This is a genomic window from Inhella proteolytica, from assembly GCF_016093275.1.
In the GTDB taxonomy this organism is placed as follows: Bacteria; Pseudomonadota; Gammaproteobacteria; order Burkholderiales; family Burkholderiaceae_C; genus Inhella; species Inhella proteolytica.
Map to the genome: position 1 here is coordinate 167219 of NZ_JAEDAK010000006.1, position 54566 is coordinate 221784.

The following is a 54566-nucleotide window of genomic DNA, read 5'->3' on the forward strand; positions in this document are numbered from 1 at the left end:
GCTGACACCAGCTTCGATGGCAGCGAAGGCCTTGGCCGCAAAGGCATCGGCCGGCATCAGGAAGGGCATGGCGTAGCTGTTCACGCGCGTCAGCGGCGTATCCACATAGCCGGGCACCAGGGTGACCACCTGCACGCCGCTGCCGCGGCATTCGATGCGCAGGGCCTCGCAGTAGCTGACCACGCCGGCCTTGCTGGCGCAGTAGGCACCATGACCGGCCAGGCCGCGGATGGCGGCCACGCTGGCCACGCCCACCAGGCGGCCGCTGCCGCGCTGGCGCATCGGTTCGATGAAGGGCTGGAAGCTCACGGCGGTGCCGTAGACATTGGTGTCCAGCACCTGCTTGAAGACGGGCAGGTCTTCGGCCAGCGCGGTGTCCACGCCGATGCTGACGCCGGCGCTGGCGATCACGGTGTCGGGCAGGCCCTGGCGGGCCAGGCAGTCCAGTGCGGCGCGTTGGAAGCCCTCGGCGTCCACCACGTCGGCGCCGTAGACGGCCCAGCGCGCCGGGTCCAGCTGCTGTTCCTGCGCCCAGGCCTGCACCACCTCGACGCGGCGGGCCTGCAGGGCCAGGCGCCAGCCGGCGCGGTAGTAGTGCAGGGCCAGGGCCTGGCCGATGCCGCTGGAGGCGCCGGTGATGAAGACGAGTCGCTGGGTCATGGGCGGGGCAGGGTCTGCATCACGGTGCGGCTGGGGCCGCGGAACTTCAGCAGGCCGCTGGCGTGCTGGTAGTCGAAGCCCTGGGCCTGCAGCTGCAGGCGAGGGGCGCGCGCGTCCACCGCCACATCGCTCTGCAGGCGGCGCTCGGGCACGAGGGCGGTGAGTTTCTCGGTGCGCAGCTCCAACTCGGGGGCGGCGCTGCCGGGGTCGGCGCCCACCGCGAAGCGGCGCACCTGCACCGCGCCGCTGAGCACCAGGCGCTCGCCTTTGGCGGGGCCCTGGCCGCGAGCGGCGGTCACCAGCAGGGTGCGGCCCAGCTCGTCCTGCATGCGCAGCTCCAACTGGTCGACCTCGATCTGGTCGTCGTCCGGGTAGTGGCGCAGCCGCTCACCGCGCAGCCAGGCTTGCTGGCGGCCGTCGGGCAGGTAGCGCAGCAGCTCGAACTGGCGCATCTCGTAATCGGGCACATGGCGCAGCGGCACGGCCTCGGTGGGGCCCTGCGGCAGCGGGGTCTGGCGCACCAGCCAGGTGGTGAACAGCGCGCCCAGGGCCAGCACGGCCAGGGGCAGGTAGTTGAACAGCCAGGTCTGGATGCGCCAGACCCAGGACTGGCGGGCGCGCCGCGGTGTGCCCGCGCCCAGGGGGGCCAGCGCCGGACTGGTCATTTCCCGTCCAGCGTCTGGCAATGCGCTTCAAAGATCCGGCCGTACTGCCCGGCGGCCACCAGCAGCAAATCGCAGGCTTCCCGCGCCGCGCCATAGCCCGCCGCCGCCCGCGTGACGTGCTGCGCCACCGCCAGCACCTCGGCATGGGCACCAGGCGGGGCAATGGCCAGGCCGGCGCGCAACAGCAGCGGCAGGTCGGGCCAGTCGTCACCCATCGCGGCCACTTCGCTCCAGGCGATGCCCAGCTCGGCCAGCAGGCCTTCCGCGGCAGCGAGCTTGTCCTTGATGCCGTAGAGCGCGTGGCGGATGCCCAGATCGACCATGCGCCGGCGCACGCCGGGGGCGTCGCGCCCGGTGATGACGATGGGCTCGATGCCGGCGTGCTGCAGGGATTTCAGGCCATGGCCGTCGAGCGTGTTGAAGGCCTTGAAGCTCTCACCCTGTTCGCCGATGTAGATGCGGCCATCGGTGAGCACGCCGTCGACGTCAAAGATCACGGCCTTCATGCCGGGGCCCACGCCCTGGGCGAGGAGCAGCAGTTCGGGCGGGAAGGAAAGGACGGGCTTCACTCAGATCACTTTCGCGCGCAGCAGATCGTTGCTGCTGACGGCGCCGACCAGACGTCCGGCTTCATCGACCACCAGCACCACGGTGATGCGCGCCTCCTCCATCAGGTCGGCTGCATCCACGGCCAGGGCCTCGGCGCTGAGGGTGCGGGGCTTGGCGTGCATCACGTCGGCGGCGCGCAAGGGGCGCAGGTCGGTGCCGCGCTCGATCAGCCGGCGCAGGTCGCCGTCGGTGAAGATGCCTTGCAGGACGCCGCTGCCATCCACCACCGCGGCGCAGCCCAGGGTCTTGGCGGACATGGTCTTCATCATGTCGGTGAAGGGCGTGTTCGGCGCCACGGTGGGCAGGGCCTCGCCCTGGCGCATCAGGTCCTTCACGTGCGTGAGCAGCTTGCGCCCCAGCGCCCCGCCGGGGTGGGAGCGCGCGAAGTCCTCGGGCCGGAAACCGCGTGCGTCCAGCAGGGCCACGGCCAGCGCGTCGCCCAGGGCCATCTGTGCGGTGGTGCTGGCGGTGGGGGCCAGGTTCAGCGGGCAGGCCTCCTGCTCGACGCGGCTGTCCAGCACGCAGTCGGCGTGGCGGGCCAGCGTGGACTGGGCGTTGCCGGTGATGGCGATCAGCTGCACGCCCAGGCGCTTGATGACGGGCAGGATGACCGCCAACTCATCGCTTTCGCCGCTGTTGGAGAGGGCCAGCACCAGGTCCTGGGCGGTCACCATGCCCAAGTCGCCATGGCTGGCTTCGGCCGGGTGCACGAAGAAGGCCGGCGTGCCGGTGCTGGCCAGGGTGGCGGCAATCTTGCGCCCCACATGCCCACTCTTGCCCATGCCCATGACGATGACGCGGCCGCGGCTGGCCAGCACAATTTGCACGGCGCGCGCCATCGAATCGTCGATGCGGTCGATCAGGGCCGTCAGGGCCTGGGCCTCGATGCGCAGGGCTTCGCGCGCGGATGCAATCGGGTTGGGAGGCATGGGGCGGCAGTTTATCGAGGCAAGATTCAGCCCCTGCGGGCTTGCGCCCAGTTCCTGCCGAGGTTTGTGATGAGCGTTCGACTGTTTGCGTCCACCCTGTGCGCCCTGCTGGCGCTGTGGGTGCCCCCCTTGCAGGCCCTGGCCCAGGACTGCCCCCCGGTGGCGGCCCCGCCCACGCCCGAGCAGCTGCAGCAGGGCCAGGCCAAGGCGCGCGACCGCGGCGCGCTGTGGAAGCTGAAGAAGGACGGCCGCACCTCCTACCTGTACGGCACCGCCCATGTCGGCCAACTGGACTGGATCTTTCCCGGCCCCAATCTGCGCCAGGCCCTGCGCGAGACCGAGGTGCTGGCGGTGGAGGTGGACGTGACCGCGCCCGACACCCAGCGCGAAATGGCCGAGGCCCAGCGCAGCGCTGCCCCGCTGCCGCTCAGCGCGGAAGAGCAGCAGCGCCTGGACACGCAGGCCAAGGCCGCCTGCGTGCCCACGCAGGCGCTGGCGCATCTGCACCCGGTGATGCAGGCGGTGACCTATGTGGCGCTGTCCGGCCGCCGTGCCGGGCTGGATCCGGCCTTCGGCCAGGAGATGGCCCTGCTGGGCGCCGCCCGCAGCCTGCAGCGCCCCATCGTGGCGCTGGAAACCATCGGCCTGCAGATGTCGGTGCTGCTGCCCAAGGAGGAGGCGAAGGCGCGCCGCATGCTGCACATGACGCTGGAAGGCCTGGAAAAGGGCGAGAGTCCGCGCACCCTGGAGCGCCTGGGCAAGGCTTGGGTCGAGGGTGATCTGGCGCTGCTGGGGGACATCGAAACCCTGTGCCAGTGCAAGCCCAGTGAAGAGGAGCGCGCCTTCCACAAGATGCTCAACGACGACCGGAATCCGCATCTGGCGCGCCGCATTGCCGAGGAACATGGCAAGGGCAAGCCGGTGCTGGCGGCCGTGGGCCTGCTGCACATGAGTGGCCCCCAGGCCCTGCCGGGCCTGCTGAAGGCCCAGGGTTTCGAAGTGGAGCGTTTGCACTGATGACGCTGGCTGCTTATCTCATCGTGCTGGCCGGAGCGGCCAGCCCCACGGCGGCGGAGCTGCGCGCCCAGATCGAGCGCGAGATCGGCGTGCCGCGCTGCACCGAAACGGCGCAATGCCGCACCCTGGCCGTGGGCAACCGCGCCTGTGGCGGGCCGGAGCAGTACCTGCCCTATTCGACGCTGACCGCCAAGCCGGAGCGACTGGAGAGCCTGGCCGAGGCGCACCGCGCCGCACGCCGTGCCGAGAACCAGGCCAGCGGTCGGCTGGGCACCTGCATCGCCCTGATGGACCCGGGCGCACGCTGCGTGCCCGCCACCCAGCGCTGCGAGACGGCGGGCGGCAAGGACGCGCTTTAGCGCGCCGGCCGCGACAGGCGCAGCCGCCGCCCATCGGCGGCGCGCAGCAGCAGGTCGCCGCTGGGCTCGAAGTCGAAGCGCGCCACCTGTGGCAGGAAAGCCAGCAGGGCGGCCTCCTCGGCCTGGCGTGCGGGATCCTGGCAGACCATGCGCGTGCTGGCCGGGGCGCTCAGGCTCAGACCGCCTTCGCGGGTGTCGAAGCCGGCCGTGAAGCGGTTGCAGGGCGTGCGCCCGCTGAGCCGGCCGTCGGCCTCGAACTGCAGGCTGCTCAGGCCGGGGCTGAGCGAGGGGGCGCCGTCCAGGGCATCGGCCTGCCAGGCCGCGCCTTCCAGTAGCGCGGCCGGGCGGCCACCGCAGCCCAGGTAGACCTTGCCACGGTAGGTCACGCTGACCTGCCAGGGATGGGGCTGGGCGCTCTGCGCGTCGTGGCACAGACGGCGCTCGGCGGAGATCAGAGCGGGGTGGCCCTGCACCTCGATGCCCAGGGCCGCCGCGCCCGGGCTGGTGTCCGGGGTGAACAGGGTCTGGGTGCGGAAGCGCAGGCCGTCTTCGGCCTCGAAAAGGATTTCGTCCTGTCCCTGCAGGCGCAGGCTCCAGCGCGGCTGGTGGCCCTGGGCCTCGAAGCGCGGCGGGACGGCCTTGGGGGCCGCGACGCTGGGGGGGCTGGCGACGGGGTGCAGCTGCGGGGCTGCCGTTGCCTCAGCCGGCATCGGGCGGGCCGGCTCGATGGCTCGTTGGCTGCTGCAGGCCGCCGCCAGCACGCAGGCCGCAAGCGCGGCGGCGCTGCGCGGGAACATCAGAAGGGGATGTCGTCGTCCATGTCGTCGAAGCCGCTGGCGGGCTTCGGCGCTGGGGCCTGACGCTGCGGCGGGGCCGGGCGGGCGGCGGGGCGCTGCGGGCGCTCGGCCGGGGCCTCGTGGCCGTAGTCGTCGCCACCGCCGCGGGCATAGCCGCCGCCACCACCGCCACCACCGTCCTCACGGCCACCCAGCAGTTGCATCTGTTCGGCAATGATCTCGGTGGTGTAGTTGTCGCGGCCGTCCTTGTCCTGCCACTTGCGGGTCTTCAGGCGGCCTTCCACGTACACCGGGCGACCCTTCTTCAGGTATTCGCCGGCAATTTCGGCCAAACGGTCATAAAAGACCACGCGGTGCCATTCGGTCTCTTCCTGGCGTTCGCCGCTGTCCTTGCTCTTCCAGTTGCGCGTGGTGGCGATGGACACATTGCAGACGGCCGCGCCCGAGGGCGTGTAGCGCAGTTCGGGGTCGCGCCCCAGATTGCCGAGAACGATGACTTTGTTGACCGAGGCCATGACGAGCTCCACCAAACGGTGTGAATGAAGAGGGGGCGGAATGATAGTGGGGTGGCTTAGCCGCAGGCCTTCAGCAGGCGCTGGCGCAGCTGCGCGGCGTCGATGCTGCCCAGGCCCTGCTGGGCCAGATGGTCGAGCAAAGGCTCCAGTCGGGCGGGCAGCTGCCGCGCATCTCCGCTTTGCAGGGCCTGGAACAGCTCGGCAATGCCCTGCACGAAGCGGCCTTGCGCCTGGCGCATGGCGTCCAGCGCGTGCAGGTTGTCGAAGGCCCAGCCGATCTTGTCGCAGAAGGTCTCCAGCAGTTCGCGCTGCAGCTCGGCGAGCGGCAAGGGCGGGGTGACCAGCACGACGAACTCGTGCTGCTCGGGAGTGCCCACATAGAGTGCGGCGCTGCGGGAATCGATGCTGCTGCGGCGCTCGCGAAACGCTTGCTGCACGGCGCTCCAGAAGGGCTGGGCAGCCAGTTCGGGCGTATGCGAGTCGGCCATGTGCGCATAGGCGCCGGTGGCGGCCACCACCACCGGGGTGCTGGGGCTGGGCTGGTCGGCCTCGTGCAGCACGCACAGCACGCCGTCGGCGCCCACGTCCAGGATGGCGCTGACCTGGTTCAGCACGCCGGAGGCGAACTCGCGCAGCGAGCGCACGTGGTACAGATCGGTCGAGGCTTCGAGGATGCGTTCCAGACCGGCGCGGTTGCGCTCGATCATGTTCAGGCCTTCGTAGGCACGCAGCGAGCTGATGACGGTGGTGAAGAGCTTCTGGCTGCTCAGCTCGGTCTTGTTCTTGTAGTCGTTGATGTCGTACTGCAGCACGACCTCGCGCTCGGGCGCCTGGCCGGGCTGGCCGGTGCGCAGCACCACGCGCACCAGATGGTTGTTGAGCTCCTCGCGGATCTGCCGCGCCAGGCGCAGGCCGGCGTCCTCGGTCTCCATCACCACATCCAGCAGCACCAGGGCGATGTCGGCCTCGCGGCGCAGCATCATCAAGCCTTCGGTGCCGGAGTAGGCCGAAAGCACCTGTACCGAGCGCTCCTTGTAGACCACGTTGGACAGGGCCAGGCGGGTGGCCGAGTGCACGTCAGGTTCGTCGTCCACGACGAGCACGCGCCAGGGCGGCAGCGTTTGCGTGCTGCCGGTGTCGCTGTCGTCGATCAGCCAGTCGTCTTCGTTCGGTGTGTCCACGGCGTTCATGCGGCGATGTTCCCCGGGTCGGGGCGGCGGCGGGATGCCGCAGCTGCTGGCCAGTCCAGCTTATAGGCCAGAGTGCCGGCCTGTCCAAGCCCGGGGGAACGCCATTGGCAAAGTCCCTTGGAGGGCATTGCGCCGGGCGTTTTGCACGCCCGGAAGGGCTGGGCCGCTTCGGCGCGACCGCGCCGGGCCGCAACAATCGCCCGCTTTGCGTTTCCCCTTCCCGCCATGCCGCCCTTGCCGCAACCCCGCTTCGAACGCTTCTACAACCATGCTGAGCTGGGCGAGCTGCTGGACGCCTACGCGGCGGCGCGGCCGCGGCTGGTGGAGAAGTTCTCCATCGGCAAGAGCCAGGAGGGCCGCGACATCTGGCTGCTGGCCCTGACCAATTACGACACTGGCGCGCACGCCGACAAGCCGGCGCTCTGGGTGGACGGCAACATCCACGCCGCCGAGCTGCTGGCCTCCACCGCCTGCCTGTACTACCTGCACCAGCTGCTGAGCGGCTACGGCAGCGACGCCACCATCACCCGGCTGCTGGACACCCGCACCATCTACCTGGCCCCGCGCCTGTGCCCGGATGGCGCCGAGTTGGCGCTGGCCGAGCGCCCGCGCCATGTGCGTTCGGGCACACGCCGCTACCCCTATGACGAAGCGCCGGTGGATGGCCTGACGCCCGAGGACATCGACGGCGACGGCCGCATCCTCAGCATGCGCATCAAGGACGCCAATGGCGGCTGGCGCCAGCACCCCGACGACCCGCGCGTGCTGATCCCGCGTGCGCCGGGCGAGTTCGGCGGCACCTACTACCGCGTCATGCCCGAAGGCTTCGTGCAGGGCTTCGATGGCATCCAGGTGCGCGTCAACAAGGACGTTGAAGGCCTGGACCTGAACCGCAATTTCCCCAGCGAGTGGCGCCAGGAGTTCGAGCAGGTGGGTGCCGGCCCGTACCCCACCAGCGAGCCCGAGGTGCGCGCGGTGGTGGAATTTGCCGTCAAGCACCCCAACATCGGCGCGGCCATCAGCTACCACACGCACTCGGGCGTGATCCTGCGCTGCTGCGGCACGCGCAGCGACGACGACATGATTCCCGAGGACCTCTGGTCCATCAAGCGCTTCAGCGAGCTGGCCACCCAGCACACCGGCTATCCGTCCATCAGCACCTGGCACGACTTCAGGTACCACCCCAAGGAAGTCATCACCGGCACCCAGCAGTGGTTCTACGAGCACCTGGGGGCGCTGTTCTGGGTGGTGGAGCTGTGGAGCCCGAACAAGGCCGCCGGCATCACCGACTACAAGTGGATCGACTGGTACCGCGAGCACCCCGCCGAGCATGATCTGAAGCTGATTCGCTGGAGCGATTCGCTCGGCCCCGACACCGCCTTCGTCAACTGGAAGCCTTTCCAGCACCCGCAGCTCGGGGAAGTGGAGATCGGCGGCTGGGACCTGATGAACTTCTGGCGCAACCCGCCGCCGCAACTGCGCGAGCAGGAGGTGCAGCAGTTCCCGCTGTGGATGAACCAGCTGGCCCTTTCCCTGCCGCGCCTGGAGCTGCTGCAGGCGCGCGCACAGGCGCTGGGCGAAGACACCTGGCGCGTGCGCCTGGCGGTGTGCAACAGCGGCTTCCTGCCCAGCCATGTGACCCAACAAGCGCTCCAGCGCGAGGTGGTGCGTGGCGTGGTGTTCGAGATCCAGCTGCCGCAGGGCGATCCGCATATCGAGCTGATCAGCGGCAAGCCGCGCGTGGTGGGACCGCAGCTCGAAGGCCATGCGCCCAAGAGCAGCCCGCACCATTTCGTGCCCAGCAAGGAAGTGACGGCTGACCGCGCCGTGACCGAATGGCTGGTGCGCGCACCGCGCGGCACCCGCCTGCTGCTGACCGCCCGCCACGAGCGCGCCGGGGTGGTGCGGACCGAGCTGGTGCTCGACTGATCAGGCCAGCAGCCGCCGCGCCATGCGGCCGAGCGATTCGGCCATGCGGTCGGTGGTGCTGGCCAGGTCCGTCAGGCGGGCGCTGGGCTTGAGCAGGCCGTTGTCCTGCAGGCCGGCGCGGAACAGCAACCACTGGTGCTGGGCCTGTTCCAGTTCATGGCGCGCCTTGTCCGGCAGCGCCGCCGGGTTCAGGGCCTGCAGGGCAGACTGGAATTCCAGCAGCGACTGCTGCGCCCCCACTGCCACCTCGGCCGGCGGCTGGCGCAGCCCGGTGGCGGCGTAATTGAGCTTGCCCACGCGCAGCGCGCTGGCGCTGGCGCGCGCCAGCAGGTCCACCAGGGCGCCGCGCTCGCCATCGGCCACGGCGGAGGACAGGGCCGTGGTCACGAAGCCCAGCCGCACGGCCAGGGCCTCGCTCTCGCGCAGTACCTGGGTGGGCGGGGCCTCGCGGCGGTCCACGAAGAGCTGGGCGTCTTCGAGCGCGCGCTCCAGTTGTGCCAGGCGCCGCCCGGCCAGGGCCGTGGGGCGCTGGCGCGGGTCGGCCAGCTGCGCCAGCGTGTCCAGCAGGCGCGGGCGTTCCTTGTTCAGTTCCGTGCCGGCGCGTTCGGGCAGCAGGGGGCGCTCCAGCTCCAGCTTGGCGAGCCGCTCCACACCGATGCGCAGCTGGGCGCCCAGCAGCAGGGCGGATTCGGCGCTGCGCCCCTGGGCGAACAGAGGCAAGGGCATGAGCAGGACAGGAAGCAGGGCGCGGCGCGTCAGCATGGGAGCTTGGTGGAAACCAGAAGGGCCGCCCATCTTGGCCGCCGCCCGTGACGGTCTGGTGACAAGCGCGGGCCACGCACCGGCTTTCGATAATGCCGAGATGCTCTCCTTCTCGCGCTGGCGTCTCTACCTTGATCTGATCCGCTGGAACCGCCCGGCCGGCTGGCTGCTATTGCTCTGGCCCACGCTCTCGGCCCTGTGGCTGGCGGCCGATGGCTTTCCGGGCTGGCACCTGCTGGCGGTCTTCGCGGGGGGTACGGTGCTGATGCGCTCGGCGGGCTGTTGCGTCAACGACGTGGCGGATCGCGAGTTCGACCGCCATGTCGAGCGCACCGCGCAGCGCCCGGTCACCACCGGTGCCATTCCCGTGAAGGAGGCCCTGGCCCTGGGCGGCCTGCTCGCTTTCATCGCCTTCCTGCTGGTGCTGACGACGAACCCACCCACCATCTGGCTTTCCGTGCCGGCGCTGGCCATCGCCATCGCGTATCCCTTTGCCAAGCGCGTGCTGGCGATGCCGCAGGCGGTGCTGGGCGTGGCTTTCAGCTTCGGCATCCCGATGGCCTTCAGTGCGGTGCTGGGTGCAAACGACTGGCGCCCGGCGGCCGTGGCGGACGCGGTGCCCTGGGCGGCCTGGGGATTGCTGTTGGTCAACTTGTTCTGGGTGCTGGCCTATGACACCGAGTACGCCATGGTCGACCGCGAGGACGATTTGAAGATCGGCATCAAGACCAGCGCCATCACACTCGGCCGCTTCGATGTGGCCGGCGTGATGGCGTTCTATGTGCTGTTCCTGCTGGGCTGGGGCGCGCTGGGGCTGGGATTTTTCGGCCTGGGCCGGGGTTTCGGTGCAGCCCTGGCCGTGGCGGCAGGTCAGGTGCTGTGGCACGGCCGGCTGATTGCCGACCGTTCGCGCGCGGGCTGCTTCCGCGCCTTCCGGCTCAACCACTGGGTGGGGGCCACGCTGTTTGCCGGCGTGCTGATCGACCTCTGGCGTTGATCAGGGGCCGCGGCTGCTGTGCTTGAACACGCGCAGCACCGCCTTGCGGGCCAGATGGCGCGCCAGCAGCACGGGCGGCATGCGCAGAGCGTGCGCACGCAGGTACAGGCCCGCCGCGGCGAGGTGCTCGGGCAGGCGCCAGGCGGAGGGCAGCGGCGCTTGCAGCAGGCCCAGGTAGAGCCAGTCCATCCAGGCCAGGCGTGCATCGCTCCAGCCGCATTGCGCCTGCAGCGCTTCCTGCAGGCCTGAGGGCAGCTTCTGGCCGAGCAGGCGCTCGCTGTAGCGCAAGCCCAGCAGCAGCGGCCACTCCAGCCCGTGCAGGCGCGCGCGCACTTCCAGCGCGGGCCAGAAATCGGCTTGCACACTGTGCTCCTGCAGCAAGGCCTGCAGGTCCAGGAGGTCGCGCAGGCCATTGCGCAACTCGCCTTCGTGGAACAGGTGGCTGGCGCAATGCAGCACCTGGTCGCAGGGCCCCAGGCGCCGGAACGGGGTGCCCGGGATGGGCAGGCTGTCGGCCAGCAGGCGCTCGGCATCGGGCACGCGGCGGGCGCTGAGCGGCAGCAGGTTGTGGTGCACGTCCACCACGGTGCCGCGGCGGTGGTTCACCATGGGCGGCAACTCGTGCATCCACTGTCGGTAGTAGCGCTGGTCGTAGGCCTCGGTGCCGCCGCTGGTCCAGCCGCGTGCCATCAACGCGGCTTCCACCGGCCCCAGCGTCGTGCGGGGCACGAGCAGGTCGATGTCGCCGAACAGGCGGCCGCGGGCAGCGGGCTGGTCGGCCAGGGCATAGGCGCCCCCTTTGAGCAGCACCACGGGCAGTTGCAGGCCGTCCAAGGCCTCTGCCAGATGGTTGCATTCCCAACGGATCGCATGCCGTTGGTGCTCGACCAGCCGGCGCGCGGCCAGGAGATGCGGCTGCACCGGTGCCGGCGCGCTGCTCGGTGCGGCCAGTGCCAGGCGACCGATCAGGTTGCTGGCGCGCGCCTGGCGCAGCAGGCCGTCCCAGTGGGTCAAGGACAAAGCGGCCAGACGAGCCGGATCGCGCAACAGGGGCAGCAGCAAGGCCTCAGTCATCGGCTTCGGGCCGCAGCAGCCAGTTGAAGACTTCGAGGGCGTCGTCCAGTCGGCTGTACTGGAAGTCGTAGCACTCGCATTGGTCCACCAGCCGGGCGACGGTATCGAAGCCCAACTCACCCAGGATGGAGTAGTTGAAGGCGTTCTCGGCAAAGTGGGTGAAGGTGGCGACCTTGCTGCGCGGCGTTAGCAGCGGTTCGGCACCCGCCTGGTAGCGCGGGAACACGATCCAGCGGGGCCGTCCGGGCTCATGCATGCGTTCCACCGCCTGGGCCGGCGGGGCCAGATGCGTGACGCGGCCCTTCTGGGTGTCATAGGCCTCGGGGGCCCAGCGCGCGCTGGGCTCGAAGGCGCGGATCAGATCGATCGAGGCGTTCTTCAGATTGACCGGCCGGGCCAGCGCCAGCGCGTCCAGGTTTGCGGGCTCGATTAGCGTCAGCTCGTCCGACAGCAGGCGCCAGCCGCGCAGCGCCAGGGCGGCGCACAGGGTGCTTTTGCCGGACCCCGGCGGCGCCGGCAGGATGACCACCTGGCCCTCGCGCTCCAGTGAAGCAGCGTGCAAGGTCAGCCATTGGTGGGCCGAGGCGGCCAGCGACCAGTTCAGCCCCCACTCCAGCATGGCCGGCGCCTGGTCGCGCGGCAGGGGTTCGAAGGGCGCCTGGTCGTCAATCCAGAACTGCACTTGCGGGCGCAGCCAGCGGCGCAGGTTGCGAGGTGTGCGCAGGGCCACGTGGTAGTCCGCGAAGGCCGGGTCCAGCTCGCAGGGGTGGGCCGCATACAGGCCGTGGAGCGCGCTGGCCACATCCGGCAGTTCGCAATGCAGCTGCCAGCTGACAGGGCCGCTCTGGATGGCCAGGCGACCGGTGCGCAGATGGTTGCGGAATTCCGTCAGGGAGAAGTCCCCGACTCTGCGGTGGCGCGTCACGATCAGGAGCCGGGAAACAGGCGCTGCAGTTCTTGCACGGCGGCCGTTCGAACGGCCTCGTCGGCCGGCAGGCTGGCGGCCAGTTGCGCCAGTTCGGCTTCCGGTTGTTCCAGCCAGGCTTCGAACAGGCTGGCCGTGGGCTCGCCCATGGCATGGGTGTCGCCCAACTGGCGGTCAAACACCACCAGCCCCTCTGGCCAGCGCTTGATGAGGAAGCGCTGTGAATCCGCCAGAGGCACCGGGTTTACTTGACGATGCCGTTCGAGAGCAGATAGCCCTTGATGCCGCCGTTCGGGGCCGCCACGGTGACCGTGCTACCCACCATGGTGTAGTCGGCGTACCACTTCACACCGGCCATGGGCTCGTAGTAGCCCTTGGTGTCCCACTCGGTCCACATGTTCTTGATGACCGTGCTGTCGATGATGTGCGGCGGGATGACGGCGCCATTGCCGCCGTTGATGTTCAGGAAGGCGCCGATCAGATGGAAGGCCACCTTGCCAGGATCCCCCGGAGTGGTATTCGGGCCCAAGTTGAGCACTTGACCCAGCGTGAGGCTGACGCCACTGACCATGTAGCGGCTGCCCGAAAAGACCGAGTGGAACTTGGTGCTCGGCGGGAAGGTGGCAGGCCAGTGGTAAGCGTTGCTGCTGGAATCCTGCTGCGCCTTGTAATTGCCGGGCGACTCCGCGCCGGTGCACTCACCGTTCTTGCCTTGCTGCGACACGCTGGTATTGCGCGACAGCGAGCGCGACGGCGTGAAGCAGGTCACGCCCAGTGCCGGCTGGCTGGCCAGGGTGAGCAGGGTCGGCGGCACGACCACGCCAGCGCCGAGAAAGCGGCGACGAGAACGGATCGGCTGCGGTTCGACGGAAGGCTGCTCGGGGCGTTGGGTTTCGTTCATAAAGGCACCCTGAAGAACTGGTGGTTGGCGCTGGCCCTGCGCCACCGCGAAACGTGCTCCCGCGCACTGGAATGCTCGGGCTTGACGTACTCTTGCGCCGAGAGTGTTTCACACATTCACAGACGGGGCACCGACCGGCAGGCCCCTGAATGGGTGGTGCGGCGACAGCACAAAGTCGCGGAAATGCCGGCGGGCATTAGGTCGGCAGCGCGCGCCGGAACTGGATCGCCTCCGCCACATCCGCCACCTGGAGCTCGGCCCGGCCCGCCAAGTCCGCTAGGGTCCGCGCGACCCGCTGGACCCGGTGCTGGGCGCGGGCGGACCAGGCCAGGCGCGTGGCGGCCTGTTGCAGCAGCGTGGCGGCGGCAGGCGCCAGCGGGGCGTGCTCGTGCAGGGTGCCGGGCGGCAGGTCTGCATTGCTGCAGCTCTGCCGGTGCAGCGCGCGGGCACGCGCGTCCGCCACGCGGGCTGCCACGGCGGCGGTGCCTTCTCCGCTGGGGGCCGCGGCCAGTTCGGCCGGTGCCAGCAGCGGTACTTCGACGAGCAGGTCCAGCCGATCGAGCAGCGGCCCGGACAGCCGGCCTTGGTAGCGCGCCACCTGATCGGGCGTGCAGCGGCAGGCCTTGAGCGGGTTGCCGAGCTGGCCGCAGGGGCAGGGGTTCATGGCAGCCACCAGTTGGAAGCGGGCGGGGAACTCGCTGCTGCGGGTGGCGCGGGCAATGTGGATGCGTCCGGTCTCCAGCGGCTCGCGCAGGGCTTCCAGCGCCTGGCGGTTGAACTCGGGAAGTTCGTCGAGGAACAGCACGCCCTGATGCGCCAACGAGATCTCCCCCGGGCGCGGCGGCGAGCCGCCGCCCACCAACGCCACCGCCGAGGCGCTGTGGTGCGGGCTGCGGAAAGCCCGCTGCGCGAAGGCCTCGGGGCGGAAGCGGCCTACCAGGGACTGCAGGGCCGCTGATTCCAGTGCGGCCTCGAAGGGCAGCGGCGGCAGCAGGCCGGGCAGGCGTTGCGCCAACATGGACTTGCCGGTGCCGGGCGGGCCGACCAGCAGCAGATGGTGCCCGCCCGCCGCCGCCACCTCCAGTGCCCGCTTGGGGCCGGCCTGACCGCGCACGTCGCGCAGATCCAGGGCAGGTGCCGGCGCGGCCTCGGGGGCCGGCGCGCGCAGGCTGGGCAGCGGGCCTTCCTTGAGGGCGGCGACGAGATCCAGCAGGTGCCTGGCGCCATGCAGCTGCACGCCTTCGACCCAGGCCGCTTCGCTTGCGCTGGGCTCGGGCAGGACCAGGGCGCGCGGCGCCCCTTCTCTGCGCAAGGCCAGGGCCTGGGCCAGCGCACCACGCACCGGGCGCAGCTCGCCGCTCAGAGACAGTTCGCCAGCCCATTCCAACTGGTCCAGCTGGACGCCTTCGAGCTGGCCGCTGGCGGCCAGCAGGCCGATGGCGATGGGCAGGTCGAAGCGGGCGCCTTCCTTGGGCAGGTCGGCGGGCGCCAGGTTGACGGTGATGCGCCGATCGTGCGGAAAGCGCAGGCCGCAGCTGGTGAGGGCGGCGCGCACGCGTTCGCGTGCTTCCTTGACCTCGGTGTCGGCCAGGCCCACCAGCGTGAAGCTGGGCAACCCCGGGGCCAGATGCACCTCCACCGTGACCGCCGGAGCGCTCAGGCCCGCCAAGGCGCGGCTGTGCAGCAAGGCCAAGCTCATCGATCCCTCCCCTCTTTGCTGCGCAGATTCTGGCTGCACCACGGCGCAACCCGCCTGCACCAAAGTGGTGCCAAGTGAGGGCGGAGGCCCGGATCGGTGCGGAGCGCGGTGCAGGGCTTGCACCGCGTTGGGGCATGTGCAGGCGCCCAGCGCTGGCACGGAAGCTGCGAAACCTGGGCATCCCCCTTGGAACCGGAGCTTCTGCATGACCCGCATCGCCAAACTCCCGCTTGCCCTGATTTGCACCGCTCTGGCGCTGCCGGCCTGGGCCGACGGCCCGCTGAGCTTCAACGCCAGCCTGACCAGCGACTACCGCTACCGCGGCATCTCGCAAAGCCGTCTGAAGCCGGCCCTGCAAGGCGGCGCGGATTTCGCCCATGACAGCGGCTTCTACCTGGGAACCTGGGGCTCGACGATCAAGTGGATCAAGGACTCCGGGGGCGACGCCAGCACCGAGTTCGACTTCTACGGCGGCTACAAGAAGGAGATCGCCGCTGGTCTCACGCTCGATGTCGGTCTTCTGAAGTACGTCTACTTCAACCACGAACTGGCCGTCAGTCCGGACACGTTGGAGCTCTACGGTGCGCTCAGCGCCGGCCCGGCCACGCTGAAGGTGTCGCGCAGCACCAGCAATCTGTTCGGCTTTTCCGACAGCAAGGGCTCGATGTACTACGACCTCTCGGCCACCTTCGACCTTGGCAATGGCTTCAGCCTGACGCCCCATGTGGGTCGCCAGACCGTCAAGCGCAACGGCAGCTACTCCTACACCGACTACTCGCTCACGCTCAACAAGACCGTGGGCGCCGTGACCTGGGGCGTGGCGGCCGTGGACACGAACACCGATGCCTACGTTGGCGCCAAGGGCAAGGACCTGGGCAAGGCCGGCGTGGTGCTGAGCGCCAAGCTCGCTTTCTGAAACCAAGGAGACCCCCATGAAACTGATCACGGCCGTCATCAAGCCGTTCAAGCTGGACGAGGTGCGTGAAGCACTGTCGGCCATCGGCATCCAGGGCCTCACGGTCACCGAAGTCAAGGGCTTCGGGCGCCAGAAGGGCCATACCGAGCTGTACCGCGGCGCCGAGTACGTCGTCGACTTCCTGCCCAAGGTCAAGATCGAAGCCGCCGTCTCCGAGGGCGTGGTCGACCAGGTGGTCGAGGCCATCGAGAAGGCCGCCCGCACCGGCAAGATCGGCGACGGCAAGGTGTTCGTGCAGTCGCTCGAACAGGTCATCCGCATCCGCACCGGCGAGACCGGCGACGCGGCACTTTGACCCACCCCCGAAGCGCCTGCGGCGCCTCCCCCTCAAGGGGGCGCCACCAGCGGCCCGGCAGAGCCGGTTCCGCGGTGGCACTTGATCAGGTCTGTTTCCTGCCCTCTTGGTGTCGCGTGGTCGACATGGAGAACTGAGATGAAAAAGTTTCTATTGATGCTGGCGCTGAGCCTGGGCCTGTGCGCCTCGGGCTGGGCCCAGGATGCGGCCGCTTCGGCCGCTGATGCGGCCAGTGCGGCCGTGACGGCGGTGGCCGATGCGGCGTCTGCCCCCGTCGCTGCGGCAGCGGCCGCCTCCGAGGCGGCGCCGGCTGCCGCACCGGCCCCCAAGGTCGACAAGGGCGACACCGCCTGGATGATGGTCGCCACCCTGCTGGTGATCCTGATGACGGTGCCCGGCCTGGCGCTGTTCTACGGCGGCCTGGTGCGCGCCAAGAACATGCTCAGCGTGCTGATGCAGGTGATGGTGACCTTCTCGCTGATCGTCGTGCTGTGGGTGCTGTACGGCTACAGCCTGGCCTTCACCGAGGGCAATGCCTTCATCGGCGGCACCGACCGGCTGATGCTCAAGGGCATCTGGGACAACGTGGCGGGCAGCTTCGCCCCCGCGGCCACCTTCAGCAAGGGCATCTACATCCCCGAGATCGTGTTCGCGGCCTTCCAAGCCACCTTTGCCGGCATCACCGCTTGCCTGATCGTGGGCGCCTTCGCCGAGCGCATCAAGTTCAGCGCCGTGTTGGCCTTCAGCGCGATCTGGTTCACCTTCAGCTACCTGCCTGTCGCGCACATGGTCTGGTACTGGATGGGCCCGGACGCCTACAGCGCGGCCGCCGTGGCCGATGAGATGACGAGCAAGGCCGGCCTGATCTGGCAATGGGGCGCGCTGGACTTCGCCGGCGGCACCGTGGTGCACATCAATGCCGCCGTGGCCGGCCTGGTTGGTGCCTACATGGTGGGCAAGCGCGTGGGCTACGGCAAGGACGCGATCACCCCGCACAGCCTGCCACTGACCATGACCGGTGCCGCCCTGCTGTGGGTGGGCTGGTTCGGCTTCAACGCCGGTTCGGCCCTGGAAGCCAACGGCTTCGCCGCCCTGGCCTTCATCAACACCCTGGTGGCCACGGCTGCGGCGGTGCTGGCCTGGTGCGTGGGTGAGGCCCTGCACCGCGGCAAGGCTTCGATGCTGGGTGCGGCCTCGGGCGCGGTGGCCGGTCTGGTGGCCATCACCCCGGCCTGCGGCAACGTGGGTGTGGGCGGTGCGCTGGTGATCGGCCTGGTGGGCGGCTTTGCCGGCCTGTTCGGCGTCACCAAGCTGAAGAAGTGGCTGGGCGCGGACGATTCGCTCGACGTGTTCGGCGTGCACGGCGTCTGCGGCATCGTCGGCGCGCTGCTGACCGGCGTGTTCAACAGCCCGGCGCTGGGCGGCCCGGGCGCGATGGGTGACTGGGTCACGGCGACCATGATTGCGCCGGAGGCCTACTCGATCGGCACCCAGTTCATGGCCCAGGTCAAGGCCGTCGGCCTGACCGTGGTCTGGAGCGCGGTGGTCTCCGTCGTGGCCTTCAAGCTGGTGGACCTGACCATCGGCCTGCGCGTCAGCGAAGAAGAAGAGCGCGAGGGTCTGGACATCGCCAGCCACGGCGAGACGGCCTACTCCAAGTAAGCCGCAGCTCCCGGCAATCAAAAGGCCGCCCTCGGGCGGCCTTTTTTTGCGTGCGCAGAGCCCTACTGCAATCCGGGGCGGGCCTTGAGCATCACGGTTACCAGGTCCACCAGCTTGGCGGGTGCGAACGGCTTGGTGAGGAAGTAGTTGGCGCCGGCGCTCAGCGCGGCCTGCTTGTCGCGGCCCTCGGCATTGGCGGTCAGCATCAACACCAGCACATGGCTGAGCTCGGGCTCGCTCTTCAGGCTGGCCAGCAGCTCCAGGCCGTCCATGCCCGGCATCATCTGGTCCAGCACCACGAGGTCGGGCTTGATGGCGCGGGCAATCTGCAGGGCCAGTGCGCCGTTGGCGGCCTCGAACAGCGCATGGCCGCTGTCTTCCAGCGCGTAGCGCACCAGACGACGGATCTCGGCCTGGTCGTCCACGATCAGGATCTTGGCTTTCATGGCGGTCAGCATATTGCGTTTGCGATGCCTGCCCCCATCTGAGGGTGCTTCCTAGAATGGCCGGCACCCTGGAGAACCCGATGGTCCCGCATCTCATCACCGCCCTGACGGGGCCGATCAACGAACTGGAACAGCGCGTCCTGGAGTCCATGCCGGCCATCGAGCGCTGGTTCCGGCTTGAATGGATGGAGCACACCCCGGCCATCTACTCCGCCGTGAGCCTGCGCAATGCCGGCTTCAAGCTGGCGCCGGTCGACACCCAGTTGCATCCGGTCGGCTTCCACCACCTGAGCGAGGCCATGCTGCCGCTGGCCGTGCAGGCGGCCATGGCGGCGATCGAGAAGATCTGCCCCGAAGCCAAGAACCTGCTGCTGATCCCCGACCCGCAGCGGCGCAGCGCCGGTGCGCTGGCCAGCCTGGCCACGCTGGTGCGCGTCTTTCGCCAGGCCGGCCTGAATGTGCGCCTGAGCGCTCTGGAAGAGGGGCTGGAGGCTCCTGTGGAGTTGCCGTTGGCCGAAGGCGGCGCGCTGCGGCTGGAGCCCCTGCTGCGCAAGCGCGGCCGCCTGCTGCTCAAGGACTTCGACCCCTGCACCATCCTGCTCAACTGCGAGCTGGCCGACGGCGTGCCGCAGATCCTGAAGAACCTGGACGGGCAGTACCTGCTGCCGCCGCTGCACGCCAGCGCCGCGCAGCGCAGCCGCAGCACCTACCTGGCTACCTACGAAGAGGTGGCCAAGCGCTTCGCCAAGCTGCTGGGCATGGACCCTTGGCTCATCAACCCCGTGCATGCGCAGTGCGAGGCGCAGGACTTCCGTAGCGGCGCCGGGCTGCAGGCGCTGCAGGAGCAGGTCGAGACCATCCTGGGCAAGGTGCGCAAGAAGTACAAGGATTACGGCATCAACGAGAAGCCCTTCGTGGTGCTGAAGTCCGATGCCGCGCGCGGTGGGCTGGGCACCTTGGCGCTGCGCGACGCCAAGGAGCTGGAAGGCGCCGCATGGCCGGCCCTCGCGGCGCCCGCGCGGCTGCTGATCCAGGAAGGGGTGGCGACGCACGAGCGTCTGGAGGACGCGCCGGTCGAGCCGACCGTCTACCTGCTGGATCGCTATGTGATCGGCGGCTACTACCGCGAACTGGCCGAGCCGGGTCAGGCACCAAGCCCGGTGCCGCTGGCCTTTGCCGATTCCGCGCAGCTGGTGCGGCCGGGCGAGCGGGCGGGCGCCAGTGCGCCCAACCGCTTCTACATGTATGGCGTGGTGGCCCGTCTGGCCATGCTGGCGGCCAGCTACGAGCTGGAGCAGAGCGACCCGGATCGCGAGGAGCTCGAGAGCGCACTGCCCGCCTGAGCGGCACAGGCGCTCAGGCGGCCTCGACCTCGCGCGCCGCGCTGGCCAGCAGGCGCTTGAACTCGGCGACCCAAGGCGATTGCGGGCTGCGCAGATGCCAGACGCTGAGCTCGGCCAGCCCCAGATCGGCCTCCAGCGGCAGGATCCTGACCAGGCCCTGCTGGGCTGCGAAGCGCGCCAAGGGCCGTGACAGGATGGCCAGCAGCGGCATGCGGCGCAGCAGGGCCAAGCTCAGCATGGCGTCACCGCAAACGATCTGGTTGGCCGGCGGTGGCAGGCCGAGCTTGGCCCAGAGCCGGTCGTGCAGGGCGCGCGTGCGCGTGCCGGGCAGATGACCGATCCAGGCCTCGCCCTGCAGCGCGTCCCAGCTCCAGTGGCGCTGCTGGGCCAGGGGGTGCTGGGTGCTGATCACCAGCACCTCGGGCTGGCGCATCAGCATCTGCCCTTCCAGGTCGGCGGGCATTTCATGGGGCGGCAGGCGCGCCAGCACCAGGTCCAGCCGGCCCTGGCGCAGTTCGCCGATGAGGTCGCTCAGCGCATGCGTGCGCACCGTCAGGGTGATTAGCGGGTGCGCCTTCTTCATGGCGGCCAGGGCATCGGGAAGCACCTGGGGCAGGGCGGCATTGGTGGCGCCGATTTGCAGCTCGCCCAGGGCGCCGTTGAGGATGGTGCGCATCTCGTCGCTGCTGCGCTGCAGCTCGCCTTCCAGGCGTCGCCCCAGGGCGATCAGGCGTTCCCCCAGCACTGTGGCGTGCAAGCCGCGTTTGCTGCGCGCGAATAGGGTTTGTCCTAGGCCTTTTTCCAGTTCGGACAGGGTCTTGCTGACGGCGGGTTGGGTCACGTTCAGCAAGTCCGCGGCAGCACTCAGCTTTCCGGTGGCGTGCATGGCTTCCAGCACCCGCAGATGGCGCAGGGTCAGGCGCCGCTGGACGAAGTCCAGCATGGCTTCCTGCACGGGGGGGGGTGCTGCATTCATAACCATTGGCAAAGTTTTGCAAACCAAGACTCATGGGGCCGCTCGTCATGGCTACCTACCGTGTCACTCCTTGGGGCGCAGCTGCGCGCGCCCTTTCTCAAGAGGAGTACGCATGTCGTTCAAGAAGAGCCTGATTCCCTTGGCCGTGCTGGCCATGACCCAGCAAATGGTGCTGGCCCAGGATGCCGCCAAACTGGAGCGCGTCGAGGTCACCGGTTCGCTGATCAAGCGCACCGACAAGGAAACCCCGGCCGTGGTGCAGACCATCACCGCCGAGCAGATCCGCAAGTCGGGCTTCGGTACGGTGGAAGAGCTGCTGCGCGCCAATTCGGCGATCGATTCGGCCGGTTCTATCCAGGACGGTGCCGCCACCGGTTTTGTCAATGGCCTGGCCACCGCCTCGCTGCGCGGCATGGGCGCCCAGGGCACCCTGGTGCTGGTGAACGGCCGCCGCATTGCGCCGGCCGCCAACGTGGACGTGAACTTCGGCCGCGGCACCCTGCTGAACATCAACACCATTCCGAAGAGCGCCATCGAGCGCATCGAGGTGCTGAAGGACGGCGCCTCGGCCCTGTACGGTTCGGACGCCATTGCGGGCGTCATCAACTACATCCTGAAGAAGGAATTCAATGGCCTGGACGCCTCGGCGAGCTTCGGCTCGGCCGATGACGGCGTGGGCCAGACTGCCAATGCCTCGATCGCCTACGGCCTGGGCAGCCTGGAAGACAAGGGCTTCAGCCTCTATGGCGGCATCGATGTCTCCAAGCGCGACCGCGTGATGCACTCGGAGCTGAAGGACAAGGGCCTGTACGACCACTACAACGCCTACCGCAACCTGAACGGCGAGACGACCCGCTTCACGCCGGACAGCATTGCCTCGCGCTGGGCCAATTACTACCGCGTGCCGCCCAGCCTGACGGGCTCGACCCCCCTGGATGGCCGCAACGTCGCCAACAACGATGTCAGTGGTGCCAACTACCTGGGTACCATGCCGGGCTGCCCGGCCGAGCTGACCGTGGGGCAGGGCGTGGCCAATCGCCCGGCCGGCTTCACCAACGCCCAGGCCTCGCTGCGCACGGGCTCCTGCCGCTATGTGCTGGACGACAAGGCCGAAGCCGTCAGCGACCAGGACCGCATCAGCGGCCAGTTGCGCGCCAACCTGAAGCTGGGCAGCAGCTGGACCGGCTATGCCGACCTGATGCTGGGCCGCACCAAGTCGACCAGCCTGAATGCCGAGCGCGCCATCACCACCACGCTGGCCAGCCAGCAGGTGCCGCTGGTGATCATCACGCCCAAGCTGGATGGCTCGCTGGCCCAGCGCGGCGGCATCGTCCTGCCGGTCACGCACCCGGACAACCCGACCCGTGGCACGGCCAACCCGCAGCCGGTGCAGCTGATGTACCGCTTCCACGACCTGCCGGCGCTGGACATCAACGAACAGACGGCCACCCGCTTCGCCCTGGGGGCCGAAGGCAGCCTGGGCGCCTGGGACATCGACACCGCGCTGCTCTACAGCCGCATGGACAACAAGCGCACGCAGAAGAACCGCGTGCGCTCCTCGCTGCTGGATGCCTCGATCGCAGCGGGCACCTACCGCTTCAACGGCGAGGTGAACACCGCGGCGGCGATTGCCAGCGTGGCGCAAGACGCCATCAATGACGGCGATTCGAGCATCCTGTCGGTGGACGTGCGCGCCGGGCGCGAGCTGTTCGCGATGGCCGGCGGCCAGGCCTCGCTGGCCGTGGGCGCCGAAGCACGCCGCGAGGAATTCAATGCCAATGCCGACGCCAACTACTTGGCCGGCGACTACGTCGGCCTGGTGGCCAACCTGGCCAGCGGCAAGCGCAATGCCTACGCCGCCTTCGGTGAACTGAGCCTGCCGGTCGTCAAGGCCCTGGAGGTGCAAGCGGCCCTGCGCTTTGAGAACTACAGCGACTTCGGCAGCTCCACCACCGGCAAGCTGGGCTTCAAGTGGAACCTGCTGCCGCAGTTCCTGATCATGCGCGGCACCGCCTCCACCGGCTTCCGCGCGCCGGCCATCTCGCAGATCGGCAACGCCTCGACGGTGTCCTTCAACAACTTCCAGGACAAGCGCTACTTCGATCCGATCCGCTGCAACACCAGCAACGCCGCCAACCCGGTCAGCCGCGCCGACCCGCCCGATCTGCGCGACTGCAACCTGCTGAACTTCACCCAGGGCGTGCCGCTGGCACAGCGCCCCGGCAATCTGCCCACCATGATTGCCGCCAACCCTGATCTGAAGCCAGAGACTTCGAAGGCGGCCAGCGTGGGCTTCGTGTTCTCGCCCACGCGCAATTTCGATGCCGGCCTGAGCTACTGGTACATCGAGCGCAACAAGGAAATCCGCCTGCAGCGCAGCTCGGACATCCTGGACGCCTATCTGGCCAACCCGGCCAACAGCGCCCAGATCGTGCGCAACCCCAACCCGGGCACCTGGCTGCCGGGCCAGGCCAACAGCGGGCCGATCCTGGCTGTGATCCGCAAGTACGACAACTTCAACTTCACCAAGACCGCCGGCCTGGACTTCGACCTCAATGCCCGCTTCCCGACCCAGGAAATCGGCCGCTTCACCCTGGCGGTCAACGGCACCCTGACCAAGCGCTTCGACGAGCAGATTCTGGCCGGCACCGCGCCGCGTGACCTGCTGGGCAGCTCGACCTCGGAAGTGCCCAAGCTCAAGGGCAATGTGCGCCTGGGCTGGGATGTGGGCGCGTGGAGCAGCTGGGTGCGCCACAACCACACCTCGCAGCTGGCACGCATCGGCACCACCGAACCCTGCCTGAGCTCGAGCTCGGCGGCCGGCGTGTACCGCCGCGAGAACGGCAGCTGCTACGTGGGCGCCGAACGCAGCTGGGACATGGGCGTGAGCTATACCGGCTTCAAGAACTGGGTGCTGGCGGCCAATGTGCTGAACCTGACCGACGACTACGGCCGCTCGATCGACATCCCCAGCAGCTTCAACTTCTGGGACAGCGGCACGGCCAGCCAGATCGGCCGGCGCTACAACGTGTCGGTCAGCTACAAGATGGATTGACGGTAATGTCGGAGACGTTCGGGCTGCTGAGGGCCTGAACGTTCGGGCGCAAAGAGGGGCATGAGCCCCTCTTTGCATTTGTGCGTGCGCCCCAAAGGGGGGCGATGCCGTCCATGGCCAGACGCCTTGGAGGCGTGGGCAGGGTGCCAGAGGGGCAGGCGACTGCTTTCGGTAGTGCGGCTTGTCGTGCCAGGACAACGTGAAGGGATAAACCCTTGGTTGCGTCTGGGCCTTAAGAATCAATCACTTGCGGAAGTCATGGGGTGACTTCCGGGTCTCGCCCGCTGGGCAGCGGCGCGGCGCATCCCTAGCGTGCCGAGCTTTTGGGATTGGCGCCCTTGGCGCCTTGATGGAGAGATTCAATGAAGCCTTGCCCCACCCCCCGTCGCCACGCCCTGGCGGCCGCTGCGCTGGCGCTGTCCGCTCAGTGCGCATTCGCGCAGAGCGATTCGGCCGATGCTTCCAAGCTCGAACGGGTGGTCGTCACCGGTTCCAGCATCAAGCGCCTCGCGGCTGAGACCGCCTCGCCGGTTCAGATCGTGAGCCGCCAGGAAATCAAGCAGACCGGCGCCAACACCGTGCGCCAGGTGCTGGACACCATCACCGCCACCACCACGGGCGAATTGCGCGACGACGGTGCCGCCGCCAGCTTTGCCTCGGGCGCTTCCGGCGTTTCCATGCGCGGCCTGGGCAAAGGCGCGACGCTGGTGCTGGTCAATGGCCGTCGCGTGGCGAACTTCGGTCTGGCCGATGGCGCCAAGGAAACCTTCGTCAACATCGACGCCATTCCCGCCGATGCCATCGACCGCCTGGAAATCCTCAAGGACGGCGCCTCGGCGCTGTATGGCTCGGACGCCATGGCCGGCGTGATCAACATCATCACGCGCAGCGAGTTCCGCGGCATTGGTGGCCAGGCCTCGTACCAGAGCGGCATCGATCCCAACATCGGCAAGCAGACCACGGCCAGCATCGTGGCCGGCATTGGCGATCTGGCCAAGGACCGATTCAATGTGTTCGCCAACGTCGAGTACTACAAGCGCGAGCGCTACTTCCTGACCGATGTGATGGGCTACTACCCCGAGTGGCACAAGCGCATCGTCAGCCCGGCGTTCGGCGACCCCAGCCTGGTCTCTTACCCGGGCAACTTCTTCAACGGTTCGACCCGAGTGGCGAATCCGGCCTGCCCGAGCACGCAGCGCAACAGCGCCGGCGCCTGCACCACCGACATCAACGGCATCAACCAGTTCTCCGATGGTGCCGAACGCCTGAACAGCTTCATGATGGCGCGCGTCATGCTCGGCGAGAACTTGGAGTTCTTTGGCGACGCCTCTTACTCCAAGACCCGGGTGGACTATCTGGCAATCCCGTTCGGCATCAACGCCCCGGCCACGCCGTTCCGCTGGTTTGATGGCAATGCGAAGGTGGTGCGTCAGGTCAACAAGCCGATGCTGCCGGTGGGCCATCCGCTCAATACCTTCACGCGCCCCATCGGCCTGGAATACCGCTTCATGGACCCCGGGCTGAGCTGGGAAGCGCCGGCTGAGGCAACTCAGTACCGCGTACTGGCCGGCCTCAAGGGTACGTTTGGCGAGTGGGACTGGGAAGTCTCGGCCGGCCGCGTGGGCTCGGACGCAGTCAAGGAATCGCTGGCCCCGCATGCCGCGACCTTCATCAAGGCGATCGAGAGCAATGAGTACAAGATCGGTGGCCAGAACAGCCCCGAGCTGCTCCAGCGGATGTTCCACAGCGCGGCCATCAATGGCGACAACTACCAGAACCATATCGACGCCAAGATGACCGGTGAGCTGATGCGCTTGCCGGCCGGCCCGCTGCAGGCCGCCTTCGGCATCGAGCATCGCGCCGAGCATGTCTACATCAAGTCGGTGGACGAGGTGATGCGCGCCGAGCTGATCGGCCGCGGCGCCCTCTGGGTGGAGGGCAAGCGCGATCTTGACGCTGCCTATGCCGAGTTCGAGGGCCCGCTGGTCAAGAACCTGACGGCCAACGCCGCGGTGCGTTTCGACAAGGCCACGGGCTTCGACGGCCGCTTCTCGCCCAAGGCTGGTCTGCGCTGGGTGGTGAGCCCGCAGCTGCTGGTGCGCGGTACGGCCTCCGGCGGCTTCCGGGCCCCGAACATTCCGGAAACGCTGGGCAAGATCGGCGTGACCGGCTTCTTCAACAGCACCTACGACCCGAAGCGCTGCGACACCGCCACGCAGATCCGCGACATCCTGCGCACCGGCGACGCCAACGACCGGGCTGAGGCCACGGCTGCCTACAACAGCGGCTGTCTGGCTTCGGTGCCGGCCATGATCTCGGCCAACAAGAACCTGGAGCCCGAGCTGTCGCGCAGCTACACCCTGGGCTTCGTGTTCGAACCGACGGCAGATACCTCGCTGGCCTTCGACTACTTCAAGATCGAGCGCCGCAACGAGATCAGCTCGCGGGATCCGTCCTATGTGCTGGACCGCGAAGGCAAGGCGGGTTACGAGAACCTGATCGCCCGCGCGCCGATCTCGGCGCAGGACAAGATCTGGTCCGATCGTGCCAACGCGCTCAAGCCGGGCTCCAACATCGCCTGGGGCGCGGGTTCGCTGATCACGCTGCTGCTGCAGTACGAGAACTTCGGCAAGACCGAGACCTCGGGCATCGACTTCGACATTTCCACCCGCTTCACGGGCGACCTCGGCACCCTGCGCCTGGGCCTGTCCACCACCTATGCGCTCAGCTACCGTGCATGGGACATCGACGAAGGCAAGTACCGCCCGAACACGGTGGGCCTGCGCGGCGTGCCGCGTATCAAGTCGGTGGTGTCAGGCGCGTGGACGACGGGCCCCTGGACCTACGGCGTGCGCTTCAACTACACCTCCAGCACGCAGCTGAACTTTGACGAGACCGATGTGGGTACCTGGGCGCCGAGCGCCTGCGAGACCCGCCTGAAGCCGGGCGATCTGCCTTGCTATCTGGGTTCGGACATCACGACCCAGCTCAGCCTAGCCTACACCGGTTTCAAGGGCCTGACCCTGCGCGCCAGCATGGGCAATGCCTTTGGCGAGGAGCGCCCGGTCGACCTGCGCGGCGGCTACGGCGTGCGTCCGCGTACGGTGAAGATCGGCTTCGAGTACAAGTACTGAAGCCAGGCGGTTCCGAGGCGACGGGGCCCGCAAGGCCTGTTGCCTCGGGATTCCGCACAACGGCATGGTGCGCCGCACAAAAACTCGGCGCACAATGCCCACTCCCTTGTTTGCGCGGCCCTTGCGGGCCGCCTTTCATTTGTGAGCTCCCCTGCTGCGCCGCGCTCTGCGGCCGCCCATGCCGGCCTGACGCTCGGCGCCCTGGGCGTCGTTTATGGCGACATTGGCACCAGCCCGCTGTACGCGCTGCGCGAGGTCTTCCATTCCGCGCATCTGCCGGTCTCGGCGGACAACGTGCTGGGCGTGCTCTCGCTGCTGTTCTGGACGATGACCCTGGTGGTCTCGTTCAAGTACGTGCTGCTGATCTTGCGCGCCGACAACCATGGCGAAGGCGGGCTGATTGCCATGCTGGCGCTGGCCACCAACGCGGTGGCCGACAAGCCGCCGCTGCGGCGCAGCCTGTTCCTGCTTGGCCTCTTTGGCACGGCGGTGTTTTTTGGTGACGCCGTCATCACGCCCGCCATGACGGTGCTGGGTGCGGTGGAGGGCATCGACGTCTACGCCCCGGCTTACCACGGGCTGATCCTGCCTTGCACCCTGCTGGTGCTGGCCGGGCTGTTTGCCATGCAGCGCTTCGGTACCGGCGCGGTGGGCAAGGCCTTTGGGCCCATCATGATGGTGTGGTTCCTCAGCCTGGCACTGCTGGGCCTGCCCTGGATCCTCAAGAACCCGGCCGTGCTGGCGGCGCTGAACCCGCTCTATGGCCTGCGCTTTGCGTTCGAGCATGGCTGGATCGCCTTTGTGGCCCTGGGTGCGGTGGTGCTGGTGGTGACGGGCGGCGAGGCGCTGTATGCCGACCTGGGGCACTTCGGCAAGCGGCCGATCCGCTGGGCCTGGTATGGCGTGGTGATGCCGGCGCTGACGCTGAACTACTTCGGCCAGGGCGCGATGCTGCTGGCCGAACCCGAGGCGATCAAAAACCCGTTCTACCTGCTGGCGCCGGACTGGGCGGAGATCCCGCTGTTCGGCCTGGCCACGCTGGCGGCCATGGTGGCTTCGCAGGCGCTCATCACCGCGAGCTTCTCCGTCACCAAGCAGGCCATGCAACTCGGCATCCTGCCGCGCATGCGCATCCACCACACCTCGGTGCGCGACATCGGCCAGATCTATGTGCCGGCGGTGAACTGGGCGTTGTTTGCCTTCGTCATCGTGGCGGTGGTGTTCTTCGGTTCCAGCTCCAAGATGGCCGGCGCCTACGGCGTGGCGGTCACGCTGGACATGACCATCACCACCATCCTGACCTTCTTCGTCATCCGCTACGGCTGGAAGTACCCGCTGCTGCTGTGCGTCGCGGCCACCGGTTTCTTCTTCCTAATCGACGTGCTGTTCCTGGCCTCGAACCTGCTGAAGGTGCCCGGTGGGGGCTGGTTCCCGCTCGCCATCGGCATCTGGATGTTCACGCTGATGCTGACCTGGAAGCAGGGCCGGGCGTTGCTGTCCGACAAGCTGCGCCAGGACTCGATCGACCTGAAGAGCTTCCTGGACGCGGTGTTCTTCAGCCCGCCCACGCGCGTGCCGGGCACGGCGGTGTTCCTCTCGGGCGAGCAGGGCACCACGCCGAACGCGCTGCTGCACAACCTCAAGCACAACAAGGTGCTGCATGAGGAGAACGTGTTCGTCACCGTGAAGCACCACGAGCTGCCCTGGATCGGCTTCGAGCAGCGCGTCGAGGTGGAGAGCCTGGGCAACAACTGCTGGCAGGCCACGCTGCACTTCGGCTTCAAGAACGAACCCGACGTGCCCGAGGCCCTGGCCCTGCTGCGCGGCCGCGGCATCACGCTGGATGACATGGACACCAGCTACTTCCTGAGCCGCGACATCGTCATCCCCACCATCGGTTCGGGCATGGCGATGTGGCGCGAGAAGCTGTTTGCCAGCATGCACCGCAATGCCGCGGGCATCGCCGACTTCCTGCACCTGCCCGCCAACCGCGTGGTGGAGCTGGGCTCCAAGGTTGAGATCTGAGAGGGTGAGAGGAAATCGTTCATGCCCGCCCTGACCCCCAAAAGCGCCGCACTCGGCGTTGCAACTGCTCGCCGTAGCCCGGGCTACAGCTCCGCGTCGCGCCTTGATTGCGCCGCTTTTGGCGGCCCGTTCGGTCACGCCCGATTCCCTCTCACTCTCTGACGCGGCACCTGTGGGACTGAGCCGGCACGACTTTCCCGCCCTGGTGGCCGGCTTCGTCGCCGTGCTGGTGGGCTTCACCAGTTCGGTGGCGCTGGTGTTCCAGGCGGCGCAGAACCTGAACGCCACGCCCGCGCAGACGGCGTCCTGGATCTGGGCCCTGGGCCTGGGTACCGGGCTGACCTCGCTGTTCCTCTCCTGGCGCTACCGCCAGCCGGTGCTCACCGCCTGGAGCACGCCGGGCTCGGCGCTGATCGCCGCCGCACCGGGGCTGACCTTGGCCGAGGGCATCGGCGCCTTCGTGGTCTGCGGCGGGCTGATCGTGCTGGCCGGCACCACGCGCGGCTTCGAGCGCCTGATGAACCGCATTCCCGCCAGCATTGCCGCCAGCCTGCTGGCCGGAGTGCTGGCGCGCTTCGGGCTGGATGCCGTGACGCAGGCGCCCGCCAGTCTGTCCCTGGTGCTGGGCATGCTGCTGGCGTATTTGCTGGGCCGGCGCCTGTGGCCGCGTTACGCGGTGCCGGGCGTGCTGGTGGTTGGGGTGGCGATGGCCTTGAGCCTGGGGCAGCTGGACCTGAGCCGGGTGCTGGCCGGCGGCTGGGCCGCGCCGGTGTGGGTGACGCCGGTGTTCAGCCTGAACGCCCTGATTGGCCTGGCGCTGCCGCTCTTCGTCGTCACCATGGCCTCGCAGAACCTGCCCGGCGTGGCGGCGCAGCGTGCGGCCGGGGTGACGGCGCCGATCTCGCCTGTCATCACCACCACCGGCGTGGCCACGCTGCTGCTCGCGCCCTTCGGCGCCTTTGCCATCAACCTGGCTGCCATCACGGCCGCCATCTGCATGGGCCGCGAGGCTCACGAGGACCCGCAGCGCCGCTGGCTCGCCAGCGCCTCGGCCGGGCTGGTCTACATCCTCGTCGGCTTGGCAGGCGGCGCGGTGGTGGCGCTGTTCGCGGCCTTCCCCAAGGCCCTGGTGCTGGCGGTGGCGGCACTTGCCCTGTTGGGCGCCATCGGCAACGGCCTGGCGCATGGCATGAAGGAAGAGGGCGAGCGCGACGCCGCGGTGCTGACCTTCCTCGTCACGCTCTCAGGCATCCAGATCGCCGGCATCGGCGCGCCCTTCTGGGCGGTGCTGGTGGGTCTGCTGGCGCTGCTGCTCAGGAAGCGCTAGGCCTGTCCGGGCGCCTCGATCTTCCGGCCGGCATTTCTTGACACAAGACAAATACGAATAATTCGCATTTGTGGAAAATGCAGGCCTACTCTGCCGCCTTGCCATGACTCTCGACCGCCTGCCGCTGCGCCTGCGCGCCACCATCCGTCACCTCCAAGAGGCGCCGGCTGATTGGCAGCGTGCCCTGCAGGATCTCGGCTTCGTGCCGGGTGAGACGGTGCAGGTGCTGCGCCGCGCGGCCCTGGGAGGTGACCCGCTGGTGGTGCAGGTGGGCGCCAGTCGCTTTGCGCTGCGCCGCGCCGAGGCGGCTTGCGTCGCGTTGGACGGCGACGCCGCGGCGCGCTGATGCAGCAGGCCGTCGTCCATCTCCATCCGGCCGGCCGCCTGCTGGCCCTGCTGGGCAACCCGAACTGCGGCAAGACCGCCCTCTTCAACCGCCTCACCGGCAGCCGCCAGAAGGTGGCCAACTATGCTGGCGTTACGGTGGAGCGCAAGGAGGGCCGGCTGCTAACGCCCGGCGGCGAACGACTGCGCCTGCTGGACCTGCCCGGCACCTACAGCCTGCATCCGCGCAGCCCGGATGAGCAGGTCACCCGCGATGTGCTGGCCGGCGTAGCCAAGGGCGAAAAGCGCCCGGACCTGCTGCTCTGCGTGGTGGACGCCAGCAACCTGCGCCGCCACCTGCGCCTGGTGCTGGCGGCGCAGCGCCAGGGCCTGCCCTGCGTGCTGATGCTGAACATGGCCGATGTGGCCGAGCGCCGCGGCCTGCGGGTGGATGCGGCGGCCCTCAGCCGCGAGCTCGGCATGCCGGTGCTGCGCAGCGTGGCGGTGGAAGGAGACGGGGTGGACGCGCTGCGCCGCCTGCTCGACGACCCGGCCACCTGGCAGCCCGCCGCGCCGCCGCAGCAGCCCGAAGCCGACGATGGCGCGCGCATCGCCGCCTTGCTGCAGCGCCTGGGGCTCGATCAAGCCTTGCCGCCCGGCCCCACCGAGCGCATCGACCGCTGGGTGCTGCACCCGGTGCTCGGCCCGCTGCTGATGGCACTGCTGATGTTCGGCATGTTCCAGGCTGTGTTTGCGTGGGCCGAGGCGCCCAAGGCTTGGATCGAGGCCGGCGCGGCCTGGGTGGCCGCAGGCCTGAACACCCACATGGCCGAAGGCTGGCTGCGCAGCCTGCTGGTGGATGGCCTGATTGCCGGGGCGGGCGGGGTGCTGGTGTTCCTGCCGCAGATCCTGATCCTGTTCGCCTTCATCCTGCTGCTGGAGGAAAGCGGCTACCTGCCCCGGGCGGCCTACCTGCTGGACCGCTGGATGGGTGGCCTGGGCCTGTCCGGCCGCAGCTTCATTCCGCTGCTGTCCAGCTTCGCCTGCGCGATCCCCGGCATCATGGCCACGCGCGCCATTGCCAACCCGCGCGACCGGCTCGTGACGATCGCGCTGGCGCCGCTGATGACCTGCTCGGCGCGTCTGCCGGTGTACGCACTGCTGATCGGTGCCTTCATTCCGCAGCGCCGCCTCTGGGGCGGCATCGAACTGCAGGGCCTGGTGCTGTTTGCGCTCTATGCCGCCGGCATGGCCAGCGCGGCCGCGGTGGCCTGGCTGCTCAAGCACCTGACAGCGCGCGGCCAGGTGCGCACGCTGATGATGGAGCTGCCCGAGTACCACTGGCCGCGCCTGCGCAACTTGGCCATCGGGCTGCTCCAGAGGGCCTGGATCTTCATCCGCCGCGTGGGCGGCATCATCCTCGTGATGACGCTGGCGATCTGGCTGCTCTCCAGCTACCCCGCCGCGCCGCTGGAGGCCACACGCCCCGCGATCGAGTACAGCTGGGCTGGCCAGCTGGGGCGCTGGCTCGCACCGCTGTTCGAGCCGATCGGCTTCAACTGGCAGATCGTCATCGCGCTGATTCCCGGCCTGGCCGCCCGCGAAGTGGCGGTGGGTGCGCTGGCCACGGTCTACGCCGTTTCCAGCGAAGGCCATGCGCTGACCGGCCTGATCGCCCAGCAATGGAGCCTGCCCACGGCGCTGGCCCTGCTGGCCTGGTACGTGGTGGCGCCGCAATGCCTGAGCACCCTGGCCACCATCAAACGCGAAACCGGCGGCTGGGCGATGCCACTGGGTGTGGCGACGGCCTATTTCGGGCTCGCCTACGGCGCAGCTGGGCTGACCTACGTGCTGGCCCGGGCGAGCGTCTGAGTCAGCCGTGCGCGCGAGCCGATGTGCTCGCGCTCGCAGGGATCAGCCTCAGCAAACGCCCGCCTCCCCGTCGCGTGGTCAACGGCCCGGAGCCTGAGTCCTTGGCGTCAGCGCTGCCCAGCGGCTTGGGCGGCACGCGCCCGATCGGTGTAGGTCTTGTAAGCCGGCAGGGCGATGGCGGCGACGATGCCCAGTATGAAGACCACCGGTAGGAAGCAGCCCAGAACCTTGACACCCAGGCTGTTGGGCGGCGGCGGAGGGCCAAAGCGGTTGGCGGTCTTGCTGCCGGGGGCAAAGGTCCAGATCAGGCCAATGACCGGCACGATCATGGTCGCCGACCACCACCCGCTGATGTTCAGGTCGTGGCAGCGCTTGATACCGACGATGACGCTGAACCAGAGGAAGACGGCGAGCGCCAGGAAGTAGACCACCATGGCAAAGCCCGGAGATCCGAAGGCTACAGCCGCGCCCATGACCAAAGCCTGAAAGAGCAGCGAAGCCCCAGTGACATAGGCCAGGTAGCGCAGCCGCCCGATGCGGCCCTGATGCGAAAAGAGATTCAGCTCGGCGACCCCCTCCGGGGATTGCAGGTCCGCTACATGGGCGCGCGGCGGGGTGAATGGGTTCATGTTCGTTTCACTCATGGTCTCTCCTTGAAGGCACTACAAAAGCCCGGCGCGCTTGACCTGGTGGTAGCGGTTCACCAGGCTGGCAGCCAGGGCGCGGGGTTCGACGTCAACGGACAGCTTGTCGTGGTCCACTACGCGCGCGAAGGCGTCGTGGCGGGCCTGGGACAGCAGGTGCGCGCTGGCCACGGCCACGGCGGCCTCGCTGTCGCCGATGGCCTGCTCGGTGATGCGGCCCAGCGCGGTTTCCCGCAGGCTGGCCAGCAGCACCAGATGACGGCGCCGCAGCAAGCGCAGCGCGGGCTGAAGCTCGGGCACATCCTCATCGCGGAAATTGGTCAGGATGATGACCAGCGAGCGGCGACGCAGGCGCTTGGTCAGGGCCTCCGCGGCGGCCAGGTAGTCGGAGTGATGGCTGCCGGGCTGCAGATCGTGCATCTTGTTCATCAGCGCATTCAGCGTGGCCAGGCCCTTGCGCGGCGCGAAGTCGCGGCGCTCGCCTTCCGCGCAGCCGAAGGTCATCGCGCCGACCTCGTCGCCCTCGTGCAGGGCGACGTAGCTGAGCAGCATCAGCGCGTCGAGCGCGTCGTCGAAATGGCTGTTCTCGCCGCTGCCGGCGGACTGCTCGTCGGCGCGCATGCGGCGGCCGCAGTCGAGCAGGAACATCACGCATTGGTCGCGCTCGTCCTGGTACTCGCGCACCACCGGCCGGCGGTGGCGCAGCGAGGCCTTGACGTCGAGGTGGCGCAGCGGGTCGCCGCGCCGGTACTCGGCCAGCTGGCGGAAGTCGGTGCCCTGGCCGCGCTGCACGTAGGTCTTGATGCCGATCTGCGCCAGGCGCCGGTCGCCACTCAGCCAGGCGTAGCGCGCCAGCGCGGCGAAGTTCGGGTACACGCGCAGCTGCTGCGCCTCGCCCAGGCGCTCGCGCAGCTCAAAGAGCCCGGCGCGGCTGCGCCAGAGCAGCTGGGTCTGGCCCAGGCGCACCAGGCCGCGCTGGCGCGCGGTGACGCGAAAGCGCAGCGTGCTGCGCTGCTGCGCGCCGATCCGCAGACGCTGGGGCAGACCCTCGAAATCGAACACCGGGTCGAGCTCGTCAATGACCTGCAGCTGCCAGGCCAGGGGGCCGGGGTTGACGAGCTCCAGTCGAAGCTCGGTGGAGACGCCGATGGCGAACGCGGCCGGCAGGCGGCGCTCCACGCGCAGGCCGCCGCGCTGCCACAGGCTCAGGCTGCGCCACAGGTCCAGGCCGGCCAGCGCCAGCAGCGCGAGCAGCAGGCCCATGCCCAGCGCCACGGCGCTGGCCAGCGGCGCACCAAAGGCCAGCGCCAGCGCCAGGGCGAGCGCCAGCGCCGCCAGCGCGTAGACGCTGGCGGTCGTGGGGCGGACGACACGGCGTGGGCTCAAAGCCGCGGCGCCTCCACGCTGTCGAGCGCGGCCTGCAGCAGCTCGTCGAGATCGCGACCCTCGATCTGGGCATCCGGCGCCATGGTCACGCGGTGGCGCAGCACCGCCAGGGCCTGGGCGGCCACGTCGTCGGGGGTGATGAAGTCGCGCCCCTTGATCAGGGCCATGGCGCGCGCCGTGCGCACCAGGGCCACGCTGCCGCGCGGGCCGGCGCCGGCATCGAGCCCCGGCCAGTTGCGCGTGGCACGCACCACGCGGACGGCGTAGTCGATCACCTTGGCATCGGCATGCACCTGGCCGCACAGGCGCTGCAGCTCCTGCACCTGCACATCGTCCAGGACCGGCCGAACGGCCTCCAGCGGCAGCTCGTGGCCGGCGCGGCCGGTGGTGGTCAGCTGCACCACTGCGGCCTCTTCGTCATGCGTGGGGTAGCCGATGCGGATCTTGACCAGGAAGCGGTCCAGCTGGGCCTCGGGCAGCGGGTAGGTGCCCTCGGTGTCCACCGGGTTCTGCGTCGCCATGACGATGAAGGGGCGCGGCAGTGGCAAGGTTTCGCCCTCCAGCGTGGCCTGGTACTCCTGCATCACCTCCAGCAGCGCGCTCTGGGTCTTGGCCGGGGCGCGGTTGATCTCGTCGGCCAGCAGCAGGTGGGTGAATACCGGCCCCTTGCGCACGCGCAGCCGGCCCAGCCCGCCGCCGGTGTCGTCCAGCACGCTGTGGCCGATGACGTCGGCGGGCATCAGGTCGGGCGTGAACTGCACGCGCGCGTACTGCAGGTGCAGGGCCTGGGCCAGCGCGCGCGCCAGCAGGGTCTTGCCCAGGCCGGGCACGCCTTCCACCAGCACATGGCCCGAGGCCAGCACCGCCACCAGCATCTGCTCGACCGCTTGTGCCTGCCCCACGACGGCCTTGCCGATCTCCTGGCGCAGGGTGTGCAGCCAGCGCGTGGCGAGTTGGAGTTCTTCGGGCTTGATCATGTCGGGTGTCTTTCGTCGGAAGTCTGGTGGGCGAGCCGGCGCCGTGCGGTTTCGAGCAAGAGCAGCAGCGGCGGCAGCTGCGCCCGGGTGCAGAAGCGGGTGGACAGGGCGGTGGAGAGTTCGAGCGCCGGCAGGCCGGTGGCGGCCGCCACGGCCGCCGCCCGTTCGGACGCCTTCATGCGGGCAAAGCCCGGCAGCTGGCGCTGCGCGGCCTCCACCAGGGCGCGCTGCTGGGCCGCCAGCAGGGCCTCGCGGCCGCCCTGGTGCAGGAAAGCGCCGAGCCCGCGCACCTGTTCCGAGATGGAGCGGCGCAGGCGCGGTGGCGCGGCCATCAGCGGCCCGAAGCGCACGGCCGCGCGCCACAGCGCCGCGGCCAGGGCCAGCAGGCCCGCGAGGATGGCGATCCAGCTCTGCTGCCACAGCCAGGGCAGCAGGGCCTGGCGCTTCTCGTGCAGATAGATCCAGGTGACGGCGCCTGCCTCGGCCTGTACGGCGGCGGCCAGCAGCAGGGGGTTGTCGCAGCGCAGCGCGGGCTCGTTGTGGAAGAGGTTGAGGCCGCTGTTGAGCGCGGTGACGCTACCGCGCCCCAGCGGAACCCGGAGCGCATGCACGGCGCTCTTGCGTGCCAGCGTCCAGGCCGGGGCATGGTTCCGCCTGGGGCGCAAGTTGTACTGGTCGGGGCGCGCGTCGCAGGAGGCGATCGATTCGGTGCGGTCCCAAAGTGGTGGAGTGGATACCAGCGCCTCGCGAGGCTGTGGCATCGACGCAATTTCCGAAGTGAGTGCCTTTTCCTGCCTGGAGCGCTTGCTGGGTTTGATGTCCAGCAGCTCAACCGGCACCCAGTCCGCCAGTGCCGAGTTATCCCACTCCGAGCTGGGCGCCAGCACCAGATGCCCGCCCTGGAGTACCCATTGCTGCAACTGTGCCGAGCGTTCGGGCATCAGCTGCCAATCGCTGGACAGCAGCACCAGGCGCGCCTGCGCGGGCGGCAGGGTCTTCAAGGCCTCGTGGCGCTCCACCTGCATGCCCAGGCGGCGCAGCAGCTGCTCGAAGGCGTAGACCGGGTTGTCGCGCGCCTCGCCCTGGGCGCCGCGGCGGCTGTACACCTCCACCCATTCGGTGTTGAGCGACAGCCACCAGGCGCCCAGCAGCAGGCCCAACGCACCCAGTAGCCAGGCCAGACGTTCGCGCGTCATGCGGGTGCCTCCGCGGCAGCCGGCAGGTGCGCGTCAAAGCCCTGGCACAGCGCTTCCAGCTGTTCCGGCGCGAGCGTGCGCTGCGCGTAGGCCACCGTCTGCCAGCCCGTCACCAGCTGCACCAGAAAGGCCTGCGCCGGCCCCGCCAGGCGCGCCGCCGCCAGCGCCAGGCATTCGCTTTCGGTGCTGGCGGCGCGGATCGGCACGCCCTGCCCATGCACCAGGCGCGAGAGCGCGCCGCGGTAAAGCAGGGACAGCGCGGCGCGTTCCTCGCCGCGCTGCCAGAGCGCGCGCGCCGCCGCGCCGATGTCGGCCGGCAGGCTGGCGGGGCGGATGTCCAGCGTGCCCACATGGGTGGGCGGCAGCGGGGCCAGCTCGCCTGCGCCGCGACCCCGGCCCAGCCAGTCGCGCAGGCGCAGCAGCAGCCAGATCAGCAGCGCCGCGCCGAGCAGCCAGATCGCCACGCGCAGGCCGGCACTCAGATTGCCCATGAGATCGGCCCACCAGCGTGCGTCGCTCTTCTTGCCAGGCTTCTCCTTGTCCTCATCGCGCTTGAAGCGCAGGGTCTTGGTCGTTTCCGTGCCGGGCAGCAGGGGGTCGGCCGCGACGGCGCTGGCCGCCGCCTGCACGGCGCTGGCGCTCATTGCCGGGGCTTCGGCGGCTGCGGCGGGGCCGCTGGCCAGCGCCAGCAGCAGCGCGGCCTTAAGCAAAGGCATGGCGGAACTCCTGCTCGATGTCCCAGGCCTCCAGCGCCACGCGCCGGTTCAGGTACATCGCGAACCCGGCCGCCACATAGAAGGGCTCCAGGAACAGCACCACGGCCGTGTAGCTCAGCGCCATCACCAGGTCGAAACCGAGCTGTCCGCCGGCATGCTGCTCGGGGTTTACGAACCAGTCCCAGATGCCGGCCTGTTCCGGGGCAAACCACCACAGCAGCGCCACCAGGCCATAGACGAGCACGCCTTCTGCATGCACAAAGGCGGTTTGCAGCGCGGTGGCGGCGCCGCGGTTGTCGTTCAACAGCAGCCGCCTGCGTTGGCGTCGGGCACTGCCGCGCTGGCCTTCGAGTTGCTCGATCGCCTGCGTGTAGGCGCGCCAGGGCGAGAAGCGCCGCCAGAACAGCGTGCGCAGCAGCTGTCCGCCCAGCACCTGGCGGCGCGCGCGCCACACATCGGCCCATTGCGTGGCTTCGCCGAAGACCGCGCGGGCCAGCACGAACACCAGCACACGGTCCAGCCAGGGCTTGAGCCAGAACAGGATCAGCAGCGGCAGCCAGCCCAGGCTGTCCACCGTGCACAGCGCCAGCGCCGCCACGGCCAGCAGCACCGGCGTGAAGCAGCGCCAGATCGAGCGTGCATGCGCGCGCACCAGGGCCAGTCCGAGGTCACAGGCCTCGGCCTGGCTGCGCGGGCGCAGCGCAATCGCCAGGCCTTCAACGCGCATCGCTCACTCCCCGGCCGGCGCGCAGCAGCCACAGCAGCACCAGGCCCCAGCACAGGCCGGCCACGCCGTACTTGACGGCCGGCGCGATCCAGACCGCGCTGGACCAGAAGGCTTCGAAGGCGGCGGCCACCAGCAGCAGAAAGAAGGCCGCGTAGACCAAGGGCACGGCCACGGCGGCGGCCGCCCGCAAGGCCTCCAGGCGCGTGCGCCGGCCCGGCGCCAGCCAGCCCAGCCCCAGGGCCAACCCGGCCGCGCCGGACAGCACGATGCCGGTCAGCTCGAAGGACGAATGCGTGGCCACGAAGGGCCAGAAGTTGTGACCCAGACCGGCCCGCACCAGATGCCCGGCCACGGCGCCGATCACCAGCCCGTTGTAGAGCAGCAGGAAGGCACTGCCCACGCCGGCCAGGATGCCGGCACCGAAGCAGCGAAAGCCGATGCCGACGTTGTTGAAGATGTAGTAGCCGAACATCTGCCAGTCGTCGCCCGCCTCGCGCAGCCGCCCCATGTGCTGCTTGCCGTCGGCGTACATGGCCTCGTACTCGCGCAGCTGTGCGGCGTCCATCAGGCGCAGCGCGAAGTCCGGGCCCTGCAGGGCCAGCATGAAGGCCAGCCCCAGCGGCAGTGCGAACAGGGCCAGCGCCAGCAGCACCAGCCGGCCCTGGGCGCGCACGGCGTTCGGCAGCGTCACGCGCAGCAGGCGGCCGAAGGCGTGCAGGCCATAGTCCTGGCGCCGGTAGATCAGCTGGTGCGCGTCCTGCGCCAGGTTTTCCAGGCGCACCACCAGGTGCACCGGGTAGGCGCGCGATTGGGCTAGCGCCAGGTTCTCGCAGACGCGCCGGTAGCGCGCGGCCAGCAGCGCGGCGTCCACCGGCTTGCCCAGCTTGGCCTGTTCGAGCTGCTCGGCGAAGTCGGCCCACAGCGCGCTGTACTGGGCCTCGAAATGCAGCGGCGTCATGAGCGTTGTCCCATCAGCCATTGCGCCACGCCGGCCAAGCGCTCGGCAGCGCTGCGCGGGGCCCCGTCGGCTTGCAGCGGCGGCAGCACAGGCGCTGCCAGCTGGGCCAGTTCCTCGAAGCGGGCTGGTGTGAGGCGCTGGGCGCGGCCGGCCCAGGACAGGATGGCCGCCTGCTCGCGCGCGCTCAAGGGCCGCGCCGGAGCCAGGCTGGTGGCGGGCTGTGGGGCGTCGTGCAGGCGCACGGCCTCGGTGTGCACCACCAGGGTGCCGGCGGCCAGATCGCCCAGACGCTTGCACTCGCGATTCAGCAGCATCGTCACGATGCCGAAGGCATAGGCCAGCGGCAGGAAATCCGCCACGCGCAGCAGATTGCGCGTGAACGAGGCCGCCGGCGTCACCGGCAGGCCGCTGTCCATCACCACGCGCAAGCCCAGCGCGCGCTTGCCCGGCGTGGCGCCCCAGCGGCTGAGCTCAAACACGATCGGGTACAGCCACTCCACGCAGAACAGGCCGAGCAGGATCAGGCCGCCGCCCAGGCCACCCAGGGTGCCGAGCAGGACCACCAGCCCGATGTCGATGCCGACACGGATCAGCAGGTCGAGCAGAAAGGCCATGGTCCGCGCCACCAGCCCGGCGGGCTGGAGCGAGAGCACGATGCCCTCGGGGGTTTCGGCCAGGGCCAGGGTGTCGATACGCTGGCGTGGCGCTGCAGAGGGGCCGCTCAGAGCTTGATCACCTGGGTGTCGGCGATCGAGTCATGCAGACACTTGCGTGACGAACGAAAGATCAGCAGCGAATCGAGCAGGGAGTAGATCGTCACGAGGGCGGCATTCATGTTCATCAGCAGGCCGATGCCATAGCGCAGACCCAGCAGCCGCCAGGCTTCGGGCTTGGAGCCATCGCTGCGCACGATGCGCAGCTTGAACAGCATCTTCCCGAGCGTCTGTCCCCGGGTCACCAGGGGCCAAGCTTGTATGGCCAGGAAAATCAGCGCGCCGAGCACCAGGGACAAGGGAGTCCAAGACCACATGCTCTCGCGGCTTGCCGCCAATTGGGCTTGTTGGAGCGGGCCAAGCTGAGGAATCTTCAGAAGCGCCCAGAACACGCCGGCACCGAGGAACCCATCGCCGAGGGCCGCCAGGAAGCGCACCCCGCGTCCCGCCAGCGCCACCTGATTCGGCGCGCGATCCTCCACATGCGCTTGCGGCGGCGCAAAGCGCGGGTCTATGGCGTTTGTCACTTGTTCTCCCTGAAATTCCGGCGCGGATTCTGCCCGCGCGTGGCCGTCAGGGCGCTCGGTGTCTACGCTAGCGGGCCGGTGCAGACACTCAGCTGGTGCGAACTGGTGCGCCCATCCGCGTGCAGGCACAGGGCCTCGCCCTGCTCCAGTGGCTCCCAGCCCTCGGGCTCGCCCTCCAGCGGTTCGCTGGCCACCATCTGGCCGAAGGCCTCGCGGCGGTGGTAGAGCGTGGGTGGCTTGGCATCGCTGGCCCAGCGGAAGGCGTAGACGTCCTCGCCATCGGCCAGCGCGGCGGCAAAGCGCAGCGGGGCGTCGACGCCGGCCTGACGCATGCGATCGCTGACGTCCGCCAGCACGTCGCCCACGGCCTCGACCACGCCGAAACCCTGCACGATGCGGTGCACCGCCATCAGAAACAGCAGTTCGGAATCGGTGGCGCCGCGGCGCTGGTGCCAGAGCGTGTCGGGCAACTCGCCTTCCAGCTCGCGCCGCAGGCAGCCGAAGCCGCCCACCTGGCCGTTGTGCATGAAGAGCCAGCTGCCGCTGGCGAATGGGTGGCAGTTCGCCAGCGAGATGCCACCGCCGGTGGCGGCGCGCACATGGGCGAAGAACAGATGCGAGCGCACATGGGCGGCCAGGGCCAGCAGGTTCTCGTCGCTCCAGGCCGGCGTCACCTCGCGGTAGATGCCTGGGGTCTCGCGCTCGCCGTACCAGCCCACACCGAAGCCGTCGCCATTCGTCACCACCTTGGCTTCCTCGGCGCGCAGGCTCTGCCGCACCAGCGAATGCTTGGGTCGGCAGACCAGGTCTTCCAGGTAGATCGGATCCCCACGGTAGGCAAGGAATCGGCACATCGCTCAGCACCTCCGGGTTCAGTCTGACACACTGGCGCGCATGGACCTGCTCTTCGTCATCGACCCCGTCGACCACATCAAGACCACCAAGGACAGCAGCTTCGCCATGATGCGCGAGGCCGCCCGTCGTGGCCACGTCATCTGGGCCTGCGAGACCCCGCAGCTGCTCTGGCAAAGCGGCCAGCGCGTCACGGCGCGCGGAGCGCAGCGCCTGCAATTGAGCGAGGCCGCGGTGGCCAGTGCCTATGGCACGGCGCTGAGCGACTGGTACGCCGTGACCGAGACGCGTGACCTGGCCCTGGCCGACACCGGCGCGGTGCTGATGCGCAAGGACCCGCCCTTCGACGCCGAGTTCATCTATGCCACCCATCTGCTGAGCCAGGCCGAGCGCGAGGGCGCGAAGGTATTCAACAAGCCCTCGGCCTTGCGCGAGCACCCCGAGAAGTTAGCCCTGCTGGAGTTCCCGCAGTTCACCGCGCCCACGCTGGTGAGCTGCGACCCGCAGGCGCTGCGCGCCTTCCACGCCGAGCAGCGCGACGTCATCTTCAAACCCCTGGACGGCATGGGCGGCATGGGCATCTTCCGCGTGCGCGAGGACGGCCTGAACCTTGGCTCCATCCTGGAGCAGCTGACGCATTACGGCAGCCAGACCATCATGGCGCAGCGCTACCTGCCCGAAATCGTCGACGGCGACAAGCGCGTGCTGCTGATCGATGGCGTGCCGGTCTCGCACAGCCTGGCGCGCATCCCACAGGGCAACGAGGTGCGCGGCAACTTGGCCGCCGGCGGCAAGGGCGTGGCCATGCCGCTGACGGCGCGCGAACGCGAAGTGGCCGAGGCCCTGGGGCCGACGCTGGCGGCACGCGGCCTGCTGCTGGTGGGGTTGGACTTGATCGGCGGCTTCCTCACCGAGATCAACGTCACCAGCCCGACCTGCTTCCAGGAGATCAGTGCGCAAGCCGGGCTGGATGTGGCGGCGCAGTTCATCGCCGCGCTCGAAAGCAAGCTTTAAAAGAGCTCGCCCTCGCGCGAGGGTGGTGCCAGGCCCAGATGCCGGTAGGCCATCAGCGTGGCCATGCGGCCGCGAGGCGTGCGGTGCAGATAGCCCTGCTGGATCAAGTAGGGCTCGATGACGTCCTCGATGGTGTCGCTGGCCTCGCCGATGGCGGCGGCCAGGTTGTCCAGGCCGACCGGGCCGCCGTCGAAGCGCTGGATCAGCGCGTCCAGCAGCTTGCGGTCCATCAGGTCGAAGCCGGCGCGGTCCACGTCCAGCATCTGCAGCGCCGCCTCGGCCGTGGGCTGGCTGATGCGGCCATCGCCCTTGACGTCGGCCCAGTCGCGCACGCGGCGCAGCAGGCGGTTGGCGATGCGCGGTGTGCCGCGCGAGCGGCGCGCGATCTCGAGCGCGCCGGTCTCGTCGATCGGCGCGTTCAAGAGGCCGGCCGAGCGCGTGACGATGCGCTGCAATTCTTCCGGCGTGTAGAACTCCAGCCGTGTGGTGATGCCGAAGCGGTCGCGCAGCGGGTTCGTCAGCATGCCGGCGCGCGTGGTGGCGCCCACCAGGGTGAAGGGCTGCAGGTCGAGCTTGATCGAACGCGCGGCCGGGCCCTCGCCGATCATGATGTCGATCTGGAAGTCTTCCAGCGCGGGGTAGAGGATCTCCTCGACGACCGGCGAGAGCCGATGGATCTCGTCGATGAAGAGCACATCGTTGCGCTCCAGGCTGGTCAGGATGGCAGCGAGATCCCGCGGCTTCTCCAGCACCGGGCCGGAGGTTTGGTGCAGGCGCACGCCAAGCTCGGCAGCAATGATGTGCGAGAGCGTGGTCTTGCCCAGGCCCGGCGGGCCGAACAGCAGCACGTGGTCCAGCGCCTCCTGGCGCTTGCGCGCCGCGCCGACAAAGATGTCCAGCTGCTCGCGCGCCTTGGTCTGGCCGATGTACTCATCCAGGCGCTTGGGGCGCAGCGCGCGCTCCAGCGCTTCCTCGTTGGGCGAGCGGGCGCCGGCCGAGACGATGCGCTCCAGCGGCGCGGCGGCGAAATCGTCGGTCTGAATCGGCATGGGATCAGCGACTCAAGGCCTTGAGCGCCTGGCGGATGCCTTCGGCCACGCCGATGTCGGCCGGCAGGCTCTTCAGCGCCGCCTGCGCTTCCTTTTCGCTGTAGCCCAAGGCCAGGAGGGCCTGGCTGATGTCGGCGTGCGCGCTGCCCAGCGCCACGCTGCCGGTGCCCGGCAGGGCGTCGGCCAGCTTGCCCTTGAGTTCGAGCAGCAGGCGCTCGGCGGTCTTCTTGCCGATGCCCGGCACCTTGACCAGGCGCCCGGCCTCCTGCCGTGCCACGGCCTCGCTCAGGTCGCTCACCGACAGGCCGGAGAGCAGCGAAAGCGCCGTGCGCGGGCCCACGCCGGAGATCTTGATGAGCTGGCGGAAGGCCTCGCGTTCCTCGGCGCTGAGAAAGCCGAACAGGATGTGGGCGTCCTCGCGCACCACCTGATGGGTCAGCAGGGTCACCGGCTCACCCAGGCCGGGCAGGGCGCAGAAGGTGCTCATCGGCACATCCACTTCGTAGCCCACGCCCTGCACATCAATCAGAACCTGCGGTGGCGTCTTGGCTGCCACCGCTCCCCGCAGCCGACCGATCATCAACCGCGTCCGAACAGGCCCAGGCGCTGCGCTTCCAGCGCGGCTTCGGCGCGCGAGCTCACATTGAGCTTGCGGTAGATCTGCTTCACGTAGTCGGCGATGGTGTGGCGCGAGAGGCCCAGCTGCACGCCGATCTCGGGCAGGGTGAAGCCCTTGGCCACGCGCAGCAGCACCTCGGTCTCGCGCTCGGTCAGCTGCACATCGGGCACCACCGAGGCCGCCGGCGTGCGGCGCTGGCCGGTGAAGTAGGCGATGACCTTGCGGGCGATCGAGGGCGACAGCGGCGGTTCGCCCTGGCTGATGCGCTGCAGCTGCTCCACCAGCAGCTCGCGTGCCTGTTCTTTCAGCAGGTAGCCGAAGGCGCCGGCCTGCAGGGCAGGGAAGAGGTGCTCGTCGTCGTCATGGATGGTGACGATGACCGACTGCGCCTCGGGCTGCTTGTCGCGCAGGGCCTCAACCACGGTCACGCCCGAGCCATCGGGCAGGCCGAGGTCGATCAGCGCCAGCTCGAAGCGCTGCTGGCCGACCTGCAGCAGGGCGTCCTGCACGCGCGCGCACTCCACCACGCGGGCGTTGGCGAAGACCTGCTGGATCAGGTTCTTCAGCCACATGCGGATCTCGGGAATGTCTTCGAGCAGCAGGACGTGGTCCATGGCGTTCACCGGGCAATCAAAAGGTAACGGGCAAGTATCACAGAGGGATGCTCAGGCGGATCAGCGTGCCCCAGCCGGGGCCCGATTCGACCAGGCACTGACCCTGCATCTGCTTGGCGCGCGCCTTCATGCTGGCCATGCCGTGGCCCTTGTCGAGCCGGCCGTCCAGCGCGCTGGAGATGCCGTGGCCGTTGTCCTGCAAGATGACCTGGAAATCGTCGTCGAGAACCTGGCAACGCACCGTGCAACGCGTGGCACCGCTGTGCTTGATGATGTTGCTGATCGACTCGCGAATGATCCGCGTGGTCTGCACATAGGCGCGCGCCGGCAGCGTGTAGGACACGTCCTCGGCGAGCGAAATCCACTCGGCCTCGATATTGGCCTGGGTCAGGCGCGAGACGACCTCGGCGCGCCAGTCGCCTACCGCATCCAGCAATTGCACCGGCTTGCCGGTCAGACCACGCACCGACAGACGCATTTCCTCCAGCGCCTCGCGCGCCAGCGTGGAGATGCGTTCGCTTTCGCTGGTGTGCACGATGGTCAGCAGCTTGGCGCCCAGGTCGTCGTGCAGGTCGGCGGCAATGCGCTTGCGCTCACGCTCGGTCACCTGCTCCAGGTGCTGGTCGCTCAGGGTGCGTTGCTGGCGCTCGAACTCGACCAGGCGTTCCTGCCAGCGCTGGTCGTTCGTCACCAGGCGCTGTTCGGCCTGCAGGCGAGCCTGCGCAAAGCCCAGCAACTGGCTCAGGCCGGCCAGCGCCAGGCCCAGCGTCACCCAGGGCACGGCCGGGCTGCGGTGGGTCTGCGCCCAGGCCAGCAGGCAGGCCAGCAGGCCCAGGCTCGTCAGCACCGGCAGCAGCGTGCCATGGGCCTGCTCGCGCCAGGCGCGCAGGCCCTCACCGGCATGCCGCCATTGGCGCAGACGGTGCACCATGAATCCCAAGCTGACCAGGGCCAGCGCGGCGGCCCAAAGGCCGAGTACGGCGCCCTGCAAGGTGGCGGCGGCGGGCGCCTGCCCCAGGCTCCAGGGCAACCAGGGCAGGGTCACCGCCAGCAGCAGGGCGGCAGCGTCCAGGCGGGTGTGTCGCCAGCCCAGCTGGCGTCCCAGCAGCAGCAGCCAACCGGCGCAGCACAGGCCCAGCAGCAGGCCGCGCAGCAGGTCGGCGTGGTCACGCGGCAGCCACACCTGCCATTCCGCGACCAGCAGCAAGGCCCAGGCCAGCAGGGCAGTGGCGCCCAGCAGCAGGCGGCGTTCCCAGCGGTGCATCAGGCCCATCAAACCCAAGGCCAGCGCCAAGCCCGCCAGTACGCCGGCGGCACCCAGCGCGAGCCCGGCGCGCTGCCACACGAGGCTGCGGTGCAGGCCCAGCAGCTCGTCCCAGGGGCCGATCTGCGGCGCATCCAGGCGCTCGGCGCGGCCGAGTGAAAACGGCGTGGGGTCCAGGCTTTGCTGGCGCAGCTCCAGCAGATTCCCCTGCTCGCCCAGCAGGCCGATCGGCAGCGCCAGGAGCAGCGGGCCGCGGCAGGGCAGGCCCGCGCCGTCTTCCAGCAGCACCACGCCGTTGACGCGCACGCTGCGCACCCCACAGGGGCTGGCCAGCCAGAGCGCGGCGGCCACACGCTCGCCGCCGCGGTAGTCGAAGCGGAACTGCAGATCCTGGGCGACTGGGCCGGGCGCGCGCGGCAGTTGCACCGGGGCGCCCTGGCCGCCCAGCAGTCGGGCCTGCTCCAACACCAGCGGCGCGGCGCCGGCCAGCCAGGCGTTCAGCAGCAGGAACAAAAAGGCCCCGACCCGTCGGACCGAGGCCCACACAGACGGGGCGGAGCGCATGGCGGGAATTGTGCAGGAGGGGTCGTCGACAATCGGCGCCCCTCCCCCGATCCGCCTGCCCAGGAAAGCCCGTGGTCCTGCAACACGAGTTCGAAGACATCGACAACCAGCAGCTCGCCCATCTGTGTGGCGAGCTGGACGCCAATCTGCTAGCCGTGGCGGCCGCCCATGGCGTGCGCCTGACGCGCCGCCTGGCACGCTTTCGCATCGAAGGCCCGGCAGCGGCGGCCCGCGCCGCGCTGGACGCCCTGCAGCGCCTGCGCGCGCTGGCGCAGCGCCCCATCGCCCCCGAAACCCTGCAGCTGCTGCTGGCCCAGTCGGGCGCCAAGCCCGTCAGCCAGCCGGCCGAGGCGCCGGTGCAGTTGCATACCCGCCGGCACGACTTGGCCGCGCGCACGCCCAATCAGCAGCTGTACCTGAACCGCATCCTTTCCAACGACCTGAGCTTCGGCATCGGCCCGGCCGGCACCGGCAAGACCTATCTGGCCGTGGCCTGTGCAGTGGATGCGCTGGAGCGCCACCAGGTGCAGCGCATCGTGCTCACGCGCCCAGCGGTGGAGGCCGGCGAACGCCTGGGCTTCCTGCCGGGCGACCTGGCGCAGAAGGTCGACCCCTATCTGCGCCCGCTCTTTGACGCGCTCTACGACCTGATGGGTTTCGAGCGCGTCGCCAAGGCGCAGGAAAAGGGTTTGCTCGAGGTGGCGCCGCTGGCCTTCATGCGCGGGCGCACGCTGAACCACGCCTTCGTCATCCTGGACGAAGCGCAGAACACCACGCCCGAGCAGATGAAGATGTTCCTGACCCGCATCGGCTTCGGCAGCCGCGCCGTCGTCACGGGTGACACCAGCCAGATCGACCTGCCGCGCGGCATGACCAGCGGCCTGGTGGATGCCGAGCAGGTGCTGCGTGGCGTCGAGGGCCTGGCCTTCACGCGCTTCACGCGCGCCGACGTGGTGCGCCACCCGCTGGTGGGCCGCATCGTCGAGGCCTACGACAACCGCGCCGCCGCCACCGGGGGGCGGCCATGAGCCGGCCGCAGCTGCCCGAGCTCGGGCTGTCGCTGCAGTTTGCCGACCCGCGCCACCGCGCCGCGCTGCCACGCCACAAGGTGGCGCGCTGGATCCGCCATGCGCTTGAAGGCGATGGCGAGATCACGGTGCGCATCGTCGATGCCGAAGAGGGCCGCGAGCTGAACCGCAGCTACCGCGGCAAGGACTACGCCACCAATGTGCTGACCTTCGACTACGACAGCGACCCGGTGGTGCTGGCCGACCTGGTGCTGTGCGCCGAGGTGGTGGAGCGCGAAGCCGCGGAGATGGGCAAGACCCTGGAGGCGCACTACGCCCATTTGCTGGTGCACGGCACCTTGCATGCGCAGGGCTGGGACCACGAGGAAACGGCCGAGGCCGAAGCCATGGAGGCGCGCGAGACCGAAATCCTGGCGCGCCTGGGTTACCCCGACCCCTACGGACGCGAACCCAGGTAGCGCTTGCGCCGGAACCACCAGCCCAGACCCAGCCCCACGCAGGCCATCAGGCCCAGCGCGATCCAGGCGCCCTCGCGGGCATGGATCAGCGGCAGCGCATCGAAGTTCATGCCGAAGATGCCGGTGATCAGGTTTAGCGGCAGGAACACCGCGGTCAGCGCGGTCAGCACCTTCATGATGCTGTTGGTGCGGTGGCCGACGGCGGCGTAGTGCATCTGCACCGCTGATTCGGTATTGGCCGTGAGGCGCCGAATGTGCGAGAGCACCCGCTCGATGTGCTCCTGCACATCGCGCGCGCGCACCCGCAGTGCTTCCTGATCGGCGGAGCCGACGCGATCAGGGAATTCGGACTGGGCGTCCAACCACTCCTGCACGGCGGCATGCTGGTCCTCGCACAGCTCCTCCAGGCCATGCAGGGCGTCGCGCGCGGCCAGCAGGGCCGGCCAGTCCTCAAAGGGCTGACGCGTGTTCAGCAGGTCCTGCTGCAACTCGGCGTGGCGGCGCGACAGCAGCCGGCGCAGGTCCAGGTAGCTGTCCACCATGTGGTTGAGCATCCGCAGCATCAGCTCGTCCGGGCTGAGCGGCAGGCGGTGGCTGCCGCGCACGTCCTCGCTGCCCACCAGCAGCGGCAGGCGCTCCTGGAAGTAGCCCAGCACCGGGCATTCGTCCGGGTGCACGCTGATCAGCAGACGCTCGAACACCGCGAAGCCCACGGCGCGGGTGTCGATCAGCTGCGCCCAGTCCGCGCCCTCGGCCTGCCGCGCCGCGGCCAGGCGGCGCAGCACCATCAGGTCATAGGCCTGGGTCGATTCGAAATGCGAGGGCAGCTGCTCGTTCAACAGGTCCGAGACATGCAGATCCATCAGCGGCGCGCGCAGCCAATGCGCGAGCCTGGCCTGCAGCATCGGGAATTGGCGCTTCAGCCCCTCGCGCGTTACTGCCAGCCACAGGAAGCCGCTCGCCGGCAGCTCGTCGGGCAGCGCCGGCAGGCTGTCCAGCCCGCCGCGCTGCACATGAAGGATCTGCAGCTCGGCCATCAGGCTTTGAGCAGGCGCGCGGCGTCCAGCGCGAAGTAGCTGAGCACGCCGTCGGCGCCGGCGCGCTTGAAGGCCAGCAGCGACTCCAGCATCACCACATCGTGCGCCAGCCAGCCGTTGGCAGCGGCCGCCTTGAGCATCGCGTACTCACCGCTCACCTGGTAGGCGAAGGTGGGCACGCGGAACTCGTCCTTGACCCGGCGCACCACGTCCAGGTAGGGCATGCCGGGTTTGACCATCACCATGTCGGCGCCCTCGGCCAAGTCCATCGCCACCTCGCGCAGGGCCTCGTCGCTGTTGCCCGGATCCACGTAATAGGTGTTCTTGTCGGCCTTGCCCAGCGCGCTCTTGGAGCCCACCGCATCGCGGAAGGGACCGTAGAAGCCGCTGGCGTACTTGACGCTATAGGCCATGATGCGCGTGTGGATGAGGCCGGCGGCCTCGAAGGCCTGGCGAATCGCGCCGATGCGGCCGTCCATCATGTCGCTGGGGCCCACCATGTCGGCGCCAGCCTCGGCCTGGGTCAGGGCCTGGCGCACCAGCAACTGCACGGTGGCGTCGTTGATCAGGTAGCCGGTCTCGTCGGGCAGGCCGTCCTGACCATGGCTGGTGTAGGGGTCCAGTGCCACATCGGTGAGCAGGGCCAGCTGCGGAAAGTGCGACTTCAGCGCGCGCACCGCACGCGGGATCAGCCCCTGCGGATTGAAGGCCTCGGCACCGTCGATCGTCTTCAGGTGCGGCTCAATGGCGGGAAACAGAGCGAGCGCCGGAATGCCCAGCGCCACCGCCTCTTCGGCCGTGCGCAGCAACTGCTCGATCGGCAGCCGCGCCACGCCCGGCATCGAGGCAATCGGCTGGGCCTCGCTGCCCTCGTGCACGAAGACGGGCAGGATCAGATCGCTGGCGTGCAGGCGGTGTTCGCGCACCAGGTCGCGGGTGGCGGCGTCGCGGCGCAGGCGGCGCGGGCGGCCGGCAGGGAAGGGAGAAAAGACGGTCATGGCGGCGTGAAATAGTGGAGTCAAACCGGGCTTTCCCTGCGCTTGCAGGGCTTGCCAGCGCTGGAGGGGGCGGTGCTAGACTTGTCAGCGAATGGTAGCCGCGAGGCCACTGTTCCCTGCTTTTCCTCCCTGAGCAGGAGCCTTGTGTGATGACAGCATCAAGGCTTTCCGCCCCAGCCTTCGGCTGGGGCTTTTTTTTGCCGTTTCGGCCCTGGGTGGCTGGCGCCACCTCGGTCGTCCCGACCGCCCGGCTGCGCCGGCACAGGGCCTGCACGTCCAAGCGGCTGCGCCGCTTGACGCCGTTTCGGCTCGAAGTGCAGGGCTTCGCATAATCCGCCGATGCACTGGTTTCTCTGGGTCAAGGCCTTTCACATCGTGTTCGTGGCGTCGTGGTTTGCGGCGCTGTTCTATCTGCCGCGCATCTTTGTCAATCTGGCCATGGTGCCCAAGGACAGCCATGCCGAGCGCGAGCGGCTGTTGCTGATGGCGCGCAAGCTGCTGCGCTTCGGCAATCTGCTGATGGTCATTGCCCTTTTGCTGGGCCTGGCCATGCTGGGCCACAACTGGCGCGGCTATCTGCTGGGCCAGGGCTGGATGTGGGTCAAGCTGCTGTTGGTCGCCATCTCGCTGGGTTTCCACTGGCGCTGCGCTGGCTTGCTGCAGGAGTTCGAGCACCTCGCCAACCGGCGCAGCCATCGCTGGTTCCGGGTCTTCAATGAGATGTCGGTGCTGCTGTTTGCGGGTGCGGTGGTGATGGTGGTGGTGCGGCCCTTCTGATGTCGGCGCGCCGCTCCAGCAGCGCGGCCTGGCTGGCACTCGGCTATGCCGCTTTGGTGGTGTACGCCAGCCTCTATCCGTTCGGGCCCTGGGCCTGGCCGGCCGGCATGCCCTGGCAGCAGCTGTTCCGTCTGCCCTGGCCGCGCTACTGGATCCAGTTCGACATCTGGGCCAATGCAGTGGGCTACCTGCCGCTCGGGCTGCTGCTGTTCGTGGCGGTGTGGCGGGCCGGCCGGCCGCGTGTGCTGGCCTTTTTGTTGGGGGCGTTCAGCTGCGCGGCGCTGGCCTATGCCCTGGAAGTGACCCAGTACTTCGTCGACAAGCGCGTGCCCTCGCTGGGCGACTGGGTGCTCAACAGCGGCGGCGGCCTGCTGGGGGCGCTGCTGGGCCTGTTGCTGGTGGGACTGGGCGTGCTGGAGCGGGGCGCCCGCTGGCGCGAGCGCTGGTTCTTGTCGCAGGGCGGCGCGGGGCTGGCCTTGCTGGCGCTTTGGCCGCTGGGGCTGCTGTTCCCGCCGCCCCTGCCGCTGGCGCAGGGGCAATTTCTGCCGGCGCTGTTGGCGTCGGCGGCGGAACTGCTGCAGGACACCCCCTGGGCCGCGGGCCTGCCGGTGCTCACGGGCAGCCGCCCCAGCGGGCTGCTGGCCGGCAGCGTCACCGGGCTGGGCTTGCTGGCACCCTGCCTGCTGATGCTCGCGCTGACCCGCCAGGGTTGGCACCGTGTGGCACTCGTGTTCGGCGCGCTGGCCGTGGGGGTGGGCATGACCAGCGTGTCCGCCGCACTGGGCTTCGGCCCCCAGCAGGCCTGGAGCTGGCCCACGCCCAGCACGCTGCCCGGCTTGCTGACGGGAACTGCCCTGGCCTTGCTGTGTGCGCTGCTGCCGGCGCGCGTGAACGCCGTGCTGGCGCTGCCGGTCTTCACCGCGCTGCTGGTGCTCGTCAACGGCCTGGCGCCCGATGTGTACTGGCAGCAAAGCCTGCTGATCTGGGAGCAGGGCGCCATGGTCAAGCTCTACGGACTGACGCAGTGGCTGGGCTGGTGGTGGCCGCTGCTGGGTCTGGGCTGGTGCATGGCGCGCGTCACCGCCTCCCTAGAATCCCGGGCCTTATGAGCAGTTACTACCAGCGCCACATCTTTTTCTGCCTGAACCAGCGCGACAACGGCGAGGCCAGCTGTGCCCAGCACGCCGCGCAGGCTGGTTTCGACCACTGCAAGGCGCGTGTGAAGGCGGCCGGGCTGGCGGGCAAGGGCGCGGTGCGGGTCAACAAGGCGGGTTGCCTGGACCGCTGCGCCGGTGGCCCGGTGGCCGTGGTCTACCCTGAGGCCGTCTGGTACACCTTTGTGGACAACAGCGACATCGACGAGATCGTCGACCGCCATCTGGCCAAGGGCGAGGTGGTGGAGCGCCTGCAACTGCCCGATTCGGTCGGTCGCTGATGAAGCCCCACACCCAGCGCCGGCTCATCGACGGGCCGGTGGGGCCGCTGGAGCTGGCCATCGACGAGCCCGAGGGCACGCCGCGCGGCGTGGCCCTGCTGCTGCACCCGCTGCCCACCCATGGCGGCACGCTGGACAACAAGTGCGTGCAGAGCCTGGCGCGCGCCGCGCTGGCCCTGGGCCTGCGCGCGGTGCGCTTCAACTTCCGCGGCGTCGGCCAGTCGGCTGGGAGCTTTGACCACGGCGTCGGCGAGGTGGATGACGCCTGGGCCGCCGCGGCCGCGGTGCGTGAGCCCAGCCTGCCCTTCTACCTGGGCGGCTTTTCCTTCGGCGCCTTCGTGGCCACCAAGCTGGCCGAGCGCCTGCAGCAGGCCGGCCAGCCGGCCGACAAGCTGGCCCTGATCGGCCTGGCCGCCAGCCGCTTCCCGGCCGAGCAGGTGCCGCCGCAAACCTTTGTGCTGCATGGCGAGCACGACGACGTGGTTCCGCTCGCCGCCGTGCTGGACTGGGCGCGCCCGCAGGCCCTGCCCGTCACCGTGCTCCCCGGCGCCGGCCATTACTTTCACGGGCAGCAGACGCTGCTCAAAGACCTGGTGATTCGCGCCTGGTCGCTCTGACCTTTCCTTGGACCCCATGAAGCTGATCGTTCGCACCCTCCTGCTGTGCGCCCTGGCCCTGCCGGCCTGGGCCCAGGCTCCGCAGCCCCCTGAAGTGGCGGCGCGCCAGTACCTGCTGCTCGATGTCAGCAGCAACCAGATCCTGGCCGAACGCGAGGCCGATACGCAGGCCGAGCCGGCCTCGCTGACCAAGCTGATGACGGCCTATTTGGTCTTCAATGCACTGAAGGAAAAGCGCCTGACGCTGCAGCAGGAACTGCCGGTGTCGCAGCGTGCCTGGGCCGAGCGCAAGGGCGACCCCTCGCTGATGTTCATCGATACCACCATGCGCCCCAAGGTGGACGAGCTGCTGCACGGCATGATCGTGCAGAGCGGCAACGACGCCTCGGTGGCGCTGGCCGAGGGCGTGAGTGGCACGGTGGAGCAGTTCGTCGAGCTGATGAACCGCCAGGCCAAGGCCTGGGGCCTGAAGAACACCCAGTTCAAGAACGTGACGGGCATGAGCGAGCCCGGGCACTACAGCTCGGCGCGTGACCTCTCCGTCATCGCCGCCCACCTGATCGTGGACCACGCCGAGTACTACGGCTACTACAAGGTCCGCGAGTACACCTACAACAAGATCAAGCAGGGCAACCGCAACCTGCTGCTGGCGCGCGACCCCTCGGTGGACGGCCTGAAGACCGGCTACACCGACGCTGCCGGCTACTGCCTCATCACCAGCGCGCAGCGCGAGTTCCCGAACGGCAAGCGCCGCCTGCTGAGCGTTGTGCTGGGTACGGCCTCCAAGGAGGCCCGCGCCAACGAGAGCCAGAAGCTGCTGAACTGGGGCTACAGCGCCTGGGACGGTCTGCGTCTGTACGAAGGCGGCAAGACCCTGGCCGAGGTCGAGGTCTGGAAGGGCCAGGCCAAGAAGGCCAAGCTGGGCGCGGCCCAGCCGGTGTTCGTCACCGTGCCGCGCGGCGAGGGCGCGAAGCTGCAGACCGAGATGAAGCGCACCGATCCGCTGATCGCCCCCTTGCAAAAGGGCCAGCGCGTGGGCACCCTGACGGTCAAGAGCGCAGGCGGCACGCTGCTGGCGGAACTGCCGGTGGTGGTGCAGGAAGCGGTGCCCGAGGCTGGCTTGATGGGCCGACTCTGGGACGCCATGCGCCTCTGGATCAAGTGAAGGGCCAAGCCATGAAACCGGAAGAGTCGCTGATCGAATACCCCTCGCAGTTCCCCATCAAGGTGATGGGGGCGCATGTGGAGGGCTTCGTCGAGGCCATCGGTCATGTGGCGCTGCAGTTCGATCCGGGCTTTGACGTCCGCACCATCGAGCAGCGGCCCTCCAAGGGCGGCAACTACCTGGGCCTGACCATCACCATCACGGCCACCAGCCGCGAGCAGTTGGATGAGCTGTACCGCACGCTCACCACGCATCCCATGGTCAAGGTGGTGTTGTAGGCGTCGGCTCGGTCAGCGCGCGCTCCAGTTCCTCGTACTTGGCGGCAGCGGCCACGTCGCCCTGGGCGGCGGCGCGGCCGTACCAGCTCTGGGCCAGGCGCAGGTCGCGCGGCAGGCCCAGGCCCTTCTCGTACATCGAGGCCAGTAGGTACTGCGAGCCCAACTCGCCACGTTCGCCGGCCTGGCGGAACCAAGCGGCGGCCTGCTTGAAATCCTGCTCGACCCCGCGGCCCAGGTAATGGGCCAGGCCGATGGCCTCCATCGCGCCTGCATGCCCGCCCTGTGCCAGCCGGCCGTACCAGTGCAGCGAGGCCTTGAGGTCGCGCGTCGGCCCGGGCAATTCCAGCAATTGCGCCAGCGCCCATTGCGCGGAACGGTCGCCATCCGTCGCCGGTGCCTGTAGCAGGCGCAGCGCCTGCGCCCGATCGCCGGCTTCCAGCGCCTGCTGCGCCGCATCCAGTGGGTCGGCTTGGGCCAAGTTGAGCAGCAG

General features: G+C 69.1%; 55 protein-coding genes (2 of these 55 running past the window's edge). 23 read left to right on the forward strand and 32 right to left on the reverse strand.

What is annotated here, in order from left to right:
• The 4 genes in view from I7X39_RS10605 to I7X39_RS10620 are tightly spaced (each overlapping or abutting the next) and all read right to left on the reverse strand, a layout consistent with a single transcriptional unit that may run on beyond the window.
• On the reverse strand, window positions 1-660 hold the 5' portion of the coding sequence (locus I7X39_RS10605) for an SDR family oxidoreductase (RefSeq protein WP_198111121.1). It extends 117 nt beyond the left edge of the window; the window shows 660 of its 777 coding nt (coding positions 1-660); the start codon lies at window positions 658-660; its stop codon lies off the left edge, out of view.
• Complete coding sequence (gene lptC / locus I7X39_RS10610; protein WP_198111122.1) at window positions 657-1325, reverse strand: LPS export ABC transporter periplasmic protein LptC; 669 nt, start codon at window positions 1323-1325, stop codon at window positions 657-659. The genes I7X39_RS10605 and lptC overlap by 4 nt, the downstream gene beginning before the upstream one ends.
• Window positions 1322-1894 carry a KdsC family phosphatase gene (locus I7X39_RS10615; protein ID WP_310739907.1) on the reverse strand — a complete coding sequence of 191 codons (573 nt, stop codon included), beginning with the start codon at window positions 1892-1894 and terminating at the stop codon, window positions 1322-1324. The genes lptC and I7X39_RS10615 overlap by 4 nt, the downstream gene beginning before the upstream one ends.
• Window positions 1895-2863 carry a KpsF/GutQ family sugar-phosphate isomerase gene (locus I7X39_RS10620; RefSeq protein ID WP_198111123.1) on the reverse strand — a complete coding sequence of 323 codons (969 nt, stop codon included), beginning with the start codon at window positions 2861-2863 and terminating at the stop codon, window positions 1895-1897.
• 69 nt (window positions 2864-2932) lie between these two features.
• On the opposite strand from I7X39_RS10620, the gene I7X39_RS10625 reads away from it, so the two are divergent.
• Complete coding sequence (locus I7X39_RS10625) at window positions 2933-3880, forward strand: TraB/GumN family protein (protein ID WP_198111124.1); 948 nt, start codon at window positions 2933-2935, stop codon at window positions 3878-3880.
• A complete protein-coding gene (locus tag I7X39_RS10630) occupies window positions 3880-4239 on the forward strand; it encodes a hypothetical protein (RefSeq protein ID WP_198111125.1) in 360 nt (119 codons plus the stop codon). The genes I7X39_RS10625 and I7X39_RS10630 overlap by 1 nt, the downstream gene beginning before the upstream one ends.
• Here I7X39_RS10630 and I7X39_RS10635 read toward each other — a convergent pair.
• The 3 genes from I7X39_RS10635 to I7X39_RS10645 are packed head-to-tail and all read right to left on the reverse strand — an operon-like array spanning window position 4236 to window position 6741.
• Window positions 4236-5036, reverse strand: a complete 801-nt coding sequence (locus I7X39_RS10635) for an META domain-containing protein (RefSeq protein ID WP_198111126.1) — start codon at window positions 5034-5036, stop codon at window positions 4236-4238. The two genes, I7X39_RS10630 and I7X39_RS10635, sit on opposite strands and share 4 nt — an antisense overlap.
• A complete protein-coding gene (gene ssb / locus I7X39_RS10640) occupies window positions 5036-5551 on the reverse strand; it encodes a single-stranded DNA-binding protein (protein WP_198111127.1) in 516 nt (171 codons plus the stop codon). Before ssb ends, I7X39_RS10635 begins: the two co-directional genes overlap by 1 nt.
• A 56-nt stretch (window positions 5552-5607) precedes the next feature.
• A complete protein-coding gene (locus I7X39_RS10645; protein WP_198111128.1) occupies window positions 5608-6741 on the reverse strand; it encodes a DUF3369 domain-containing protein in 1134 nt (377 codons plus the stop codon).
• 225 nt (window positions 6742-6966) lie between these two features.
• Between I7X39_RS10645 and I7X39_RS10650 the strand changes: the two genes are divergently transcribed.
• Window positions 6967-8670, forward strand: a complete 1704-nt coding sequence (locus I7X39_RS10650; protein WP_198111129.1) for a M14 family metallopeptidase — start codon at window positions 6967-6969, stop codon at window positions 8668-8670.
• Here the strand turns inward: I7X39_RS10650 and I7X39_RS10655 are convergent, their stop codons facing one another.
• A complete protein-coding gene (locus I7X39_RS10655; RefSeq protein WP_198111130.1) occupies window positions 8671-9396 on the reverse strand; it encodes a hypothetical protein in 726 nt (241 codons plus the stop codon). It abuts the gene before it with no gap.
• A gap of 136 nt (window positions 9397-9532) precedes the next feature.
• Between I7X39_RS10655 and ubiA the strand changes: the two genes are divergently transcribed.
• Window positions 9533-10429, forward strand: a complete 897-nt coding sequence (ubiA, locus tag I7X39_RS10660) for a 4-hydroxybenzoate octaprenyltransferase (protein WP_198111131.1) — start codon at window positions 9533-9535, stop codon at window positions 10427-10429.
• On the opposite strand, the gene I7X39_RS10665 is transcribed toward ubiA, so the two are convergent.
• The 5 genes from I7X39_RS10665 to I7X39_RS10685 form a co-directional block, all read right to left on the reverse strand.
• Complete coding sequence (locus I7X39_RS10665) at window positions 10430-11503, reverse strand: nucleotidyltransferase domain-containing protein (RefSeq protein ID WP_198111132.1); 1074 nt, start codon at window positions 11501-11503, stop codon at window positions 10430-10432.
• Complete coding sequence (locus tag I7X39_RS10670; RefSeq protein WP_198111133.1) at window positions 11496-12428, reverse strand: HprK-related kinase A; 933 nt, start codon at window positions 12426-12428, stop codon at window positions 11496-11498. Before I7X39_RS10670 ends, I7X39_RS10665 begins: the two co-directional genes overlap by 8 nt.
• A 2-nt stretch (window positions 12429-12430) precedes the next feature.
• A complete protein-coding gene (locus I7X39_RS10675; protein WP_198111134.1) occupies window positions 12431-12667 on the reverse strand; it encodes a hypothetical protein in 237 nt (78 codons plus the stop codon).
• Between the two features lie 5 nt (window positions 12668-12672).
• The gene (locus I7X39_RS10680) at window positions 12673-13329 is read right to left on the reverse strand and encodes a hypothetical protein (protein WP_198111135.1); all 657 of its coding nucleotides are present in this window, start codon (window positions 13327-13329) and stop codon (window positions 12673-12675) included.
• 196 nt (window positions 13330-13525) lie between these two features.
• Entirely contained in the window at window positions 13526-15028 is a 1503-nt protein-coding gene (locus I7X39_RS10685; protein WP_198111136.1) for a YifB family Mg chelatase-like AAA ATPase, read from the reverse strand.
• A gap of 205 nt (window positions 15029-15233) precedes the next feature.
• Between I7X39_RS10685 and I7X39_RS10690 the strand changes: the two genes are divergently transcribed.
• From I7X39_RS10690 to amt, 3 genes are all read left to right on the forward strand, one after another.
• Window positions 15234-15944 carry a TorF family putative porin gene (locus I7X39_RS10690; RefSeq protein ID WP_198111137.1) on the forward strand — a complete coding sequence of 237 codons (711 nt, stop codon included), beginning with the start codon at window positions 15234-15236 and terminating at the stop codon, window positions 15942-15944.
• 16 nt (window positions 15945-15960) lie between these two features.
• A complete protein-coding gene (glnK, locus tag I7X39_RS10695; RefSeq protein WP_198111138.1) occupies window positions 15961-16299 on the forward strand; it encodes a P-II family nitrogen regulator in 339 nt (112 codons plus the stop codon).
• Between the two features lie 138 nt (window positions 16300-16437).
• The gene (gene amt / locus I7X39_RS10700) at window positions 16438-17961 is read left to right on the forward strand and encodes an ammonium transporter (protein WP_198111139.1); all 1524 of its coding nucleotides are present in this window, start codon (window positions 16438-16440) and stop codon (window positions 17959-17961) included.
• A 62-nt stretch (window positions 17962-18023) separates the two neighbouring features.
• Here the strand turns inward: amt and I7X39_RS10705 are convergent, their stop codons facing one another.
• A complete protein-coding gene (locus I7X39_RS10705; protein ID WP_198111140.1) occupies window positions 18024-18407 on the reverse strand; it encodes a response regulator transcription factor in 384 nt (127 codons plus the stop codon).
• Window positions 18408-18487: 80 nt separating this feature from the next.
• Between I7X39_RS10705 and gshA the strand changes: the two genes are divergently transcribed.
• Window positions 18488-19750, forward strand: a complete 1263-nt coding sequence (gene gshA, locus I7X39_RS10710) for a glutamate--cysteine ligase (RefSeq protein WP_198111141.1) — start codon at window positions 18488-18490, stop codon at window positions 19748-19750.
• Between the two features lie 13 nt (window positions 19751-19763).
• Here the strand turns inward: gshA and I7X39_RS10715 are convergent, their stop codons facing one another.
• Window positions 19764-20693: a LysR family transcriptional regulator gene (locus I7X39_RS10715; RefSeq protein WP_198111142.1), complete on the reverse strand. Its 930-nt coding sequence runs from the start codon at window positions 20691-20693 to the stop codon at window positions 19764-19766.
• Between the two features lie 145 nt (window positions 20694-20838).
• On the opposite strand from I7X39_RS10715, the gene I7X39_RS10720 reads away from it, so the two are divergent.
• The 6 genes from I7X39_RS10720 to feoB all read left to right on the forward strand — a co-directional run bounded on the left by I7X39_RS10720 (window position 20839) and on the right by feoB (window position 32463).
• The gene (locus I7X39_RS10720) at window positions 20839-23781 is read left to right on the forward strand and encodes a TonB-dependent receptor plug domain-containing protein (RefSeq protein ID WP_198111143.1); all 2943 of its coding nucleotides are present in this window, start codon (window positions 20839-20841) and stop codon (window positions 23779-23781) included.
• Window positions 23782-24143: 362 nt separating this feature from the next.
• On the forward strand, window positions 24144-26915 hold the full coding sequence (locus I7X39_RS10725) for a TonB-dependent receptor plug domain-containing protein (protein WP_198111144.1): 2772 nt from the start codon (window positions 24144-24146) through the stop codon (window positions 26913-26915).
• 141 nt (window positions 26916-27056) lie between these two features.
• Window positions 27057-28940 carry a potassium transporter Kup gene (locus I7X39_RS10730; protein ID WP_198111145.1) on the forward strand — a complete coding sequence of 628 codons (1884 nt, stop codon included), beginning with the start codon at window positions 27057-27059 and terminating at the stop codon, window positions 28938-28940.
• Between the two features lie 172 nt (window positions 28941-29112).
• Entirely contained in the window at window positions 29113-30267 is a 1155-nt protein-coding gene (locus I7X39_RS10735) for a benzoate/H(+) symporter BenE family transporter (protein WP_198111146.1), read from the forward strand.
• A gap of 103 nt (window positions 30268-30370) precedes the next feature.
• Window positions 30371-30613: a FeoA family protein gene (locus tag I7X39_RS10740; RefSeq protein ID WP_198111147.1), complete on the forward strand. Its 243-nt coding sequence runs from the start codon at window positions 30371-30373 to the stop codon at window positions 30611-30613.
• Window positions 30613-32463: a ferrous iron transporter B gene (gene feoB / locus I7X39_RS10745; protein ID WP_198111148.1), complete on the forward strand. Its 1851-nt coding sequence runs from the start codon at window positions 30613-30615 to the stop codon at window positions 32461-32463. Before I7X39_RS10740 ends, feoB begins: the two co-directional genes overlap by 1 nt.
• Window positions 32464-32570: 107 nt before the next feature.
• Here the strand turns inward: feoB and I7X39_RS10750 are convergent, their stop codons facing one another.
• The 10 genes from I7X39_RS10750 to I7X39_RS10795 all read right to left on the reverse strand — a co-directional run bounded on the left by I7X39_RS10750 (window position 32571) and on the right by I7X39_RS10795 (window position 41161).
• On the reverse strand, window positions 32571-33107 hold the full coding sequence (locus I7X39_RS10750; RefSeq protein ID WP_232351877.1) for a DUF805 domain-containing protein: 537 nt from the start codon (window positions 33105-33107) through the stop codon (window positions 32571-32573).
• A gap of 18 nt (window positions 33108-33125) precedes the next feature.
• Window positions 33126-34493, reverse strand: coding sequence for a DUF58 domain-containing protein (locus I7X39_RS10755; protein WP_232351878.1), 1368 nt, complete (start codon window positions 34491-34493; stop codon window positions 33126-33128).
• A complete protein-coding gene (locus I7X39_RS10760) occupies window positions 34490-35470 on the reverse strand; it encodes an AAA family ATPase (protein WP_198111149.1) in 981 nt (326 codons plus the stop codon). The genes I7X39_RS10755 and I7X39_RS10760 overlap by 4 nt, the downstream gene beginning before the upstream one ends.
• Window positions 35467-36666, reverse strand: coding sequence for a DUF4350 domain-containing protein (locus tag I7X39_RS10765; protein WP_198111150.1), 1200 nt, complete (start codon window positions 36664-36666; stop codon window positions 35467-35469). The genes I7X39_RS10760 and I7X39_RS10765 overlap by 4 nt, the downstream gene beginning before the upstream one ends.
• Window positions 36663-37382 (reverse strand): DUF4129 domain-containing protein, encoded by a 720-nt coding sequence (locus I7X39_RS10770; RefSeq protein WP_232351879.1) that lies wholly within the window; start codon window positions 37380-37382, stop codon window positions 36663-36665. The genes I7X39_RS10765 and I7X39_RS10770 overlap by 4 nt, the downstream gene beginning before the upstream one ends.
• Window positions 37369-38109, reverse strand: coding sequence for a hypothetical protein (locus tag I7X39_RS10775; RefSeq protein WP_198111151.1), 741 nt, complete (start codon window positions 38107-38109; stop codon window positions 37369-37371). The genes I7X39_RS10770 and I7X39_RS10775 overlap by 14 nt, the downstream gene beginning before the upstream one ends.
• On the reverse strand, window positions 38099-39067 hold the full coding sequence (locus tag I7X39_RS10780; protein ID WP_198111152.1) for a stage II sporulation protein M: 969 nt from the start codon (window positions 39065-39067) through the stop codon (window positions 38099-38101). The genes I7X39_RS10775 and I7X39_RS10780 overlap by 11 nt, the downstream gene beginning before the upstream one ends.
• Window positions 39064-39720 (reverse strand): RDD family protein, encoded by a 657-nt coding sequence (locus tag I7X39_RS10785; protein WP_310739908.1) that lies wholly within the window; start codon window positions 39718-39720, stop codon window positions 39064-39066. The genes I7X39_RS10780 and I7X39_RS10785 overlap by 4 nt, the downstream gene beginning before the upstream one ends.
• Window positions 39721-39788: 68 nt before the next feature.
• On the reverse strand, window positions 39789-40307 hold the full coding sequence (locus I7X39_RS10790) for an RDD family protein (RefSeq protein WP_198111154.1): 519 nt from the start codon (window positions 40305-40307) through the stop codon (window positions 39789-39791).
• Between the two features lie 62 nt (window positions 40308-40369).
• The gene (locus tag I7X39_RS10795) at window positions 40370-41161 is read right to left on the reverse strand and encodes a class II glutamine amidotransferase (RefSeq protein ID WP_198111155.1); all 792 of its coding nucleotides are present in this window, start codon (window positions 41159-41161) and stop codon (window positions 40370-40372) included.
• Window positions 41162-41201: 40 nt separating this feature from the next.
• Between I7X39_RS10795 and gshB the strand changes: the two genes are divergently transcribed.
• Window positions 41202-42173: a glutathione synthase gene (gshB, locus tag I7X39_RS10800; RefSeq protein ID WP_198111156.1), complete on the forward strand. Its 972-nt coding sequence runs from the start codon at window positions 41202-41204 to the stop codon at window positions 42171-42173.
• Here the strand turns inward: gshB and ruvB are convergent.
• The 4 genes from ruvB to I7X39_RS10820 are packed head-to-tail and all read right to left on the reverse strand — an operon-like array spanning window position 42170 to window position 46283.
• Window positions 42170-43222, reverse strand: a complete 1053-nt coding sequence (gene ruvB / locus I7X39_RS10805) for a Holliday junction branch migration DNA helicase RuvB (protein ID WP_198111157.1) — start codon at window positions 43220-43222, stop codon at window positions 42170-42172. The genes gshB and ruvB overlap by 4 nt on opposite strands.
• Window positions 43223-43226: 4 nt before the next feature.
• On the reverse strand, window positions 43227-43802 hold the full coding sequence (ruvA, locus tag I7X39_RS10810) for a Holliday junction branch migration protein RuvA (RefSeq protein ID WP_198111158.1): 576 nt from the start codon (window positions 43800-43802) through the stop codon (window positions 43227-43229).
• Window positions 43802-44455: a response regulator gene (locus I7X39_RS10815; protein WP_198111159.1), complete on the reverse strand. Its 654-nt coding sequence runs from the start codon at window positions 44453-44455 to the stop codon at window positions 43802-43804. Before I7X39_RS10815 ends, ruvA begins: the two co-directional genes overlap by 1 nt.
• Before the next feature lie 37 nt (window positions 44456-44492).
• Complete coding sequence (locus tag I7X39_RS10820) at window positions 44493-46283, reverse strand: sensor histidine kinase (RefSeq protein ID WP_198111160.1); 1791 nt, start codon at window positions 46281-46283, stop codon at window positions 44493-44495.
• 71 nt (window positions 46284-46354) lie between these two features.
• Between I7X39_RS10820 and I7X39_RS10825 the strand changes: the two genes are divergently transcribed.
• Entirely contained in the window at window positions 46355-47311 is a 957-nt protein-coding gene (locus I7X39_RS10825) for a PhoH family protein (RefSeq protein ID WP_198111161.1), read from the forward strand.
• Window positions 47308-47769 carry an rRNA maturation RNase YbeY gene (gene ybeY / locus I7X39_RS10830; RefSeq protein WP_198111162.1) on the forward strand — a complete coding sequence of 154 codons (462 nt, stop codon included), beginning with the start codon at window positions 47308-47310 and terminating at the stop codon, window positions 47767-47769. Before I7X39_RS10825 ends, ybeY begins: the two co-directional genes overlap by 4 nt.
• Here the strand turns inward: ybeY and I7X39_RS10835 are convergent.
• Window positions 47748-48806 carry a magnesium transporter CorA family protein gene (locus I7X39_RS10835; protein ID WP_198111163.1) on the reverse strand — a complete coding sequence of 353 codons (1059 nt, stop codon included), beginning with the start codon at window positions 48804-48806 and terminating at the stop codon, window positions 47748-47750. The genes ybeY and I7X39_RS10835 overlap by 22 nt on opposite strands.
• Entirely contained in the window at window positions 48806-49804 is a 999-nt protein-coding gene (gene hemB / locus I7X39_RS10840) for a porphobilinogen synthase (RefSeq protein WP_198111164.1), read from the reverse strand. The genes I7X39_RS10835 and hemB overlap by 1 nt, the downstream gene beginning before the upstream one ends.
• Window positions 49805-50143: 339 nt before the next feature.
• On the opposite strand from hemB, the gene I7X39_RS10845 reads away from it, so the two are divergent.
• The 6 genes from I7X39_RS10845 to I7X39_RS10870 are packed head-to-tail and all read left to right on the forward strand — an operon-like array spanning window position 50144 to window position 54076.
• On the forward strand, window positions 50144-50581 hold the full coding sequence (locus I7X39_RS10845; RefSeq protein WP_198111165.1) for a CopD family protein: 438 nt from the start codon (window positions 50144-50146) through the stop codon (window positions 50579-50581).
• The gene (locus I7X39_RS10850) at window positions 50581-51690 is read left to right on the forward strand and encodes a VanZ family protein (RefSeq protein ID WP_198111166.1); all 1110 of its coding nucleotides are present in this window, start codon (window positions 50581-50583) and stop codon (window positions 51688-51690) included. The genes I7X39_RS10845 and I7X39_RS10850 overlap by 1 nt, the downstream gene beginning before the upstream one ends.
• Complete coding sequence (locus I7X39_RS10855) at window positions 51687-52016, forward strand: (2Fe-2S) ferredoxin domain-containing protein (protein WP_198111167.1); 330 nt, start codon at window positions 51687-51689, stop codon at window positions 52014-52016. Before I7X39_RS10850 ends, I7X39_RS10855 begins: the two co-directional genes overlap by 4 nt.
• Window positions 52016-52633 (forward strand): alpha/beta hydrolase, encoded by a 618-nt coding sequence (locus I7X39_RS10860; protein WP_198111168.1) that lies wholly within the window; start codon window positions 52016-52018, stop codon window positions 52631-52633. The genes I7X39_RS10855 and I7X39_RS10860 overlap by 1 nt, the downstream gene beginning before the upstream one ends.
• A gap of 16 nt (window positions 52634-52649) precedes the next feature.
• On the forward strand, window positions 52650-53798 hold the full coding sequence (locus I7X39_RS10865) for a D-alanyl-D-alanine carboxypeptidase family protein (protein ID WP_198111169.1): 1149 nt from the start codon (window positions 52650-52652) through the stop codon (window positions 53796-53798).
• Window positions 53799-53809: 11 nt separating this feature from the next.
• Window positions 53810-54076 (forward strand): DUF493 family protein, encoded by a 267-nt coding sequence (locus I7X39_RS10870; protein ID WP_198111170.1) that lies wholly within the window; start codon window positions 53810-53812, stop codon window positions 54074-54076.
• Here the strand turns inward: I7X39_RS10870 and I7X39_RS10875 are convergent.
• Window positions 54060-54566, reverse strand: partial view of a tetratricopeptide repeat protein gene (locus tag I7X39_RS10875; RefSeq protein WP_198111171.1) — the 3' portion only. It continues 21 nt past the right edge of the window; the window shows 507 of its 528 coding nt (coding positions 22-528); its start codon lies beyond the right edge, outside the window; its stop codon occupies window positions 54060-54062. The two genes, I7X39_RS10870 and I7X39_RS10875, sit on opposite strands and share 17 nt — an antisense overlap.

Excerpts from the sequence above, each read along its gene's own strand:
- I7X39_RS10820 (WP_198111160.1), bottom strand. The coding sequence starts at position 46,283 with ATGCGCTCCGCCCCGTCTGTGTGGGCCTCGGTCCGACGGGTCGGGGCC.
- I7X39_RS10715 (WP_198111142.1), bottom strand. The coding sequence starts at position 20,693 with ATGCTGGACTTCGTCCAGCGGCGCCTGACCCTGCGCCATCTGCGGGTG.
- I7X39_RS10845 (WP_198111165.1), top strand. The coding sequence starts at position 50,144 with ATGCACTGGTTTCTCTGGGTCAAGGCCTTTCACATCGTGTTCGTGGCG.
- I7X39_RS10780 (WP_198111152.1), bottom strand. The coding sequence starts at position 39,067 with ATGACGCCGCTGCATTTCGAGGCCCAGTACAGCGCGCTGTGGGCCGAC.
- I7X39_RS10855 (WP_198111167.1), top strand. The coding sequence starts at position 51,687 with ATGAGCAGTTACTACCAGCGCCACATCTTTTTCTGCCTGAACCAGCGC.
- I7X39_RS10775 (WP_198111151.1), bottom strand. The coding sequence starts at position 38,109 with ATGCGCGTTGAAGGCCTGGCGATTGCGCTGCGCCCGCGCAGCCAGGCC.
- I7X39_RS10725 (WP_198111144.1), top strand. The coding sequence starts at position 24,144 with ATGAAGCCTTGCCCCACCCCCCGTCGCCACGCCCTGGCGGCCGCTGCG.
- feoB (WP_198111148.1), top strand. The coding sequence starts at position 30,613 with ATGCAGCAGGCCGTCGTCCATCTCCATCCGGCCGGCCGCCTGCTGGCC.
- I7X39_RS10690 (WP_198111137.1), top strand. The coding sequence starts at position 15,234 with ATGACCCGCATCGCCAAACTCCCGCTTGCCCTGATTTGCACCGCTCTG.
- I7X39_RS10665 (WP_198111132.1), bottom strand. The coding sequence starts at position 11,503 with ATGACTGAGGCCTTGCTGCTGCCCCTGTTGCGCGATCCGGCTCGTCTG.
- ruvA (WP_198111158.1), bottom strand. The coding sequence starts at position 43,802 with ATGATCGGTCGGCTGCGGGGAGCGGTGGCAGCCAAGACGCCACCGCAG.
- I7X39_RS10865 (WP_198111169.1), top strand. The coding sequence starts at position 52,650 with ATGAAGCTGATCGTTCGCACCCTCCTGCTGTGCGCCCTGGCCCTGCCG.
- I7X39_RS10635 (WP_198111126.1), bottom strand. The coding sequence starts at position 5,036 with ATGTTCCCGCGCAGCGCCGCCGCGCTTGCGGCCTGCGTGCTGGCGGCG.
- I7X39_RS10850 (WP_198111166.1), top strand. The coding sequence starts at position 50,581 with ATGTCGGCGCGCCGCTCCAGCAGCGCGGCCTGGCTGGCACTCGGCTAT.
- I7X39_RS10650 (WP_198111129.1), top strand. The coding sequence starts at position 6,967 with ATGCCGCCCTTGCCGCAACCCCGCTTCGAACGCTTCTACAACCATGCT.
- I7X39_RS10620 (WP_198111123.1), bottom strand. The coding sequence starts at position 2,863 with ATGCCTCCCAACCCGATTGCATCCGCGCGCGAAGCCCTGCGCATCGAG.
- I7X39_RS10720 (WP_198111143.1), top strand. The coding sequence starts at position 20,839 with ATGTCGTTCAAGAAGAGCCTGATTCCCTTGGCCGTGCTGGCCATGACC.
- I7X39_RS10750 (WP_232351877.1), bottom strand. The coding sequence starts at position 33,107 with ATGAGTGAAACGAACATGAACCCATTCACCCCGCCGCGCGCCCATGTA.
- I7X39_RS10870 (WP_198111170.1), top strand. The coding sequence starts at position 53,810 with ATGAAACCGGAAGAGTCGCTGATCGAATACCCCTCGCAGTTCCCCATC.
- I7X39_RS10795 (WP_198111155.1), bottom strand. The coding sequence starts at position 41,161 with ATGTGCCGATTCCTTGCCTACCGTGGGGATCCGATCTACCTGGAAGAC.
- I7X39_RS10765 (WP_198111150.1), bottom strand. The coding sequence starts at position 36,666 with ATGACGCGCGAACGTCTGGCCTGGCTACTGGGTGCGTTGGGCCTGCTG.
- I7X39_RS10645 (WP_198111128.1), bottom strand. The coding sequence starts at position 6,741 with ATGAACGCCGTGGACACACCGAACGAAGACGACTGGCTGATCGACGAC.
- hemB (WP_198111164.1), bottom strand. The coding sequence starts at position 49,804 with ATGACCGTCTTTTCTCCCTTCCCTGCCGGCCGCCCGCGCCGCCTGCGC.
- gshA (WP_198111141.1), top strand. The coding sequence starts at position 18,488 with ATGGTCCCGCATCTCATCACCGCCCTGACGGGGCCGATCAACGAACTG.
- I7X39_RS10860 (WP_198111168.1), top strand. The coding sequence starts at position 52,016 with ATGAAGCCCCACACCCAGCGCCGGCTCATCGACGGGCCGGTGGGGCCG.
- I7X39_RS10705 (WP_198111140.1), bottom strand. The coding sequence starts at position 18,407 with ATGAAAGCCAAGATCCTGATCGTGGACGACCAGGCCGAGATCCGTCGT.
- lptC (WP_198111122.1), bottom strand. The coding sequence starts at position 1,325 with ATGACCAGTCCGGCGCTGGCCCCCCTGGGCGCGGGCACACCGCGGCGC.
- ubiA (WP_198111131.1), top strand. The coding sequence starts at position 9,533 with ATGCTCTCCTTCTCGCGCTGGCGTCTCTACCTTGATCTGATCCGCTGG.
- ruvB (WP_198111157.1), bottom strand. The coding sequence starts at position 43,222 with ATGCCGATTCAGACCGACGATTTCGCCGCCGCGCCGCTGGAGCGCATC.
- ybeY (WP_198111162.1), top strand. The coding sequence starts at position 47,308 with ATGAGCCGGCCGCAGCTGCCCGAGCTCGGGCTGTCGCTGCAGTTTGCC.
- I7X39_RS10655 (WP_198111130.1), bottom strand. The coding sequence starts at position 9,396 with ATGCCCTTGCCTCTGTTCGCCCAGGGGCGCAGCGCCGAATCCGCCCTG.
- I7X39_RS10770 (WP_232351879.1), bottom strand. The coding sequence starts at position 37,382 with ATGCCTTTGCTTAAGGCCGCGCTGCTGCTGGCGCTGGCCAGCGGCCCC.
- I7X39_RS10740 (WP_198111147.1), top strand. The coding sequence starts at position 30,371 with ATGACTCTCGACCGCCTGCCGCTGCGCCTGCGCGCCACCATCCGTCAC.
- gshB (WP_198111156.1), top strand. The coding sequence starts at position 41,202 with ATGGACCTGCTCTTCGTCATCGACCCCGTCGACCACATCAAGACCACC.
- amt (WP_198111139.1), top strand. The coding sequence starts at position 16,438 with ATGAAAAAGTTTCTATTGATGCTGGCGCTGAGCCTGGGCCTGTGCGCC.
- glnK (WP_198111138.1), top strand. The coding sequence starts at position 15,961 with ATGAAACTGATCACGGCCGTCATCAAGCCGTTCAAGCTGGACGAGGTG.
- I7X39_RS10625 (WP_198111124.1), top strand. The coding sequence starts at position 2,933 with ATGAGCGTTCGACTGTTTGCGTCCACCCTGTGCGCCCTGCTGGCGCTG.
- I7X39_RS10680 (WP_198111135.1), bottom strand. The coding sequence starts at position 13,329 with ATGAACGAAACCCAACGCCCCGAGCAGCCTTCCGTCGAACCGCAGCCG.
- I7X39_RS10835 (WP_198111163.1), bottom strand. The coding sequence starts at position 48,806 with ATGGCCGAGCTGCAGATCCTTCATGTGCAGCGCGGCGGGCTGGACAGC.
- I7X39_RS10760 (WP_198111149.1), bottom strand. The coding sequence starts at position 35,470 with ATGATCAAGCCCGAAGAACTCCAACTCGCCACGCGCTGGCTGCACACC.
- I7X39_RS10685 (WP_198111136.1), bottom strand. The coding sequence starts at position 15,028 with ATGAGCTTGGCCTTGCTGCACAGCCGCGCCTTGGCGGGCCTGAGCGCT.
- I7X39_RS10815 (WP_198111159.1), bottom strand. The coding sequence starts at position 44,455 with ATGGACCACGTCCTGCTGCTCGAAGACATTCCCGAGATCCGCATGTGG.
- ssb (WP_198111127.1), bottom strand. The coding sequence starts at position 5,551 with ATGGCCTCGGTCAACAAAGTCATCGTTCTCGGCAATCTGGGGCGCGAC.
- I7X39_RS10630 (WP_198111125.1), top strand. The coding sequence starts at position 3,880 with ATGACGCTGGCTGCTTATCTCATCGTGCTGGCCGGAGCGGCCAGCCCC.